Raw genomic sequence first — 40,697 nt, forward strand, 5'->3', positions numbered from 1 at the left:
GATGGTGCCGCCCGACATATAGCCGACCAGCCCCCCCACGCCCGTGGTCTTGGAGACGAAGACCACGCCGGTGGCGTAGCTGTTGGTGACGGTGCCGGAAAACTTGCCGGCCAGCATGCCCCAGCCGGTGACCTGGGTCCCCGCCGAGGAGTTGATCATCGTGCCGTTCACCAGCCCCAGGTTGGCGACGGAACCGGCGGGGCCGATGCTGGAGAACAGGCCGACGCCGTGGGAGGTGGTCGCCCTCAGGGTCAGGTTGCTGATGGTGTAGCCCTGGCCGTCCAGCGAACCGGTGAAGACGGTGGGGGAGGCGTTGCCCCCCACCGTCGTGAACCCGATGGGGGTGAAGCCGCTGGTGGACCAAAGACCGCCCTGCACCGTGGTGCCGCTCATGTCCAGGTTCTTGGCCAGGACATAGGATGCCGTCGTGTCCATGCCCATCAGCTGCAGCTGATGGGTGTTGGTGATGGTGGTGGCGTATTCGCTGCGCAGGAACGGGCGGGTGCGGCCGTCGACCTCATACCAGTCGTTGCTGAAATCAAAGCCGACATAGGTGGCGGTGGTCAGCGTGTTCGCGGCGATGGCGGTGGCGGACACCGTGCCGGTATTGCTGCCATAGGCGACGGACAGGCCGCTGGTCGCCGTGTCCCAGAAGCCGACCGTCACCATGCCGGCATTGGAACCGACGAAGCCGCCGATGTTGGTGGTGCCGGCGCCGGCGGTGATGGACCCCGTGGCATAGGCGGCGCTGATGGTGCCGGCGTTATAGCCGGCCAGGCCACCCACGCTGTCGGACGCGGTGCCAACCGAAATGGGGGCCACGGCGTAGACGGCACTGACCGTGTTGGCGGTGTCGCCATATCCCAGCAGCCCGCCGACATACTGCACCCCGCCGCCGGCGGAGATGGTCTCATTGGCATAGCTTTGGGTGATGACGGCGTCGCCATAGCCGATCAGGCCGCCCACGCGGTTGCCGCCGTCACCCACGGTCAGGCTGCTATCGGCGTAGCTGCCGGACACGGTGCCGCCGCCGACCCAGCCGGCCAGGCCACCGACCGCCGTGGCGGCCGAGCCGGCCGTGACGGCGCCAGTAACAGAGCTGTTGGCAATGAGGCCCGCTGTCTGCGCGCCCACCAGCCCGCCCACCTTGGAAACGCCACTGCCGACGGAAACGGCGACGGCGGCGGAGGATGCCGTGACCGTTCCGCTGTTGCTACCGATCAGGCCGCCCACCGCGCTGCCGCCATCACCGGCGGTGACGGTGCCGGAGGCGGTGACGTTGCGCACCGTGCCCTGGTTCTGGCCGGCCAAAAGGCCCAGGTTGCCGCCCGTGCCGCCAAACAGCTTTCCACCGGACAGCGTCAGGTTCTGCACCAGGCCGCCGCCGCCGATGACGCTGAGCAAGCCCAGGTTGCCAGCACCGCCCCCGGCGGCGTCGACGGTCAGGCCGGTGATCGTGTGCCCCAGCCCCTCCAGCGTGCCGGTGAAGGCGGTGGGCGACGCGTTGTTGCCCGTGGCGCTGTAGCCGATGGGTGTCCAGGCGCCGGTCAGCGCCAGGTCGCTGGTCAGCGCATAGTTGCCGCTGCCGGTGATGGCGGCCAGAGCGGCCGCCGACGTGACCAGGGTATAGGCCGTGCTGTTGACCGTCAGGCTGGTGGTCAGCGACACCGGGGCGGTCACCCGGAACACCCCGCCGCTGCCGCCGTCGTTGGTCAGGACCACCAGACTGGTGCCCGACAGCGCGGCGTTGATGGACACGCCGTGATAGGCATCCAGCGTCAGGCTGTTGGCCGAGGTCCAGGTGATGCCGGCATTGACGGCGATGTCACCCAGGCCGCTGGCCTTGGTGACCCCGCCGGCGGTGACGCCGGTATATCCCACGCTGGTGTTGGTGGTCTGCAAGGTGACGCTGCCGCTGGCCAGCGCCGTCTGGATGGCGGCGGCATAGGCGGCGTTCACCGTCAGGTCGACGGGGTCCAGCAGCCAGGTGCCGCCCTTGCCCTTGGGCGCCCCCACGTCGACCGTCACGCCGTCGAAGGCCAGCGTGTGTCCGGAGGTCTCAATCGCGCCGCCGTCGCCCCACAGCGCCCCGCCCCGCGCCAGCAGCACGCCGTGGGCGGCGGTGTCCTGGCTGTTGACCGTGACCGACCCGCCCTTGCCCGTTTCGGTGGCGGAGGCGTCGATCCGGCTGGCGGCATCCATGGTGACGGAGGCCGTCTCCGCCGTGCCCACCGTGACCGTGCCGCCGCCGGTGGCGCCCTTGGCGCTCAGCGTGGCGCCCTGAAGGGTGATGGGGCCGCCGGCGTCCAGGACCAGCTTGCCCCCCTCCCGGGTGAGGGAGTCGGCCTCAATGACGCCGGTGGCCTTGATGACGCCGCCGGCCAGGACATTCAGGGCCTGCGCCGTGAGGTAGACGGCGCCGCCGGGCGCGCGGATGATGCCGCCCGCCTCGATCTGCGCCGCGACGGTGGCCGGGTCCACCTTCATGGGGGCGCCGCCATCCGGCGTCAGGGTGACGGTCTCACCCGCCGCCAGGACCACGGAGCCCAACTGCGCCTGGATCAGGCCCATGTTGCGGATTTGGGACGCCAGCAGGACCACCGAGCCATGGCGCGCGGCGATGGTGCCCTCATTAACCACCGAGCCGGTGGCCGATCCCCGGTTGAAGACCAGGCGCCCCTTCTGGAAGTCCTCGTCCGCGATGTCCATGGTGGAGGCGACCAGACCGCCCACGTCCACCGTGGCGCCGCCGCCGAACACCACACCGCCGGGATTGACCAGGATGACCGTGCCGGGCGCCTTGATGGCGCCATCGATCAAGGAGGGATCGCCGCCGCGCACCCGGTTCAGCGTCATGGCCGAACCGCTCGGCTGCTGGAAATTCACGGTGGCGCCGGCACCGACGTTGAACTGCTGCCAGCTGATGATGGCCTTGTCCGTCGATTGGGTGACGGTCATCACCGGACCAGCGGAACTGATGGCCGCCGCGCCGGATTGGACCTGCCCGCCCGTCGGCAAGGTACCCGGCGCCGGCGTGCCCGCGAGGGCCGGCAGCGTCAGCGCCTGCATCACGGACAGCATGGCGGTGCAGCCCAGCAGCCTGGCGCGCATGGGAATGTGGAACGAAAGCGCGGAAAGGCTGGCCATCATTCCCCCTAGGCCGACAACACCAGTTGCATCCAGGCACGCAACTCACGCCGCCGTCCGTCCAGGTCCAGGTTCTGGGCGGTGCGTCCGGCGTCGGAACCGATGCGGTGGGCAACGGTCGCCTTGACCTGCACGTTGCTGGCCGGCGTCCATTGGACGCTGGCGCCGACGCCCTGCAGGAAATAGTGGTTGTGGGACGACCCCACGCCTTCCCAGCCGCCCCAGGTCTCCTTGTGCTGCTCCACCCAGCCGCCGTCCCAGAAGGCGGAAAAGCGGACACTGGTGGACACCTGCTGCCCCACCTCCAGGTTCAGCAGGGCGCCCTGGTCGCCGCCGCCCTGGTTCAAGGGATAGGCGCGCACGCCGGTGGGCCCGCCCAAGGAAAACTGTTCGGAGCTATTGAGGTTCTTGGACGCGACCTGCGCCGCCAGGGTGGCCAGCATGTCCCCGCCGTGCCATAGGGCCTGCGCACGGCTGATCGACGCGCTGGCCTTGACATAGTGGCCCTGGGTGCGGGCGGTGGCCTGGTCGATGGCCTGGTTGGCGGCATTGTGCGACAGGTCGACGTTGCCGGCCTTGACCTGCACGTCAAAGGTAAAGGCGCCGCCGCCCTGCCAGTCGTCACGCATCAGCCGGTGGGCGGCCAAGGTCAACGCGCCCAGCCTGTTGGACGCGGTGACCACGTCGGCCAGCTTGTCGCTGGTCCATTTGTGTTCCAGGCCGAATGCCAGGTTCACCGGTGCCGCTGAACTGCGGAGCGCCAGCCAGCGCAGGGTCAGGGCCGCCGTCTGGGCGTCGCCGGCGGGTGTGCTGGCATTGATGTCTTCAGGGACGTCGTATTGCAGGACGGCGCCGCTGGCCTCCAGCCACAGGCCCTCATGCCAAATCGGGGCGCCGACCAGCATCTGGCCGTACTTCGACGACTGGCTCGCCTGGCCGGTGATCGCGACCTGGTCACCGATGCCCGCCGCGTCCGTCATGGTGACGATGGCCAAGCCACGCATGCCGCCGATTTCGCGCGGTGCGTTGTTGTCCACCAACGCGGTGGCCGTCAGCAGCGGCGGCTCGCGCATCTTGAGGTGGACGTCCGTCGTCCCCTCTTCCGCGCCGGCGTCCAGCACGCCCAGCGCCTGCATGCCGGGGATCAGGCCCAGGTTGGATACGCCGGTGGCGACGGCGCTGGGCCGCAGCGGTTCGCCCTGCGGGTTCTGGGCATAGATGAAATCCGCCGCCTGGTCGGCATCCAGGCGGACGTCGCTGGAGGGGTCGATCATCACCCGCCCCATGCGCGCTTCCAGCACCTGGATGGTGACCACGCCGCCTTCCAGGCTCTGGCGCGGCAACACGGCCCGGGCCAGCAGGTCATGCTGCGCGTAATAGCGGCCAATGCGGGCCGCCGCCTCGCGCAAATCTCCCAGCGTGCAGTCGCGCCCGACATAGGACGTCAACTGATCCCGCAATTCCGCTTCGGGAATGAGGGTGGCGATGATGTGAAAGCCGGTGACGCGTACCGTTTCACCCGCCTTCAGGAATTCCCCGTCGGCGGCGGGAGGGGCGAGGTCGGGCAGAGCGGGGGCCTGCGGCGCGGCGCGCGGAATATTGCGCTCAACATCACGCAATATCTGGCCCGCATCCTGAGCGTGCGACCGCTTGGCCATCGCCAAGGGAACCAGGGCCGTCGCGGCAAGTAACGTTCTCAGTATCCGCAACTGGACACCAAAATATTAGGGCTGTCGTCAGCGGAAACCATAACCCACGCCCCTTAATCAAACGTTTACGACGATGGCGCGGTCATTAAATTAATAGGTGCAAGATCCTATATATGTAGTCACGCTGACGGCACAAGCACTGTCCGGTCCCCTATCCGGAAGATTAGGACCCATCTGTTTCAGGCGGAATCATGTCCGAAATATCCGGCACCCTCCGCCAGCTTGACGCAGTCGCGGAATGGGCCGATGCGCGGCCGGGTGGTTTCCACAGTCCTTTGGTCAGCTATGCGGCGCCAGCCTCTTAAGCTTGGCGGCCATCCCCCCGATGGAATCGGGGTCAGGACCATAGGGCCGCCGGAAGCCTGGCGGATGGCGCGCACCACCACCGGCGGCACCTTGCCCGGCGCATGCCCGTCGCGGTGGCGCTCGCCCTCACACCCTGACCGGCGCGAAGGACGGTGGCCGGTCGGCGGGGTCGGCGGCGAAGCGGGGATTGGGCTTGGAACCCATCTGGAAGGTCAGCCGCCCGCCCGTCGCCAGGCTGGCATGGCTGATCCAGCTCTTGGTGTGGGCGGCACCGTTCCAGGTGACGGACTGGATATAGGGGCTGTCGGGCCCGTTGCCTGGCGCCTCCACCACCAGACGGCGCCCCGGGCCCACCGCCAGCTCCGCCCGCCGGAACAGGGGTGAGCCGAAGACGTAGATGGGGGTGACGGGGTCGACGGCGTACAGGCCCAGCGCGCTCATCAGGTACCAGGCGCTCATCTGGCCGCAATCCTCGTTACCGGCCAGGCCGTCCGGCTGGTCCTGGTGCATGGTGCGCAACAGCATGCGCACCCGCGCCTGGGTCTTATGGTGGGCGCCGGCGTAGGCGTAGAGATAGGCCACGTGGTGGCTGGGCTCATTGCCATGGGCGTACTGGCCTACCAGGCCGGCGATGTCAGGCGGCGCGTCGGCCGGCATCTCCGAACTGGTGGTGAACAGTTCATCCAGCTTGCGCTCGAACGCCGCCGGACCGCCGAACATCTCCATGTAGCCGTAAAGGTCGTGCTGGTTCAGGAAGGTGGCCTGCCAGGCATTGCTTTCCGTGAAGTCCCGCCATTTCTTCATGTGACCCATGGCGCGGGGGTCGAAGGGATCGATCCACTTGCCGGCGCCGTCGCGGGCGCGGACGAAGGTCAGGGCCGGGTCGAACACATGCCGATAGTTGCGGGAGCGTTCGGCCAGGGCACGGGCGTCGTCCCGGGCGCCGGCGCCAGCCGCCAGGTGGGCCAGGGCCCAGTCGTCATAGGCGTATTCCAACGTCCTGCTGACCGCCTCGTCCACCGTGTCGCTGGGGATGTAGCCCAGGCGCCGGTATTCGCCCATGCCCAGGGTCGCGTCCTCGAACGCGCGCTTGCGGAACGCCGGCCAGGCGGCCTTGTAGTCGATACCCTTGAAGCCCTTGGCCTGCGCCTCGGCCAACACGACCGCCGAGTGCCAGCCGATCATGCAGCCCGTCTCCCGCCCCTGCAGCGGCCAGACGGGCGGGCCGGCCGGGCTTTCCACCGCCATGCGCACCAGCCCGTCCACCAGGTCGGGCACCCGGTCCGGCTGCACCAGGGTGAACAGGGGGTGCAGGGCGCGGTAGGTGTCCCACAGCGAGTAGGTGGAATAGGTGTGGCGCCCCGCCGGCATCTGATGGATGGCGTCATCCATGCCGCGATAGCGCCCGTCGACATCGCTGAACAGCGTGGGCGCCAGCAGGGCGTGATAGAGGGCGGAATAAAAGATGCGGCGGTCGGCGTCGCTGTCGGCATCGATACGGACGCGCGACAGTTCCGATTGCCAGGCGTCACGGGCGGCAGCGCGCACCCGGTCGAAGTCCCAGCCGGGGATGTCGGCCTGCAGGTTGCGCAGCGCGCCATCCACGTCCACCGCCGACAGCCCGACCTTGACCAGCAGGGGGGCGTGGGCGGCATCGGCAAGATGCAGCGCGCACTTGAGGTTAGTGCCGGCGGCCTGGTCGCCCGCCACCGGCTGGTCATCGGAATAGAGCTGGGCCGTGGTGAAGGGGCGCGACAGCTTCAGGGCGAAATAGATATGGCGCCCGTCCGCCCACTGATGCACCCGCCGGCCGCCCACCAGGGTGTCGGTGCCCACCAGCCGCAGGCTGGCGTCGGTCACCCGGGTGGGCACGCCGTGCTTGTCCTGCATGCCGTGGTGGAAGTCGATCAGCAGATGCGCGCCGTCGCCGGTAACCCCCGCCGGGAAGGTATAGCGGTGCAGGCCGGCGCGGGCCGTCGCCGTCAGTTCGGCCGTGATGCCGCTGTCCTTCAGCCGCACGCGGTAATAGCCGGGGGTGGCCTGTTCGTCGGCATGGTCGAACCGGGCACGGTAGCCGCCCTGGGGATCCTCCAGGCTGCCCGGCTGCAGCACCACCGGGCCAACCCTGGGCACCACCAGCACGTCCAGCATGTCGCCCACGCCGGTGCCGCTGAGATGGGTGTGGGAGAAGCCCATCAGCGTGCGGTCGTCCTGGTGATAGCCGGAGCAAGAGTCCCAGCGGCCATTGTCCGTGTCCGGGCTCAACTGCACCATGCCGAAGGGCACGGTGGCGCCGGGGTAGGTGTGGCCATGCCCGCCCGTCCCAATGAAGGGATCGACCCAGCGGGCGAGGTCTTCCCCCTCTCCCTCCCGGGCCCAGGCCGCCGCCACCGGCAACCCGCTTCCGCCCAGCAAGGCCAGGCCGGCGGTGCCCCCCAGCAACGTCCGACGTGTCAGCATGATCCTCTCCTTCCCCATCGCGTCCCCGCCTGCTGGGGGGGCGCCCATGGCGCCGCCGTCCCTTCCGGGGACCGGCGGGCCCTTGTGTGCATACCTAATTCCTTGACCTGTCCCTATTCCTTGACCTGTCCGGGCAGGTCCCAAATCTGGGCGCGGCCGCCGGCCAGGCTGGCGTCCAGGACCGGATGAAGATCGAAGACGATGACCTCGTTCACCCCGACCTTGAGAAAGCTTTCCGGCACGAACAGGGTGCGCTGCGGGCCCACCGACCAATGACGGCCGAGATTGTGGCCGTTCACCCAGGCGTATCCTTTGCCCCAGCCGCGCATGTCCAGGAAGGTGTAGCCGGCCTCCTTGATCTCGAACGTGCCCCGATGGAACGCGGGGCCGTCGCCCATGCCGGCCTGGAACGCCAGGCCCGCCAGATCGTCCAGCGGCAGCCCCTCATGGCTCCAGCCCCGCAAAGGCTGGCCGTCCAGCGTCACCCCGCCGATGAGGCCCTTCTGGTCCCGGCCGATGCGCTCGCCATAATTGACGTGCCCCATGGTGTCGACCAGGATTTCCAGGCTGTCCCCGGCCTGGGCGGACAGGGTGATTTCCCGTTCGTTCAGGCGCCGGTCCAGCACGCCGACACGGCGGCCGTTGACCGACACCACGGCGTAATCGCGGACCTCGCCCATGCGCAGGATGCCTTTGGCTGCCTTGGCGAAGCGGTGGCGATAGCGCATCAGGCCGTGGCCTTGGCCCAAGGATTCCAGCGTCCGGGGGGCCGGCGCCTCCACCGGCCGTCCGAACAGGGGCGTGAGCGCCGCCGTCTCGGTCAGCCGGAAGCGGGGAATTTCCAGCGCCTTCTGCGGCGCCGGCAGGGGGGCGAACCGCTCCGCCGGCAGATGGCGCCTCATCACCTCCAGCACCGCCGTGAACTTCGGCGTGGGGCGCCCGGCCTCATCCAACAGGGCGTCATAGTCGTAGCTGGAGATGTCGGGCTGATAGGTTCCGGTCTTGCGATCGAAGTTGGCGCCGGCATCGAACCCGAACGACGTGCCGCCATGGGCCATGTAGAAGCTGACCGAGATCTGGCGGTCCAGCATCCATTTCAAGCTGTCGAGCAAGGGCGGCGCCGGCATCGCGGAATGCACCTCGCCGAAATGATCGAACCAGCCGCCCCAGAGTTCCGTGCAGATGCGCGGACCGGACGGCTTGAACGCGGCGTAGCGCTTGAACTCTTCCTCCGCCTTGTCCGTGGTGCCGAAATTGATGCCGTTGATCAGCGACGGCAGGGCGCCCTTCTCGATGACCGACGCGCCGTCCACCGTGTACAGCGCGCCGTCGAAGCCCGCCGACCGGATCTGGTCGCGCACGGCTTCCATATAGGCGCGGTCCTGCCCGAAGGAACCGTATTCGTTCTCCACCTGGGTCATCAGGACCGGTCCGCCCTTGTCGATCTCCAGATGGGCGACCTCCTGCCCCAGCCGCTTCAGCCAACGGCCGGACAGGTTCATGTAGGTGGGATCCAGCGACCGCGCCTTGACGCTTTCGTCAGGGAAAACCCAGGCCGGCAGCGCGCCGCCGTCCCATTCCGCGCAGGCGTAGGGCCCGACGCGCAGCAGGACGTGCAGGCCTTCCTCTTGCGCCAGGGCCAGCCAGGCGGACAGGTCCAGGTTGCCGGTGAAGTCATACCGCCCCGGCGCCTTTTCATGGGCGTTCCAGAAGACGTAGGCGCTGAGCGTGTTCAACCCCAGGCTTTTCAGCTTGCGCAGGCGGTCGCGCCAGTCCGCACGGGCGATGCGGGGGTAGTGCAGTTCCCCGGCCAGGATCTGCAAAGGCTGGCCGTCCAGCAGGAAGTGGTCGCCGCTGGTGGTGAACCGGCTGGTGCCGGCCCGCGCGGCGGTGAAGGGCGCCAGGGCGCCGGCGGTGAGACCGGCGGCGCCGGCCAGGAAGGTTCGGCGGGGGACCATGGCTGTCCGGTTCGTGAGATCCTGGGGCGGGGTCGCGTCAGGCGTCGGCATACGTGTCCTCCCACTCAGCGCACGGGCGCGCGCAGCAGCGCCGGCTTGCGGGCCAGCAGGTCGATCATCAATTCGCCGAACAGGGTGTTGGCCCAGGCGAACCAGGGGCGGGTGAAGTGCCCCGGGTCATCCTGGTCGAACGCCTCATGCATGAAGCCGGTACCGGCGTGCGTGGCCTTCAGCCAGGCCAGGCACTGACGGATCTCGCCATCGTCGTCGCTGGTCAGGGCGCGGACGATGATGGCCATGGGCCAGATCATGCGCAGGCCCTCATGCGGGCCGCCGATACCTTCCGCCGCCGCGCCCTGGAAGAAATAGGGATTGTCGCCGCTCCACACCCGCGCCCGGGTGCGACGGTAGAGCGGATCGTCGGCGGCACAGCACCCCAGATAGGGCAAGCCCAGCAGGCTGGGCACGTTGGCGTCGTCCATGAACAGGCGATTGCCGAAGCCATCGACCTCATAGGCCCAGATGTCCTGGCCATCCGCGTCGGACATGCGGCCATGGGCCCGCACCGCCGTCTCCACCTCCGCCGCAAGGGCCAGCGCGTCCTGGGCCAGCGCCTCCTCCCCGCCCACGGCGCGCCATAGGGGCGCCAGAAGCCGAAGGGCCGTTACCGCGAACAGGTTGCCGGGGATGTTGAAGGCGTACAGGCAGGCGTCGTCGGAGGGGCGGAACATGGCGTGGATCATACCCACCTTGCGCGTGGGAAAGCCGTAGCCGTCCAGCGCCAGGGTTTCCGTCGGCGTCTCCGCCTTGCGCAGGAAACGATAGGGGCCGGGGCCGTCCTTGCGCTGCTGCTGGCGCAAGGTGGCAACCACCAGCCGCATGGCCGCCCGCCATTCCTCATCGAACGGGGTCACGTCCCCGGTGGCCCGCCAATAACCGTGGGCCAGGCGGATGGGATAGCACAGGCTGTCGATCTCCCACTTCCGTTCCGCCACGCCGGGCTTCATCTCGGTCATGTCGTCCACCGCCCATTTGTTGGGGGTGGTGCCCTTGGGATCCGGCAGGAAGGCGTTGGCGTAGGGGTCGATCAGGATGCAGCGCGCCTGGCGATGGATCAGGCCCTGGAACACCTGGCGCAGCACGGCGTCGTTCCTGGCCAGCGGCAGGTACGGCCAGACCTGGGCGGAGCTGTCGCGCAACCACAGGCATTCGATGTCGCCGGTGATGACGAAGCTGTCGGCCTTGCCGTCCAGCCGCCCCAGTTCCACCGTCGTGTCCAGGGTGTTGGGGAAGCAGTTCTCAAACAGCCAGGCCAGTTCCGGGTCGCCAATGCCCGCCTTCACCCGCGCCAGCTCCCGCTCCACCGCCGGGCTGGACACCTTGCGCTGGGCGGGCGGCGGGCGGCGGCTGGGCCGGTCTTCCGCCCGTGCGGATATGACCGGCAAACCGCCGGCCAGCACACCACCGGCCAAGCCCAGCATCGCGTCACGACGGCTGATCATCGCGCATCCCCCCTTTCGGCCTTTCACTTCGGCCCTTTCACTTCGGTAGGGCCTGGCGGCCCTGGATGTCGACCGTCTTCTCCACCCCCGGGGTGAAATCCGGCTGCCCGCCGCCCACGAAGACCTGATAGCGCCCGGCCTCCACCGCGCGGTTGCCGGCGGCGTCCACGCCGCTCACGTCGCGCGGTTCCACCGTGAACGCCACCCGCTTGCTTTCCCCCGGTTCCAGATGAACCCGCTGGAAGCCGGCCAGCAGGCGGCGCGGCGCCAGGGTACTGGCTGGCGGGGTGACGTACAGCTGCGCCACCTCCTCCCCCGGATGGTCACCCACGTTCCTGATGGTGACGCTGGCCGTCAGCGGCTGGCCGGCGGGCAGCTCGGCCGAGGACAGCGCCAGGTCGTCATAGGTGTAGCGGGTGTAGCTGAGGCCGAAGCCGAAGGGATACAGCGGCGTGCCCTCGAAATAGCGATAGGTGCGGCCGGTCATGGCGTAATCCACAAACGGCGGCAGATCGCGGACGGAGCGGTAGAAGGTCACCGGCAGGCGGCCGGACGGGTTGTTGCTGCCGGTCAGCGTCTCGGCGAGCGCCCGGCCGCCCCGCTCACCGGGATACCAGGCCGCCAGGACGGCGTCGGCGTGGTCCTGCGCCCAGGTCAGCGCCACGGCGCTGCCGGACATCAGCACCACGACCAGGGGCTTGCCCGTCGCGGCCAAGGCTTCCAGCAACTGGCGCTGCGGCAGGGGCAGGCCGATGTCGGTGCGGTCGCCGCCGTCGAAGCCCGGCACGGCGATGCCCAATTCCTCCCCCTCCACATCCGGGGACAGGCCGACGAAGGCGACGATGGCGTCCGCGCCCTTGGTCGCTGCCACGGCCTCCGCCCGCTGCACCTCCGCCGGCGCCAGCCACATCAGGCGCACGCCCTGGTCCTGACCGCTGTGCACCAGTTCCAGGCGCAGGCGATGGGGGCTGGTGCCCTCGACATGCAGGGGCACCATCAGGTCACCGTCCTTGCCGGTGCCCGGATCGTCCAGCACCAGCCGGCCGTCGAGGTACAGGCGGATGGGATCGTGCCCCCGGCAATCGAAGCAGCGGTCGACTCGCACGGCCAGCGTGTAGTCGCCGGGGCCCGGCGGCACCAGCAGGCCGGTCCAGCGCACGGCGTAGCGCCGCGCGTCCATCCCCGGCACTGGCGGCACCTTGTCCCAGTCGAAATCAATGGTGCGGTCGGTACGGGTCAGCCGCGGTTCGCCGCTGAAATCCAGGCTGTCGAAATAGTCGCCCGTAAGGCCGGCTTCCGCCCCGCTGCCCGCCCCCGACCTCAGCGCCGTTTCCGGCACCAGCACGGGCACGCCCTCCGCCAAGGTCGAGCCTTGGGCGTAGCGCACGGCGCCCACGCCGGGGGCCATGCGCAGCGCCGCCAGGGGCGTGTAGGCTTGGACGGCGGTGCCGTGGTAGTTGGCTTCCAGCACGCCCAGCGCGTCGGCGTTGGGACCCACCACGGCCAGGTTGGCACCGGGGGCCAGCGGCAGGGCGTTGTTGCGGTTCTTCAGCAGGACGATGGACTTGCGCGCCGCTTCCAGCGCCAGGGCCCGGGCGGCGACGTCGTCAATGCGCTCCGCCCCGATGTCGGCATAGGGATCGGTGGCAGCGAAGGCGCCCAAGCGGGCGCGGGCCGTCATGAGGCGCCGCGCCGCCTGGTCCACCGCCCCTTCCGTCACCAGATGCTGGCTGACGGCGGCGCCCAGATCGGCGTAGGCGTAGCGCCCACCGCCGCCACAGTTGAGATCGGTGCCCGCCGACAGGGCGGCGGCGGCCGACGCGGCGTTGTCGGCCCGGTAATGATGGAAGCGCGTCATGTCGTCCACGGCGTCGCAGTCCGACACGACATAACCCTTGAAGCCCCAGTCCCGGCGCAGCCTGCCGTTCAGCAATTCCGGATCGGCGCAAACGGGGGTGCCGTGCAGGGCGTTGTAGGCGCACATGACGGACCCCACCTGCCCTTCCGTCACGGCGGCGCGGAAGGCCGGCAGGTATGTGGCCTCCAGGTCATGGGGCGAGACATCGACATCGAAGGCATGGCGCCCCGCTTCCGGCCCGCTGTGCACGACGAAATGCTTCGCGGTGGCGATGGCCTTGGGATGCGCGGGGTCGGGGCCCTGGATGCCCTGGATGAAGGCGACGCCCAGGCGCCCGGTCAGGTAGGGGTCCTCGCCGTACGTCTCCTGCCCCCGGCCCCAGCGCGGGTCCCGGAAGATGTTGATGTTGGGCGACCAGATGGTCAGACCCTGGTAACGGTCGTGGTCCGCCTTGGCGCCGGCGGCCCCCCCTGCACCGTTGTACTTGGCCCGCGCCTCGGTTGAGACGGTGTCGCCCACCCGGCGCAGCAGGTCGGTGTCCCAGGTGGCGGCCAGCCCGATGGCCTGGGGGAAGACGGTGGCATAGCCGGCGCGGGCGACGCCGTGCAGCCCCTCGTTCCACCATTCATAGGCCGGCACGCCCAGGCGGGGAATTGCCGGCGCCGCGCTTTGGATCTGGCCGATCTTCTCCGCCAGGGTCATGCGGTTGACCAGGGCATCGGCATCGGGCGGGGCGGCCCCGATTTGGGACCAGGCACTGGAGGGCGCGGCCAAAGCCAGCAACACCCCCCACGCGGCCGCGCGGCCGCGCGCAAACCGGGCCCTCACGACCGGGGGCCCTTGGTGGCGCCGGCGAGCGAGCGCACGGACAGCGCCTGGCGCAGGGCCGCGATGTCGGCGGTGCCGCGCACGGCCAGCGAAATCGTCTGGCCCGGCAGCAGGTCGAAGGCGTTGTCCGACAGGCTGGCGTCCTGGTCGCCAAATTCCACCCAGACGCCACGGGCCAGGCGCTGCGCCTTGATCGTCAGGGTATAGCCGTCGGCGGCGGGCTGCAGGTCGGCGGTCAGTCCCGGATCCGTCAGGGCCAGGTCGATGGCGTCGGCGAAATAGACGATCTCGCGCGACACCGGCTGGCCGCCCTGCAGCAGTTCCACCACCGCCACGGTGCGGGCGGGATCGGCCCCCTTCAACAGGGCGGCATCCTCGAAGGAGCCGACGTCCGTGCTGGACAGCGGCGCCAGGGTGACCGGCGTTGTCCGCTCCTGCCGCACGGTGCCGTCCAGGTCCATGACCCGCAGGCGCCATTGCGCCGCCAGCGGCGCGGTCAGGTCCGACACCAGGTGGATGTCGGTCTTGCCGTTATGCCGTTGCGCCGCCGCCAGCAGCGGGGCGTAGAAGCGGCGGGCATGGAACTGCAGCGCCTTCCACCGGCCGAAATAATCGATGCTGGACCAGGAGGCGCCGGGCCAGACGTCGTTCAACTGCCAGTATAGCGACCCCATGCTGTGGGGCCGTGACGCGCGCAGGTGCTCCGCCGCCATCTGGATGCCCTCGGCCTGCATCACCTGGCTGAGGTAGACGAAGGACGCGAAGTCCTTGGGCTCGCCATAGTATTTGCGGATGTAGAACAGCAGCCGGTCGTTGCCGTTGCCATTGGCGAATTTCTGGTGCGCCCGCATGACGGGCGAATTCGGGCTGGCCAGATCCTCCGCGTTGGCGAAGGCCCGCACGGTGCGCATCACCGGGAAGGATTGCAGACCGTACTCGGACTGGAAGCGCGGCGTGGTGTCCAGATAATCCTCCAGCGGGGCGGAACCGGACCACACCTTCCAGTAATGCTTGTCGCCATCGTCCATCTGGTCGGCGGGGCCGTCGAAGTCGGTGCTGGGCGTGCTGGCCCAATAGGGCACGCCGCCGGCATACTTGGCGACCACGCCGCGCAGCACGTCGCCGAACAGCACGGTCATGCCGGTGACGATGCGTTCCCGCTCCGCCGGCGCGATGCCGTCCTTGAACGTCTGGCGGTCGGGCCAGGATTCCCAGCCGGTCTGCACCTCGTTGTTGCCGCACCACAGGACGATGCTGGGGTGGTCGCGCAGGCGTTTCACCTGGTCCACCGCCTCGGCCCGGCTGCTTTCGCGGAAGGCCACGTCATAGGGGGTGATGGCGCCGCCGAACATGAAGTCCTGCCACACCATGACGCCCATCTCGTCCGCCAGGTCGTAGAAGGCGTCGTCCTGGTAGTGGCCGCCGCCCCACATGCGCAGCATGTTCATGTTGGCGTCGCGGGCCGAGGCCAGCAGGGCGCGGGCGGTTTCCGCCGGTACGCGGCTGGGGAAGCTGTCCATGGGAATGAGGTTGGCGCCCTTGGCGAAAACGGGGATGCCGTTCACCACGAACTCGAAGCTCCTGCCCCACTGGTCGGGCGCGCGGCGCAGTTCCACCTGGCGCAGGCCGGTGCGCTTGGTGGCCGTGGCCACCACCGCCGTGCCGTCGGTGATGGTCGCCTTGAAGGTGTACATCTCGGGCGCGCCGTAGCCCACCGGGTACCACAGGTGCGGATGATCGATGCGCACCGGCAGGCTGACCTGGTTGGTGCCAGCGTCCAGCGCCACATCCTGGGTGATGGCGGGCAGCGCCGTGCCATCGGGCGCCGTGGGTGTCACCGTCACGCGCACGGCTTCGGCGTGGTCGGCCGTGATCTCAAGCTCCGCGCGTACCGTCGCCGCCTCCGCCCCCACTTTCTGCTGGGCGATGTGGAAGTCCGCCAGACGGGGGCCGTCCCAGGCTTCCAGCCGCACCGGCCGCCAGATGCCCAGGGTGACGTAGCGGGGGCCCCAGTCCCAGCCGTACTGGTAGTTGGCCTTGCGCACGTAGTTGGAGGTCTGCTTGCCCGCCGGCTCATCGCCAAAGGCGCTGTCGAACTCTCCCGGCAGGGCATAGGGCTGCTTCAGCAGCCAGGGCTGCAGCTTGGCGATGGGGGAGTGCAGCGCCACCGACAGGGTGTTGGCGCCGGGGCGCAGCGCCTGCTTCACCGGCACGCGCCAGCGGCGGAACATGTTGTCGGCCGACAGCAGCGGTTTGCCGTTCAGGCTGACGTCGCCGAAGGTATCCAGCCCCTCGAACACCAGGTCGACATGGTCGTGGCGCAGCGTCGCCTCGTCCACCGCCAGGGTGGTGCGATAGTCCCAGTCCGCGAGGCCGATCCACTGCAGGCCGGCCTCGGCATCGCGGTAGAACGGGTCGCCGATGCGCCCCAGGGCCAGCAGGTCGGTCTGCACCGCCCCCGGCACCGTGGCCGCGCGCCACTGCGTTTCCTCCCCGTGGGTCTTGGCGGCCGGATCCTGCGGCGCCAGGCGAAAGGTCCAGCCCTGGTCCAGATCCCGCGCCACCGGCGCCGCTTGGGCCAGGGCGGGCGCCATCAGCGCCAAGGCGAACGCCAGGGACAGGGGACGGTTCTGGACGCGCGGCATGGGAAATTTCCTCTGGTGCGGCATCAGCTTAGTCAAGGTTGGGCCTGCAGGCTGACACTTCCGATGGCATATAGCGGACCATGGATAGACGCGGTGTACGTCAGGCATAGGTCATGCTCCCCCGCCACCGCCGGCAGACGGGCGGTCAGGGGGAATTGCACGGGCGCCTTGGCCGGCGACGGCAGGGGCACGGTGGCGGCCACCGGCCCGTCGCACCCGTCCACCCGCACCACCAGCTCGCCATTGGGCGTGGTGGCGGGATGGCTGCGGACCTTTACCGCGTCGTGGGCCAGGCCGTAGTTGCGCGGCAGGCGGGCGGCCTGCACCGTCAGGGCGGTGACACCATCCAGCCGGGCCTTGGGATAGACCCAGCAGGCGTCGAACAGATTGACGTTGAACACCGGGCCACGGGTGGTCGCGTCCGGCGTCAGGGGAATGCGCAGGCCCATCTCGCCCTCCGGGCAGGCCGCCAGTTCCCCGCTCTGCCGGGTGCGCAGCGCCTCGGCGGACAGCTCATACCGGCGGGGGGCCGCCAGCCTCTGGCCGGTGTCGCTGAACACGGCCGCGTTCAGGAGGACCGGCAGGGTCAGGCGCAGCGGCGCCTCATAGCGGGGGGACGCCGGCGTCGGCGCGCCGCCGTCGGTGGTGTAGCGGATGACGCCGAAGCCGGCCTGGTTGGACAGGGCCACCGTGGCGGCGCCGTCGGCAAGCGCGGCGTTGGGCCCGCCCTCCACCGTGAAGTCCACGGCGAAGGCGCTGTCGGCCGCGTCCAAGCCCAGATGGCGGTAGCGGGCCAGCTGCGCCGGCAGGCGCGCCAGGAAACCCCGCCAGTCGCGCCGGTCCTTGGGCGACCACAGCCCCTCCGCCAGGGCGTCGATGCGGGGGTAGATGGCATGGGTCACATGCCACGGCGTCATCATGTATTCCGTCCAGAGATTGCCCTGGCCGCCCAGCACATGGCGCGCCTGTTCCGCATCCAGCTCCGCCGGCAGGGCGTCGTAGGCGTAGATGTCCGCCAGGGTGACGATGGCCAGGCGGCCGGATGGCTCATCATTCCGGCGGCTTTGCAGGCTGTCGAGGTACAGGGTGGGAGCCGGGGACAGGATCACATCGTGGTTCATGCGCGCGGCGTCCACCGCCCCCTTGATGCCGCGCCAGGACATGATGGTGGCCGTGGGCGGGATGCCGCCCTCCAGGATTTCATCCCAGCCGATCATGCGCCGGCCGTGGGCGGCCAGGTATTGGCCCACGCGCTCGATGAACCAAGTCTGCAGGGCGTTCTCATCCTTCAGGCCCAGGGCCCGCATGCGCGCCTGCACCTGGGGGGACGCCTTCCACTCATCCTTCAGCGCCTCATCCCCGCCGACATGGATGTAGGTGGAGGGGAACAGCGCCATCACCTCGTCCAGCACGGTCTGGATGAAGGTGAAGCTGGCCTCATCGACATTGAACAGATAGGGGTTCACGCCCCAATCCACCGCCACCGGCGGCCGGGCGCCGGTGACGCCGATCTTGGGATATGCGGCCATCACCGCCTGGCCGTGGCCGGGCATGTCGATCTCCGGCACGACGGTGACGTGCCGGGCGGCGGCATAGGCCACCAGGTCGCGGATCTGGTCCTGGGTGTAGAAGCCGCCATAGGGCGGCGTGGCCTGTCCGGGACCGACGCTGGGCGGCGTGCGCCAGGCGCCGACCTTCGTCAGCTCCGGGTAATGCTTGATCTCCAACCGCCAGCCCTGGTCATCCGTCAGGTGCAGGTGCAGGCGGTTCAGCTTGTGCGCCGCCATCTGGTCGACCAGGGCCTTGACGCTGTCCAGCGGCTGGAAGTGGCGGGCCACGTCCAGCATCAGTCCGCGCCAGGGGAAGCGCGGCCAATCGCGGATCGCCTGCGCCGCTATGGTCACCGGCCCCTGGTCCGCCCCCGGCGCCCCCTCGGGCGTCAGCAGCTGGGCCAGGGACATGGCGCCATAGTACAGGCCGGCCTCGTCCCGGGCGGTGACCCGGACCCCGCCGCCCGTCACCTCCAGGGTGTAGCCTTCCGCCTGGGCCACGGGCGCGTCGGCCTGGAGGGCCAGGGTGATGGCGGCCCCCTGCCGGCCCTCGCGCACCATCAGGTCCAAGCCGCGCACGCGGCGGACCAGATCGGCCAGCTGAAGGGCGGCGAACCGGGCCTGGGCGTCACCGGCCGGCACGCCGATGACCGCCCCGGCCGGCAGGGTGAAGGTGCCCTGCCCAGGACTGACCTGGGCCGCCAGGGGAATCAGTGGGGGGGGCGCGTCCGCGGCGGATGCCACCAACGGCAGGCCCCAAGGGGCGCCCAAGGGGGCGCCCAAGGCCATGGCCAGGACCGCCATCGCGGTCCGCTTCCCCAGTCCCCTCACTCCCATCCCCTTTCGTCCGTCAGCGCTGCGACTTGGGCAATTCGTCCCAGACCTTGGGATCTTCCGAGCCCAGGACCCAGGAGCAGAAGCCTTCCAAACCGTATTCCTTCACCAGGGCGTAGCGGTCGTGGAAGCTGCGGGCCTCCGGCATGAATACCCATTCCCGCATCTGGTCGCGGTAAAAGTAATAGAACGCCTCATGCTCCACCGGATCCCACTGGATCTGCGCGCCATACTGCTTGGCCTGCGGAATGGACTCGTCGGCGTCGAAATAGGCGCCGGCGATGTTAGACGCCTCGGTCCCGTCCGGCTTCACCGGGTTGTCGGTGTACCAGCGGTAACCGTAGAGGGGAATGCCCAGCGACAGCTTGTCCTTGGGGATGAACTGCAGCGCGTACTTCAGATGCTCCATCACCCAGGGCATGCCGGCCACGGGGCCGGGAACGGTCCAGCGGGTGTGTTCGTCGTACGTCATCAGGCAGAACAGGTCGACCGCGTCACCGATGGCCTTGTAATCGAAGGCGCCGCGCCAGAATTCCCACATCCACTTCGAAAACGGCCCGCGACCGGCATGGCCGGGGGCGTTGGGGACCACGGCGATGGACAGCTTCAGCCCGGCGGCGTGCAGGGCGTCGGCCGTCTGCTTGACCAGCAGGGAGAAGGCGTCGCGGTCGGTCCAGGCGATGTTCTCGAAATCGAACTGATAGCCCACCAGGCCGTGCTCCTTGGCCTGCTGCACCAGCGACCCGATCATGGCCTTCTTGGCCGTCTCGCTGGTGATCAGCTCATGGAACTTCTGCTTGTCCACCGGCGAGACGATGGGCATGACCGGCACCTTGTTCTGGTGCGCCAGCTTCAGCACATAGGGGTTGGGCTGGCCGTACAGCAGGCCGTTCTGGTCGACGCCGTACCAGGTGGGCACCAGCAGGTCGATCTTGTCGATGTGCTGCTCGAACGAGTTAATCGATTTCTGGGTTTCCATCATATAGAACAGCGCCGTCGGCGCCTTGGCGGCCGCCATGGACGGTGCGGCGCAGGCCAGCGCGAGGGTCGACAGGCCGGCGGCCACAATTCCCAGCAGGCGTTTCATGAGGTCTCCTTGGGGGTGTCGTTGGGGCGCCGGCATCAGCGCGTCTCGATGCGGTAAACGTAGGCGAAGTCGCCGCTGGGCTGCGTGGGCAAGACCAGGTGCAGGCCATCACCCTCCTGGCGGAAGCTCAGCGGCGTGGGTCCATTGGCCCCGAGCAGGGTGACGGACTTGACATGGTCGTCCGCCTTCACCGCACGGATGAGGGCGGCGCCATCCGCCGGCCATCCCAGCTCGATCGCGTAAAGGGTGTCACCCTTGGTGGTGAAGCGGAAATCCTGGGCCGTGTACGGCTTGGCCTTGCCTTCCTGGAAGGAGCCGCTGGCGATCTCGGTCGGACCTTCGCCGAACTGGCGCCACGGCCGGGTGCCATAGATGGCCTCGCCGTTCACCTTCAGCCAGCCGCCCATGGCGGTCAGGGTATCCTGCGCCGCCTGCGGAATGCTGCCGTCGGCCCGCGGCCCGACGTTCAGCAGCAGGTTGCCATTCTTGGAAACGACGTCGGCCAGCAGATGGATCAGTGCCAGAGGGGTCTTATAGGTGTCATTCTCGATGAAGCCCCAGCTGTCGTTGCTGATGGAGGTGCAGGTCTGCCAGACGCGGGGCTGGATACCCGGCAGCTGACCGCGCTCGATGTCCAGCACGCCGGCGCCCTCCGGGAAGGCGCCGACCTTGTAGTTGACGACGGCGGAACCGCCCATCTTGGCCTGGGTGTTATAGTAATAGGCCAGAAACTTGGGCAGCGTGCTGCGGAAGCTGGGCTGGCTGATCCACCAATCGAAATAGATCAGGTCGGGGTGGTAGAGATCCACCAGTTCCGCCGAGCGGGACAGCCAATCGTCCAGCCAGCCCTGCGACACCGGGGTGAAGTCGCCGAACACGTCGGCGTCTTCCGTCCCCTTCTCCTTCACCCGCACCTGGGCGGGGCCATAGAAGTCGGCGTTGCGCGGATCATTGACGTCAGAGGCGATCTTGCGTCCTTCGTCGAAGAAGAAGTCGTGTTCCGCGCGGTGGGATGACAGGCCGAAATGCAGCCCCTGCGCCCGCACGGCCCGGGCCAGATCGCCGATCAGGTCACGCTTGGGGCCCATGCGCACCGCCGACCAGTCCGACAACTTGGTCGCGTACATGGCGAAGCCGTCATGGTGTTCCGCCACCGGCACGACATACTGGGCGCCGGCGGCCCGGAACAGCGCGGCCCACGCCTGCGGGTCGTACTTCTCCGCCTTGAACAGGGGGATGAAGTCCTTATAGCCGAACTTGGCCTGCGGCCCATAGGTCTGGATATGGTGTTCGTAGGCGGCACTGCCCTTGATGTACATATTGCGCGAATACCACTCGTTGCCAAAGGCGGGCACCGAGTAAAGGCCCCAATGGATGAAGATGCCGAACTTGGCATCCGCGTACCATTGCGGCACCTGATAGGCCTTCAGCGACGCCCAATCGGGGCGGAAGGGCCCCTGCCCGTCCCCCTCGGCGACGCGCTTCAGTTCGGCGGCGCGTTCCGGGGCGTGCTTGGCCGTGGCCTTCTGCCACTGGGCATCGATCTGCGCGGGGGACACGGTGTCGGCGGTGGGCGCGGTCGCGTCGGCGGGCACCGGCTTGGCGGCCACGACCATGGGCGTCACCAGCGCCATGGCCGCCGCCATCAGGCCGGCGCGCACGCGCACCCGAATGATCGAACGGGGGGAACGCCTGGTCATGGGCTTGCTCTCCGTAACGGGCTGTTGCTTGGGATCAGGACGGGAGGGGCGCCTGAACGGAAGCTGGTCGAGCCCAGCCTCAGGCATGGTATCGGCGGGCGGCCAAGGGGGGGGAGGCCTTGACGGGCGGTACAGGCCAGGGCACGGCAACCAGAAACGGGGGGCCAAAGACCTGAGCCGCTCTTGTGTCCGATCCCAGCACCCCGGGCTTCCTGCCATTGACCTTCATCCTACCGTTGGAACGGAGACGGACCCAACCCCATCGCCACCGCGATGGTTTTATTCTGCCCAGTTTTTTCTTTAATTTAAAAAAGAATGGGCCGCCGCCAAAGCGCGAGGCGACGGCCCAGGGGAGGGAGGCTTACATCTTGTAGGACATGTTGATGGAATAGACGCTGCCGTTCCGGTAGTAGCCGATCGGCGCCGCCTTGGTGTTGTTGTACTGATAGTACATCTCATCCAGCAGGTTAGAGGCGTTGAAGGTGGCCTGCAGGTTGTCGTTGATGCTGTACGTGGTCGAGAAATCAAGCTGCATATAGCTGTCGGTCATGTTGGTGGAAGCCAACCGGCCGATGCTGGTGAAATAGTTGGAACGCCAGCCCAGGCTGACACGCGCCTGGATGGGGCCATCCTCGTAATACGGGATGATGTTGTAGGTGTGACGCGACAGATACGGCATGTTGTAGCCGTTGCTGGTGTCGGCAATGGCATAGGTATAGTTGGACTGAATACCGAAGCCGTAGGCGATGTTGGTCTGGAACATCGCGGAGAAGCCCTTAACGTTGGCATCCGTGAAGTTCACGGGATGCGACACGTCGTAAGAGGCCGTTCCGCCATGGGTGTTATCCTGCAGAACTTCCGGCGTTGAGGTCGTGACGATGTACGAGGAAATCTGGCGGAAGAAGAATTCACCGGAAACCAGCGAGTCCTTGTTGAAGTACCACTCGGCCGACAGGTCGTAATTGTTGGACTCATAGGGCTTCAGGTTGGGGTTGCCACCGCTGGCGGTGTGCTGGGTGTCGTCCTTGGAGAAGGCCCCGGCCATGTCGGCGTAACGGGGACGGGCGATCACCTTGGCGGCGCCGAAACGCACGACCACGTCGTCGGCCGCGTCATAGGCGAAGTTGAACGACGGCAGGAAACGGCCATAACGGCTGGTCTGGGTCACGCCATTATAAGTCGTGCCGCCGTCAGGCGAGTCCCAATACTTGATGTCGTCCGACGTGTGCACATACCGGACACCCAGGTTGCCGCGGTACTTATCGCCCTTGAAGTTGGTCTGGACGTAGGCGGCGCTGTTGGCCTCCGTCACCTTGTACTCGGAACCAAAGTCACGGTAGTAGGTGGTGTTCAGCGAGTCCAGGTACTTGATGACCGCGTCTTTGCTGATGGTCGAGAACTTGACCAGGTCGCCGCTGGCGTCCAGCCCATCGAACAGATCGGTGGGAATGGTGCTGGCCCCCAGCGAGCTGAGGCTGACCGACCCGTTGGAGTAGGTCCTGCTGCCGTAGGCGCGAACGGAATTCATGTGGTCGGTGTACTTCACACCGGCTTGGACGCTGCTGAGAGGCCCCCAATTGACGTCATGCGTGACGTCCTGCTGGAAGTAGGCCTCCTCGTCCGTGTTCATCTGGGCGGCGATACCGCCAACCTGCTGGCCGGTGGCCTTGGTGGTCATGTCGTCCGCGGCGGAAGACCCGCCCGCATAGGTCACGCTGGTCTTGGAACCATCATAGGAGAAGCTGTAGGGCGCGGAAGAATAGAACGACAGCAGGTATTCCGGGTCCTTGCCACCATAGGCGCGGGTGAAGCCCGCGTCGGTGACGACCTTCCAATCCGCCGTTGGCGTCCACGTGCCGGCCAGGTTGACGCGGGCCGTCTGGACGGTGGTCTTGCGGTAGTTCGTGTCCAGTTCCGTGTAGGCGCCGTTGCCCAGCGTGGCACCGGTGATGAGCCCGTTGTTCAACGTCACCGCCGTGAAGGCGTTGGTGCTGGCCGCCGGGTAGATGAAGCGCGACTGGCTGAAGTTGTTGTAGTTGCCATGGATGTAAATGCCCGACAGGTTCAGATCCAGCGTGTCGGTAGGCTGGTACTGGATGGCGCCCTGGAGACCCTGGCGCTCACGGGTCTGCTGGAAATAGGCGGCGTTGATGCCCGCCGGGAAGGTCGCCGTGGCCAGGCTGCCGCTGCCCGTCACCGTCGGGTTGGAAGTGATGGCGCTGCCCTTCGAATACCCGAAGAACTCGATACCGGCGCGCGACAGATCTTCCTTGTCGTAGGTGCCGGCGACCATGACGCCAAAGTTGCTGGCGGCGTTCTTCCAGCTGTACAGCAGCGACCCGCGGGGATTCCCTTCGCCCGACCGGGTGTTATAGGAATAACCCAAGGACGCGCGCATCGTGTTGGCGTCCAGGTCCAGCGGCTTGCGGGTGTGGACGATGACCGTGCCGCCCAGGCTGCCCTCGTCGATGCGGGCTTCGGTCGACTTGTAGACCTCGGCTTGGTCGATGATTTCCGGCGACAGCAGCGTGTAGTTGAACGTACGGCTGTTCGGATCGTTGGGATTGCCGCCCCAGTCGGCCGAGGCGATGGTCTGGCCGTCGACCAGGATGCGGTTCAGCGCCGGGTCGGTGCCCAGGATGCTGATCTTTTCACCTTCGCCGAACTGGCGGTCGACGCTGATGCCCGGCAGATGCGACAGGGATTCGGCCACGTTGGTGTCAGGGAACTTGCCCACACCTTCGGCCGAGATGACATCGACGATAGCATTCGCCTCGCGCTTCACCTCAATGGAGCGCTCCAGGCTCTTGCGAATACTTGTGATGACGATCTCTTGCAGCTCATCGTCAGAGCCGGCCTCCGCCGCGCTGGCCTGCATCACTAGTGACGATGCCACCCCCACGCTCATCAGCATGGTGGTAACCAAGGCATACTTCTTAATTCCCATAATGTGGTTTCCCCTGCTGCGCTTTATTTTTTCGCGTCCCGCCGATGTCTTTGATTGCGATCCGGCCCGTATCGGCATTACTGCAACCGGTGTTAGCGGTAACCAAAGTGCCGCAGAGCCATGCCCCCGTCAATTTTTTTTTAATTTGCTTTCATAATTCCCTTTTTGCCCTGATGATGGAAAAAACGGGCGGTGGCAAAAGTGAGGAATTCCAGCAGGACGCGGGGGGCCGCCCACCCCGCCAGGGGCGCGATGGAGGTTCATTCCCAGCCACCCCGCCCTACCCGTTCCTTTCACGATCCCGGACAAGGATGGCGCCCATGGCCCCTGTGAAATCGCCCCTCCCCCCTCGTCAGAACCGTGCGTCCATGGTCATCATCGGCGTTCTATTTTTCATCTTTGGCTTCGTCACCTGGCTGAACGGCCCGCTCATCACGTTCGTGAAGCTGGCCTTCACCTTGGATGACGTGAACGCCTTCCTCATCCCCATGGTCTTCTATCTGTCCTACCTTTTTCTTTCCCTGCCCTCGTCCTGGGTCTTGCGGCGCACGGGCATGAAGAAGGGGATGGGGGCGGGCCTGTTCGTCATGGCCATCGGCGCCCTGGTCTTCGGTGAATGCGCCACGATTCGGATCTACCCCGGCGCGCTGGCCGGCCTGTTCATCATCGGCGCCGGGCTGTCGCTGCTGCAGACGGCCGCCAACCCCTACATCAGCATCCTGGGGCCCATCGACAGCGCCGCCCAGCGCATCGCCGTCATGGGCATCTGCAACAAGGTGGCGGGCATGCTGGCGCCGGTGGCCATCGGCGCGCTGGTGCTGAGCGGCATCGACACCCTGGACCAGCGGGTGAAGGACGCGCCGACGCCGGAGGCGCGGGAACTGCTGCTGTCCGCCTTCGCCGCCAAGATCCACCTGCCCTACCTGGCCATGGCGGTCTTGCTGGCGCTGCTGGCCGTCTGGGTCGTCCGCTCCCCCCTGCCGGAGATTTCAGCCGACTCAAACGCTGGCGACGGCTCGGCGGACGACAACGCCCCGCCGCTGACCCGCATCCCGCATCTGTGGCTGGGCGTTCTGTGCCTGTTCCTCTATGTCGGTGTGGAGGTGATGGCCGGCGACGCCATCGGCACCTACGGCCACGGCTTCGACCTGCCGCTGGACGAGACCAAGTTCTTCACCTCCTTCACCCTGGCGGCCATGCTGGCGGGGTATCTGGGCGGCCTAGTCCTCATCCCCCGCGTGCTGTCGCAGGAACGCTACCTGGCCCTGTCCGCGGCCCTGGGCGTGGTGCTGACCATCGCGGCCTATGCCACGCAGGGCTACGCCTCCGTCGCCTGCGTGGCGGCGCTGGGCTTCGCCAACGCCATGATGTGGCCCGCGATCTTTCCCCTGGGTATCCACGGCCTGGGCCGGCACACCGAGATCGGGTCGGCCCTGATGGTCATGGGCATCGCCGGCGGCGCCGTCCTGCCGCAGCTGTTCGTGCAGTTGAAGCAGCATTTCCCTTTCCAGGCCGTGTTCCTCGCCCTGATGGCGCCGGCCTACCTCTACATCCTGTTCTTCGCGCTCCACGGCCACCGGGTCGGCCGCAAGGCCGCCGTCCAGGCCCCCTCCCTCGCCTGATCCTCATCGCTTCGTCCGAAAAAAGCTCATGACATCCGATCACTACTATCTGGGCGTCGACGGCGGCGGCACCAAATGCCGTGCCCGCCTGCGCGCCTCCGACGGCACGCTGCTGGGTGAGGGCCTGGGTGGCCCCGCCAACATCCGCCTGGGGCTGGACCGCGCCTGGGCCAGCATCCTGGAAGCCATCCGCGCCGCCCTGGCCCAGGCCGGCCTGGACGCCGGCGCCTTCCCCCGGCTGCATGTCGGCATGGGGCTGGCCGGCATCGTGACGTCGGCGGATGGCGTCCGCACCCGCGCCGCGGCCCCCGCCTTCGCCAGCCTGTCCGCCGAGACGGACGCCCATACCGCCTGCCTGGGCGCCTTTTCCGGCCAGGACGGCGCCATCCTGATCGCCGGCACCGGCAGTGCCGGCTATGCCCTGATCGGCGGGCGGGGCCATGCCGTCGGCGGCTGGGGCTTCGAGGTGTCGGATGAGGGCAGCGGCGCCGCCATTGGCCGCGAGGCCATCCGCGTGGCCTTGCGCGCGCACGACAGCCTGGCCCCGGAAACCGGCTTGACCCGCCAGATCCGGCAGCGGCTGGGCGGTTCGCCAGCCGCCATCGTCTCCTGGGTGAACGACGCCGGCCCCGCCGACTATGGCCATCTCGCCCCGGATGTCCTGGCCCACGCCGCCAGGGGTGACCTTGTCGCCTGCACCATCCTCTCCAAGGCGGCCAGGGAACTGGAGACCTACATCCGCCACCTGCACGCCCTGGGGGCCGCCCGCCTGTGCCTGATGGGCGGCATGGCCGCCCCGCTGACCCCCTGGCTCAGCCCCTGGGCCCGCTCCTTGCTGGTCGCGCCGGAGGGCGATGCCCTGGAAGGCGCCTTGCTGATGGCCCGCCAAAACATCCCATCCCCCATTGCCAAGAGCGCCCTGCCATGACCACCCCCGTCATCCCCCCTATGGCCCCCCTGATGGCCCGTGAGGCCGCCGAAACCCCGGATGCCCTGCGCCGGCAGATCGACCGGTGCGCCCCGATGTTCCAGGAGTTGGGCGACCGCCTGCGCCGCCAGGCCCCCCGCTTCGTCGTGACCGGCGCCCGCGGCAGCAGCGACCACGCCGCGACCTACGGCAAATACCTGATCGAAACCCGGTTGGGCCTGCCCGTGGCCTCCATCGGCCCCTCCGTGGTGTCGCTCTACCAGACGCCCCTGCATCTGAAGGACGGGCTGTACATCGCCGTGTCGCAGTCCGGGCGCAGCCCCGACCTGCTGCGCCTGACGGAAACGGCCAAGGCCGGCGGCGCCCTGACCGTCGCCTTCGTGAATGACGAGACGTCGCCCCTGTTCCAGATGGCGGACGTGGCCATCCCGCTGTGCGCCGGCCCGGAAAAAAGCGTCGCGGCGACGAAGTCCTATCTCACCTCCCTCTTCGCCTTCCTGCAGATGGTCGCGCACTGGAAAGCCGACCCGGCCCTGCTGGCCACGGTGGCCGACGCGCCCGGCTGGCTGGAGCGGGCGACGGACCTGGACTGGTATCCCGGCCTGTCCCATCTGGCGGCGGTGCGCGGCCTGTATGTCATCGGCCGGGGCCTGGGGGCCGCGGCGGCCCAGGAAATGGCCTTGAAGTGCAAGGAAACCAGCCGCCTGCATGCCGACGCCTTCAGCGCGGCCGAGGTCATCCACGGCCCCCTGGCCCTGGTGGGGCCGGAATTCCCCGTCCTGGCGCTGACACAGGATGACGCCACCCTTGCCCCCACCCGCGACGCCATCCGCCGCATGGTGGGCCTGGGCGCGCCCGTGCTGTCCACGGCGGTGGACATCCCGGGCGTCGTGCCGCTGCCCACGGTGGCCGGTGTGCCGGCGGAGTTGGCCCCCCTGACGGCGGTGCAGAGCTTCTACATGGGCATCCACCGCATCGCCACCGAGCGGGGCCTGAACCCCGACGTGCCCCCCAACCTGGCCAAGGTGACGGAGACGGTCTGACATGCGCCACCTTCTGACGGGGGCCCGGCTGTTCACCGGCGACGTGATGCTGGACGATCACGCCCTGCTGCTGGACGGGCCCGACATCCTGGACATCGTGCCCGACGTCGCCAGCGTGGCGGGGGCCGCCCGGCTGCCCCTGCCAGAGGGCAGCCTGCTGGCCCCCGGCTTCATCGATACCCAGGTCAACGGCGGCGGCGGCGTGCTTTTCAACGACACGCCCACCGTGGCCGGCGCCCTGGCCATCGCCGCCGCCCACCGGCGTTTCGGCACCACGGCGCTGCTGCCCACCGTCATCACCGATGACATGAACACGATGATGATCGCGGCGGAGGCCGCGGCCGAGGCGGCGGCGGTACCAGGCAGCGGCATCATCGGCGTCCACCTGGAAGGCCCCTTCCTCAACCCCACGCGGCGCGGCGTGCATAAGGAAGGCCACATCCGCCGCCCCAATGGGGTGGATCTGGACCGGCTTTGCGCCCTGCCCCGCCATTTCGGCGACCTGGGCCGCGTGCTGCTGACCTTGGCGCCTGAACAGGTGGACGATGCCGACATCGCCCGCCTGGTGCGCGCCGGGGTGATCCTGGCGGGCGGCCATTCCGCCGCCAGCCATGAACGCACACAGGCCGCCCTGCGCGCCGGCCTGCGCGGCTTCACGCACCTGTTCAACGCCATGCCGCCCATCAGCAACCGGACGCCGGGCATCGCCCTGGCCGCCATGACCGCCAAGGACGCCTGGTGCGGCCTGATCGTCGATGGCGTGCACGTCCATCCCGACCTGCTGGCGCTGGCCCTGGCCGCCAAACCCCGAGGCAAGATGATGCTGGTCACCGACGCCATGCCCCCCACCGGCACCGACGCCACCACCTTCACCCTGTATGGCGAGCGCATCCACCGCCGCGACGGGCGCCTGGTGACGGACGACGGCGTGCTGGCCGGCGCCGACATCGACATGGCGCAGGCGGTACGCAACGCCACGCGCCTGCTGGGCTTGGAATTGGAGGAGGCCTTGCGAATGGCGTCGCTCTATCCCGCGCGATTCCTGGGCATGGATGGGCGGCTGGGGCAACTGGCCGCCGGCTTCCAGGCCGACCTGGTGCTGCTGGACACGCACCAGCATGTCCTGGGCACCTGGGTCGCCGGTCAGCGGGACGGCACGGCCACGGTCGGCTGATCCCCGGCCGCGCTCAACTTATATTTTATATCTTATCTACTATACAGTAGTGCTGTGAATTTTCTTTGCCGCAGTCCAAATGTTCGTTGTGTCTCTGACAGCGGTGTCTCATCATGGCCCGGAAAAGAAATTTAATTTGAATAAGAGAACCCGGCCGCATGCAGCCGCCCCTAAGCCACCAGCAGGCAGAGCTTCACCCCACCATGGGGGCCAGCCTTTCCGGCACGAACCTGGAACGGGCCGGCGATCATAACCAGCGGGTCATGCTGCAAGCCATCCGTGTCGGCGGTCCCCTGACCCGGGCCGACCTGGGGCGGCTAACCGGCCTGACCCCGCCGGCCATCGCCAACATCACCCGGCGCCTGCTGAACGAAAGTCTCATCCTCGAGGTGGGGCTGCTGCACGGCACGCGGGGCCAGCCGGCCATGCGCCTGGCTATCAACCCGGACGGCTGCTTCGCCATCGGCGTCAACGTCGACCGTGACCATGTGACCCTGGTGGTCCTGGACCTGCTGGGCCAAGTGCGCCATCGCGCCGTGCTCGAAATGGACTTTCCACCGCCCGAGGCCGTCGCCGCCTTTTTCAAGGACCAGATCGACGCTCTGGTGCGCGGCCAGGCCTTTCCCCGCGACCGCATCATCGGCATCGGCGTGGCGCTGCCTGACGATCTGGGCCGGGTGAACCCGCCCAATCGGCCGACCCGCTTCGAGACCTGGAGCACAACGGACATCCCCGACCTGTTCATGGCCGCCCTGCCCCTGCCGGTCTTCGTGGAAAACGACGCCGCGGCCGCCGCCTTGGGCGAATTGCAGTTCGGCCATGGTCTGCGCGACCCCAGCTTCTTCTACGTCCTGATCAACCAGGGCCTGGGCGGCGGCATCGTCATCGACGGGCAATATTACAGGGGCGCCCAGGGCCGAAGCGGGGAGTTGGGGTTCCTGCCCATCATCTCCCCCCGCACCCCGGCCCGCACGCTGGAGGAAGCGGTCTCGCTATCGGCCCTGTACGCCTTCCTGGCCGCGCGCGGACGCACCGTCACCCGACCGGAGCAATTGCTGGACCTGGACGTCGTCGGCCAGCAATTGCTGAACGATTGGCTGGATCTGGCGGCCGAACTGCTGGCCACGCCCATCGTGGCGGTCAGTTGCCTGGTGAATCCGGAAGCCGTGTTTTTCGGTGGACGCCTGCCGGCGCCCCTGATCGACCGCCTGGCGCTGATGATCAACGACCGGCTGCGGGCGCACTCCGGCGCCGTGCCGGTCATCGTGCCCGTCCGGCGCGCGGCCACCGCCATCGACGCCCCCGCCGTGGGGGCCGCCCTGCTGCCATTCAATGACCGGCTGCTTCCCAGCCGCACCACGCTGAGGAAGACGGCCGCCGATTGACCGCATTAATTATTTCATTTTGCCTTTTTAATGGTATGGTTCCCTTAGGGGAGATACTGAAAAAGGCCTGGGGATAAGGGCACGGCCCTGAACGCGCTTCCCATCCATCCGTGTCCAGCTGGCCTGCGAGAGGGCTTACGCATGATTCAAATCGGGGTCGACTTTGGCGGCACGAAGATCGAGGCCGCCGCCCTGGATCTCAACGGCCGTTTCCTGTCGCGGCTGCGCGAACCCAACCCGGGCAGCTATGACGCCGCCATCGCCACCATCTGCCGCCTGATCCATAGGGTGGAGGCGGAAGCGGGCACGCAGGGCACCGTGGGGATCGGCGTCCCAGGCTCGATTTCCCCGCAGACCGGCCTCATGCGCAACGCCAATTCCGTTTGGCTGAACGGCCGCGTCTTTCACAGCGATGTCGCCGCCGCCCTGGGCCGTGAGGTCAGGGTCGCCAATGACGCCAACTGCCTGGCCCTGTCCGAGGCCGTGGATGGTGCCGCCGCCGGCGCGCGCATCGCCTTCGCCGTCATCCTCGGCACCGGCTGTGGCAGCGGTCTTGTGATCGATGGCCGCCTGATCGAGGGTGCCAACGGACTGGCCGGGGAATTGGGCCACATCTCTTTGCCCTGGCCCAAGGCGGATGAGGTGCCGGCGCCCGACTGCTGGTGCGGGCAGAAGGGATGCCTGGAAACCTGGGTCTCCGGCACCGGTTTGAGCCGGGAGTTCAAGGTCGTCACCGGCCGCGCGCTGGATGCCGAAACCATCATCCAGAGCATGCGCCGCAAGGAGCCGGAGGCCGTCGCCGCCTTTGACCGCTTCATCGACCGTCTGGGCCGGGGCCTGGCCCTGGTCAGCAACATCGTCGACCCGGACGTCTTCGTCTTCGGCGGTGGCCTGTCCAACGTCACCGAAATCTACGACCGGCTGGCAGGCGCCATCCGGCCCTACCTCTTCACCGATGTCTGGGAAGCGAAACTGGTCCCGGCCCGGTGGGGTGATTCCTCCGGCGTGCGCGGCGCCGCCCGACTGTGGGAACGCACGCTGTAATGCTGCCCCCTCGGCACTGGGCCGCGGTGGTCATGGCCGCCGTGGCCGCCGCCGTGTCACCCACCGCGCGGGCCGCATCTCCCTTGGACTTGTCGGCGGCCGTGGTCGTGGCCCCTGGGGTAAAGGGACCGGAGGCCGCCGCCGTCGACATGCTGGTGGATGAGGTCCGCAAGCGCACCGGCATCGCCTGGTCCCAGGTGCCGGTGGCGCCCCACGCGCCGGCACGCATCGTCATCACGCATGCGGTTGGCAAACCGGAAGGCTATCGCCTCACCACCGAAAGGCGCGGCCAGGAAACCGTTCTGGTGGTCGCCGGCAATGACAGCCGGGGCGTGCTGTTCGGCATCGGGCACCTGCTGCGCACACTGACCATGACCCCCGGCCACGTGGTCTTGGACCGGCCGCTGAACCTGTCCACCAGCCCGGACCAGCCGGTGCGCGGCCACCAGATCGGCTACCGCTATAAGAACAACACCTATGACGCCTGGACCCTGCCGCAGTTCGAACAGCAGATCCGCGATCTGGCGGTCTTCGGCGCCAATGCCATCCAACTGATCGCCCCGGCCTCGGACGATGAGCCGACCAGCCCCCTGTTCCCGGCCCCGGCCCTGGACACCACCCTGGGCATCGCCCGCCTGCTGGACAAATACGGCCTGGACTGCGACCTGTTTTACCCGGAGATGCGCCAGGACTATGCCGACCCCGCCACGGTGGCGGCCGAGTTGGCGGCGTTCGAGGATCTGGTGCGGCGCTTCCCCCATCTCCACGCCGTCTACGTCCCGGGCGGCGATCCTGGGCATACGCCGCCGGACCTGCTGTTCCCCCTGCTGGAGCGGCAGGCGCGCATCCTGCGGCGCCACCACCCCGGCGCCCAGCTGTGGGTGTCGGCCCAGGGTTTCGACAAGGCGCAGTATGAGGCCTTCTACCACCTGCTGGCCCGGCGGCCAGCCTGGCTGACCGGGGTGTTCTTCGGGCCGCAGTCGCGTGATCCGCTGCCCCTGCAGCGCGCCCGCATCCCCCGCCGCTACCCCATCCAGTTCTATCCCGACATCGGCCACACCCTGCACGCCCAGTTCCCCGTGCCGCGATGGGACCCCGCCTTCGCCCTGCTGGAGGGGCGGGAGCCGGTCAATCCCCGTCCCCGGGACCAGACCCGGATATTCCGCCGGCTCGGCGGCCTGACCGCCGGCTTCGTGACCTATTCGGAGGGGGTGAACGACGACGTCAACAAGGTGCTGTGGACCCGCCTGGGCTGGTCCGCCGCCACCCCGCCGCAAGAGACGCTGCGCGACTACGCCCGCTATTTCCTGAGCGCCCGCGAGGGGGACCGGTTGGCCCCCCTGATCCCGGCGCTGGAGCGCAACTGGATGGGCCCCATCCTGGAGAACAGCGGCGTCGCCGCCACGCTGCAGGCCATCCAAGGACTGAAGGACCAGCCCGACCTGAAGGACAACTGGCGTTTCGAATCCCTGCTCTACCGCGCCACCTACGACGCCTACGCCCAGGCGCGGGCCGGGGCGGAGGCGCATCGCCAGGCCCTGGCCCTGGACGCCCTGGCACGGGCACCGGACCTGGGCAGCCGAGACGCCATGGCGGCGGCGACCGCCGCCCTGTCCCAGCCTGACCCGGCCGGGACCGGCCGCCTGCGGGATCAGCTGTTCGACCTGGCCGGCCGTCTTTACGCCCATGTGGGCCTGCAGCTGAGCGTCCCCCGCTACGGCGCCTCGGGCATCGAGCGCGGCGCCAACCTGGACCGGGTGGACACCAGCCTGAATGACCGCGTCTGGCTGACCCGGCAATTCGCGGAGATCGCCCAGCTGCCGGATGAGGCGGCCCGCCAGGCGCGGCTGGCCGACATCGCCACCTGGTCACACCCCGCCGCCGGCGTCCTGTACGACGATCTGGGCGATCCCGGGCATGAGCCGCACCTGGTGCGGGGCGAGGGCGAGGCCCGCGATCCGGAACTCTATGACAGCGCCATCGACGGCATCGCCGACCGCACGCCGGACGACGGCTGGCGCCTGTCCTGGATCACGTACGCGGAGACGCTGTATGAACGGCCCATCCATCTGCGCTACCGTCACCTGGATCCAACCCGTCAGTACACCCTGCGCGTCACCTACGCGGGCGAGGACTATGCCCTGCCCATGCGCCTGACGGCCAACGGCGGCGTCGAAATCCACCCGGCCCTGCCCCGGCCGGCCAACCCGGCCACCCTGGAGTTCGACATCCCCCGGACCGCCACCCGCGACGGCCGGCTGGACCTGGAATGGACGCGGCCGGCGGGACTGGGTGGCAGCGGACGGGGGCACCAGGTGGCCGAGGCCTGGCTGATCCCCCGGCCCTGATCCCCTGGCCCTGATCCATCAGCGGGTCACGACACCCAGCTCGGCGAAGGCCACCTGCCCCTCGCCGCCGGCGGCGCGGGTGATTTCCAGCCGCACGAAGCGCGCGGCATGGACCTTGGGGAACATCACCCGCTGCTCCCCCGTGTTGGCGGCGATGTTGGCGAACTCCCCCGCCGCCACCGGCTCCCAAACCTTGCCGTCGGCGCTGACCTGGAGGCGATAGTCGCCCGGCGCGCCCACACCCGGCGGGCGCTGGCCCGCCGGCAGCAGGGTGACGCCCCTCAGGGTCCGAGGGCCCCCGAGATCGACGGTGACCGCGTGGGGGAGAGCTTGGCCGCCGGTGACCCACAGGCTGCCCGGATCCTCATCGATGACCGCTTCGGCCCCCGGCGCCGTGGCCGAGAGCACCCGCCAACCCGCCTTGGACACGTCGAAGCCGGCCGTGGCCACCGCGCTGCTGGCGCCCGTGCGCGGCAGGTGGCTGATGGCCTGGACCACACCGCCGTCAGGCAGCGGAAACGGATCCTGGTACAGCGGCGACCGCAGGGTCGGCGCCTCCCCATCGATGGTGTAATGCAGGACGGCGCCGGGCATGTCGCTGGACAGGGTCACCAAGCCGCGGCGGTCGCGGCGGATGCCCGGTTCCTCCACCAGGTCCGGCAGGCGGAACAGCGCGACCTCGCGGATGGCGGGGCAGGCGTCGGCATCCAGGATGCGCAGGCGCAGCCGCGTGGCGCTGACCGGCGCGGGCAGGCGCACCAGGCGCTGGCTGCCGATGGCGGTGTGGCGGGCGATCTCGGCCCAGTTCCCCCGCCCCTCGTCCCAGATCTCCAGCGCGATGGCGCCGATGCGCTGGCCCAGCGGCAAGTATTCGCGCAAGCGCACGACGTTGAAGGTGCGCGCCTGTGGCCATTGCAGGGTCAGGTCGGCGGCGCGGATGGCATCCGGCGGCGCCCAATAGCTGTCCGCCCGCCCATCCAGAACGGTGCGGGGGTCGAAACCGGGCCCGCGCGTCGCGCTGGCCTGGACCACCGCGCCTTGGGCCAGGTCAGCGCCGAAGGTGGCGCGCAGCACGTCGCCCCAGCCCTTCAGCATGGCGGCGTCATGGTCCGGGATGCGGCCACGCCGGTCCGGCGGCAGGTTCAGGATGAGGTTGGCGCCCCGGCCCACAGACTCGAAATAGAGCCGCGTCAGCCGGCCCACCGACTTCACGTCCGCATCCTCTCGCGCGTGCCAGAACCAGCCGGGACGCAACGACACGTCAACCTCCGCCGGGCGCCAGTGCGCCCCGCCGCGCACGCCATGCTCGCCAATCTCCTGGGTGTAGGGGGCATCGCCCACCGTGGCCCAGCAGGGGTCGCCGGCATACCCTTCCTCATTGCCCACCCAGCGGGCGTCGGCGCCCCAGGGCCCATGGGCGTCACGGCCCCAGTTGCCCCAGATGATGGCGTCGGGCTGGTATTGCCGGATCAGGGCCCAGGTGTTGGTCCAGTCGTAATAGCTTTCGGCGTCGATGGACCGCTTTTCCCGGGCCCCACCGTAATAGCCGTCGCCGCCGTTGGCGCCATCGAACCACATCTCGAACAAGGGGCCGTAGCCGGTCAGCAGCTCACGCAGCTGGTTGCGATAATAGGTGATGTAGGCTGGCCGGCCGTATTCCGCGTGATTGCGGTCCCAGGGCGAAAGATAGATGCCGAACCTCAGGCCAGCCCGCCGGCAAGCGTCCGCCATTTCGGCGACGATGTCACCTTGGCCCCCCTTATAGGGGCTGTTGCGGATGCAATGCTCGGTGAAGCGGGTGGGCCACAGGCAGAAACCGTCATGGTGCTTGGCGGTCAGGATCAATCCGGTCAGGCCGGCGGCCTTGGCCGCGCCCGCGATCTGGTCGGCGCTGAAGTCGGTGGGGTTGAACAAGGCGGGCGATTCATCGCCATAGCCCCATTCCCGGTCGGTGAAGGTGTTGATGCTGAAATGGACGAAGGCGTAGGCGGCCATCTCATGCCAGGCCAACTGCCGCGCTGTCGGCACCGCCCCCCAGGATTGCGGCGCCGGCGCCTGTCCAGCCGAGGCGCCCACCAGGGACAGCGCGCTGGAGACGGCACCGGTCGCCAGGACGGCACGGCGCGACGGCAGGAACGGGCGGGACATCGGCAAGCTCCCCGGCATGGATCATTATTAATGAAACTAAATTAAATTAATGATGCCATGCCTGTCGGAGCGTTTAAAGACCTAAACCCGCGTGGCGGTGAAGGAGGGTGGCCGATCCTCCGCCGCGGCACCGAAGCGGGGGTTGGGCTTGGGTCCCATGGTGAAGACAAGCCGCCCCCCCTGCATCAAGTCCGCATGGCGGATCCAGGTCTGGGCGTGGGGCTTGCCCCGCCAGGTGACAGATTGGATGTAAGGGCTGTCCGGGGCGTTGCCAACGGCCTCGATGGTCAGGGTCCGGCCCTCGCCCACCGTCACGTCCACCCGCTCGAACAGGGGGGAACCGAAGACGTAGATGGGCGTCACGGGATCGACGGCGTACAGGCCCAGCGCGCTCATCAGGTACCAGGCGCTCATCTGGCCGCAATCCTCGTTACCGGCCAGGCCGTCGGGATCGGCGCGGTACATGGTCTTCAGCAGGCTGCGCACCCGCGCCTGGGTCTTATGATGGGCGCCCGTGTAGGCATAGAGATAGGCGATGTGGTGGCTGGGCTCGTTGCCATGGGCATACTGGCCCACCAGGCCGGCGATGTCGGGGGGTGCGTCGTCCGGCAGGTCGGAACTGGTGCTGAACAGCTCATCCAGCTTGGCCTCGAACGCCGCCGGCCCGCCGAACATCCCCATATAGCCATAGATGTCGTGCTGGTTCAGGAAGGTGGCCTGCCAGGCGTTGCTTTCCGTGAAGTCCCGCCACTTGCGGCTATGGCCCATGCCACGCGGATCGAAGGGCTGGGCCCAAGCGCCATCGGTGAAACGCGGGCGCATGAAGGTCGTGTCGCGGTCGAACAGGTTGCGGTAGTTCAAGGAGCGCTGGCGCAAGGCCTTGGCATCCTCCCCCGCCCCCACGGCATCGGCCAGACGGGCGATGGCCCAATCGTCGTAGGCGTATTCCAGCGTCTTGCTGACCGCCTCCTCCACCGTGTCGCTGGGGATGTAGCCCAGGCGCCGGTATTCCGGCAGGCCGCTGGTCTGGCCCTGGAAGGCCTGCTTGCGGAAGACCGGCCAGGCGCGGGCATAATCGACGCCTGGAATGTCCTTGGCCGCCGCTTCGGCCAGCACCACGGCGGAATGCCAGCCGATCATGCAGCCGGTCTCGGTACCCTGCAGCGGCCAGACGGGCGGGCCGGCGGGGCTTTCCTCCGCCATGCGCACCAGGCCGCCGACGATGTCCCCCACCCGTTGGGGCGGCTGGGCCAGGGTGAACAGGGGATGCAGGGCGCGATAGGTGTCCCACAGCGAATATGTGGAGTAGTTGTTCGCCCCCGGCGGCAACTGGCGCACCGTGCTGTCCATGGCGCGATAGCGGCCGTCCACATCGCTGAACAGGGTGGGCGCCAGCAGGGCGTGATAAAGGGCGGTGTAGAAGATTCTGATATCGGCGGCGTCGCAGCCCTTGGTGACCGCCAGGCGGCCCAGCTCCGCCTCCCACGCCGCGGCCGCCGCCGCGCGCACGCCGTCGAAATCCCACCCGGGGATCTCCGAATCCAGATTGCGCAGGGCGCCATCGATGTCCACGGCCGACAGGCCCACCTTGACCAGCAGCGGGGCGGAATGGGCGTCCGGCAGGTCCAGCACGCACTTCAGCGCGGCCCCCTCCACCGCCTGCGCGCCCTCGGGCATGGCGCGGTCGTTGCTGTAGAATCGCGCGCCGGCGAAGGGCCGGGACAGCTTCATCGCGAAGTAGATGACCCGCCCCTGGCCCCATTGATGGACCTGGCGACCGCCGACCAGCGTGTCCTTGCCCACCGCGCGCAGCGAGGCGCCGGTGATCCGCGTGACGGAGCCCGCCGGATCCTGGTAGCCATGGGCGAAATCGATCAGCAGATGCGCCCCGGCGGTGGCCGGGAAATGGTAGCGGTGCAGGCCCGCCCGCGCCGTGGCCGTCAGTTCGGCCTCGATGCCGCTGTCCTTCAGCCGCACCCGGTAGTAGCCGGGCGTCGCCTGCTCGTCGGCATGGTCGAAGCGGGCGCGGTACCCGTCATCCGGGCTTTCCGGCGTGCCTGGGTCCAGGCGCACCGGTCCCACGCGGGGCACCACCAGCACGTCCATCATGTCGCCCACGCCCGTGCCGCTGAGATGGGTGTGGGAGAAGCCCAGGATGGTGCCGTCCTGCATGTGATAGCCGGAACAGGCGTCCCAGCCGGCGGTGTTGGTGTCGGGGCTCAACTGCACCATGCCGAAGGGCACGGTGGCGCCGGGATAGGTGTGGCCGTGACCGCCCGTGCCGATGAAGGGATCGACATGGCGGCAAAAGCCCCCGCCGGCTTTCGGCCCCGTGCCGGCAAACGCGGTGCTGGCGAACGCGGTACCGACACCGCCCGCCAGCGGTACCAGGGCCGCGGCGGCAACACCGCCCAACAGGTCACGCCGTGTCATCATGGGAAGGCCCTCCATCATCGCCGGTTCAGTGCAAAGGCTGGCGCAGCAGCGCCGGCTTGCGCGCCATCAGGTCCAGGATCAGTTCGCCAAACAGGCTGTTGGCCCAGGCGAACCAGGGCCGGGTGAAATGGCCGGGATCGTCCTGGCCGAAGGCTTCGTGCATGAAGCCGGTGCCGGCATGCGTGCCCTTCAGCCACACCAGGCACTGGCGGATTTCCGCGTCATCGGCACTGGTCAGGGCACGGACGATCAGGGACATGGGCCAGATCATGCCCAGGCCCACGTGCGGCCCGCCCACGCCCTCGGCAGCGCTTCCCTTGAAAAAATAGGGATTGCGGCGGCTCAGGACCCGTTGCCGGGTGCGGCGGTACAGCGGATCCCGAGCGTCGCAGGCGCCGAGATAGGGCAGGCTCAGCAGGCTGGGCACGTTGGCATCGTCCAGGAACAGCGCGTTGCCGAAACCGTCAACCTCATAGGCCCAGACCTCGTGCCCTTCCCCATCCGCCATGCGGCCGTGCCGCGTCAGCGCCACCGCCACGGTGTCCGCAAGGCTATGACAGGCGTTGGCCAGGGCGGCGTCGCCATGGATGGCCTGCGCCATGTCGGCCAGTTGGCGCAGGCTGGTCACGGCGAACAGGTTGGCGGGGACGAGGAAGGGCAGCACGCAGGCGTCGTCCGACGGCCGGAACATGGAATGGATCAGCCCGACCTTGACCGTGGGCGCGCCATAACCGTCCAGGGCCAGCGTGTCGCTGGGCGTTTCGCTGGTGCGCTGGAAGTGATAGGGGCCGGGACCCTCCAGCCGCTGCTGCTCGCGAAAGGTGCGCACGATCAGGGCCATGGCCTGGCGCCAGGCCGCGTCGAAGGCGACGGTGTCCCCCGTCGCCCGCCAGTAGCCGTGGGACAGGCGGATGACATGGCACAGGCTGTCCACCTCCCACTTGCGTTCGGCCACGCCGGGCTTCATCTCCGTCATGTCCTCCTTGGCCCAGCTCAAGGGCGTGACGGCGCCGGTGTCGCGGCTGAAGGCGTTGGCATAGGGATCGATCAGGATGCAGCGCGCCTGGCGACGGATCAGCCCTTGGCAGAGCTGGCGCAAGGCGGCGTCCCGTCGCGCCAGCGGCAGGTAGGGCCACACCTGGGCGGCGCTGTCGCGCAACCACAGGCAGGGGATGTCACCGGTGATGACGAACGCGTCGGGCCCGCCGTCCAGGGTGCCCATGGACACGGTGGTGTCCAGGGTGTTGGGGTAGCAGTTCTGGAACAGCCAGTAGAGTTCAGGATCGGCGATGGCGGCGCGGGCATCTTTGATCACCGCCTCCACCGCCGGGCTGGCATAACCCCGGGCCGTGGCGGCCGGCCGCCGGGACACCGGCGAGGACGCGGCGCGCGACGGACCCGCCAGGCCCAGTCCCACGCCGGCCACGGCCATTTTCAGCAAATCACGGCGTATAGGCATCCGCATCCCGTGTCTGGGGCCCGCAACGGAAACGGGCCGGTTCATCCGGCCTCATTCTCCCGCGGAACAGGGCCCCCGCAGAATAGGGAAAGGTCCTGGTGACCGCCACCAGGACCTTCCGTCACAGAGCAGGATCAGTAGCTGTACTTCATGCTGACCAGGATGGTCCGGCCCGTCTCCACCACGTCGGAGATGGCCAGGCTCGACTTGCCGATGTGCGACCAGTAGGAGACGTCGTCGAACAGGTTGGCCACCGACAGGTCGGCCCGCACGCCATAGCCGAAGTCGTAGCCGGCATGCAGGTCCACCCGCTGCGACGACCGGACCCACAGGTCGTCCCAGCTGCTGCCCAGGCCCAGGTAATCGTACTGGGCCACATAGGCACCGGTGTAGTGGTAGATCAGGTCCAGGGTGAAGCCGTCCTTTTCATAGAAGGCCTCGATATTGGCCATCCAGTCCGGAGCGTTCTGGATGCGCTCGTTCGGGTCCAGCCCGGCGGCCTTGGTGTTGACCGAGGTCCACTGCCGCGTGAGGTTGGCACCCAGGCCGAAGCCGTCGAACGGCGCCGGCATGTCCTGA

General features: G+C 68.3%; 21 protein-coding genes and 1 pseudogene. 7 read left to right on the forward strand and 15 right to left on the reverse strand.

From position 1 onward, the window contains the following. The 11 genes from I55_RS07935 to I55_RS07985 form a co-directional block, all read right to left on the reverse strand. A partial coding sequence (locus I55_RS07935; RefSeq protein ID WP_159107138.1) for a filamentous hemagglutinin N-terminal domain-containing protein occupies nt 1-3,147 on the reverse strand: 3,147 nt, incomplete at its 3' end. Nucleotides 3,148-3,155: 8 nt separating this feature from the next. Further along, a complete protein-coding gene (locus tag I55_RS07940) occupies nt 3,156-4,766 on the reverse strand; it encodes a ShlB/FhaC/HecB family hemolysin secretion/activation protein (RefSeq protein ID WP_252181072.1) in 1,611 nt (536 codons plus the stop codon). Between the two features lie 522 nt (nt 4,767-5,288). Continuing rightward, entirely contained in the window at nt 5,289-7,622 is a 2,334-nt protein-coding gene (locus I55_RS07945; protein ID WP_044559981.1) for a GH92 family glycosyl hydrolase, read from the reverse strand. A 113-nt stretch (nt 7,623-7,735) separates the two neighbouring features. Continuing rightward, nucleotides 7,736-9,631, reverse strand: a complete 1,896-nt coding sequence (locus tag I55_RS07950) for a beta-galactosidase family protein (protein ID WP_252181073.1) — start codon at nt 9,629-9,631, stop codon at nt 7,736-7,738. 14 nt (nt 9,632-9,645) lie between these two features. Then, nucleotides 9,646-11,082: a glycoside hydrolase family 125 protein gene (locus I55_RS07955; protein ID WP_044559982.1), complete on the reverse strand. Its 1,437-nt coding sequence runs from the start codon at nt 11,080-11,082 to the stop codon at nt 9,646-9,648. 37 nt (nt 11,083-11,119) lie between these two features. Further along, nucleotides 11,120-13,723: a glycoside hydrolase family 3 protein gene (locus I55_RS07960; protein WP_199902504.1), complete on the reverse strand. Its 2,604-nt coding sequence runs from the start codon at nt 13,721-13,723 to the stop codon at nt 11,120-11,122. A 41-nt stretch (nt 13,724-13,764) separates the two neighbouring features. Then, nucleotides 13,765-16,413 carry a glycoside hydrolase family 2 protein gene (locus I55_RS07965; protein WP_044559984.1) on the reverse strand — a complete coding sequence of 883 codons (2,649 nt, stop codon included), beginning with the start codon at nt 16,411-16,413 and terminating at the stop codon, nt 13,765-13,767. Between the two features lie 32 nt (nt 16,414-16,445). Beyond that, nucleotides 16,446-18,767 carry a family 20 glycosylhydrolase gene (locus tag I55_RS07970; protein WP_252181074.1) on the reverse strand — a complete coding sequence of 774 codons (2,322 nt, stop codon included), beginning with the start codon at nt 18,765-18,767 and terminating at the stop codon, nt 16,446-16,448. Nucleotides 18,768-18,813: 46 nt separating this feature from the next. Continuing rightward, nucleotides 18,814-19,884 (reverse strand): glycosyl hydrolase family 18 protein, encoded by a 1,071-nt coding sequence (locus I55_RS07975; RefSeq protein ID WP_085939966.1) that lies wholly within the window; start codon nt 19,882-19,884, stop codon nt 18,814-18,816. Nucleotides 19,885-19,919: 35 nt separating this feature from the next. Then, a complete protein-coding gene (locus I55_RS07980; RefSeq protein ID WP_049973942.1) occupies nt 19,920-21,584 on the reverse strand; it encodes an alpha-L-fucosidase in 1,665 nt (554 codons plus the stop codon). A gap of 361 nt (nt 21,585-21,945) precedes the next feature. Beyond that, nucleotides 21,946-24,531 carry a TonB-dependent receptor gene (locus I55_RS07985; protein WP_252181075.1) on the reverse strand — a complete coding sequence of 862 codons (2,586 nt, stop codon included), beginning with the start codon at nt 24,529-24,531 and terminating at the stop codon, nt 21,946-21,948. A gap of 368 nt (nt 24,532-24,899) precedes the next feature. On the opposite strand from I55_RS07985, the gene I55_RS07990 reads away from it, so the two are divergent. From I55_RS07990 to I55_RS08020, 7 genes are all read left to right on the forward strand, one after another. Beyond that, complete coding sequence (locus tag I55_RS07990) at nt 24,900-26,153, forward strand: sugar MFS transporter (protein WP_252181076.1); 1,254 nt, start codon at nt 24,900-24,902, stop codon at nt 26,151-26,153. Between the two features lie 28 nt (nt 26,154-26,181). Then, nucleotides 26,182-27,081 carry a BadF/BadG/BcrA/BcrD ATPase family protein gene (locus I55_RS07995; protein WP_044559987.1) on the forward strand — a complete coding sequence of 300 codons (900 nt, stop codon included), beginning with the start codon at nt 26,182-26,184 and terminating at the stop codon, nt 27,079-27,081. Further along, nucleotides 27,078-28,124, forward strand: a complete 1,047-nt coding sequence (locus I55_RS08000; RefSeq protein WP_044559988.1) for an SIS domain-containing protein — start codon at nt 27,078-27,080, stop codon at nt 28,122-28,124. Before I55_RS07995 ends, I55_RS08000 begins: the two co-directional genes overlap by 4 nt. A gap of 1 nt (nt 28,125) precedes the next feature. Further along, complete coding sequence (gene nagA / locus I55_RS08005; protein ID WP_044559989.1) at nt 28,126-29,298, forward strand: N-acetylglucosamine-6-phosphate deacetylase; 1,173 nt, start codon at nt 28,126-28,128, stop codon at nt 29,296-29,298. 158 nt (nt 29,299-29,456) lie between these two features. Continuing rightward, entirely contained in the window at nt 29,457-30,683 is a 1,227-nt protein-coding gene (locus tag I55_RS08010; RefSeq protein ID WP_044559990.1) for an ROK family transcriptional regulator, read from the forward strand. Nucleotides 30,684-30,824: 141 nt separating this feature from the next. After that, complete coding sequence (locus I55_RS08015; RefSeq protein ID WP_044559991.1) at nt 30,825-31,727, forward strand: ROK family protein; 903 nt, start codon at nt 30,825-30,827, stop codon at nt 31,725-31,727. Beyond that, nucleotides 31,727-34,075 (forward strand): hypothetical protein, encoded by a 2,349-nt coding sequence (locus tag I55_RS08020; protein WP_049973943.1) that lies wholly within the window; start codon nt 31,727-31,729, stop codon nt 34,073-34,075. The genes I55_RS08015 and I55_RS08020 overlap by 1 nt, the downstream gene beginning before the upstream one ends. An 18-nt stretch (nt 34,076-34,093) precedes the next feature. On the opposite strand, the gene I55_RS08025 is transcribed toward I55_RS08020, so the two are convergent. The 4 genes and pseudogenes from I55_RS08025 to I55_RS08040 all read right to left on the reverse strand — a co-directional run. Next, nucleotides 34,094-36,223 carry an alpha-L-fucosidase gene (locus tag I55_RS08025; RefSeq protein WP_044559992.1) on the reverse strand — a complete coding sequence of 710 codons (2,130 nt, stop codon included), beginning with the start codon at nt 36,221-36,223 and terminating at the stop codon, nt 34,094-34,096. An 81-nt stretch (nt 36,224-36,304) separates the two neighbouring features. Further along, nucleotides 36,305-38,659 (reverse strand): GH92 family glycosyl hydrolase, encoded by a 2,355-nt coding sequence (locus tag I55_RS08030; protein ID WP_044559999.1) that lies wholly within the window; start codon nt 38,657-38,659, stop codon nt 36,305-36,307. Nucleotides 38,660-38,684: 25 nt separating this feature from the next. Continuing rightward, nucleotides 38,685-40,118 (reverse strand): glycoside hydrolase family 125 protein, encoded by a 1,434-nt coding sequence (locus I55_RS08035; RefSeq protein ID WP_044560000.1) that lies wholly within the window; start codon nt 40,116-40,118, stop codon nt 38,685-38,687. A 134-nt stretch (nt 40,119-40,252) separates the two neighbouring features. Then, nucleotides 40,253-40,697: pseudogene (locus tag I55_RS08040) on the reverse strand (TonB-dependent receptor); the annotation flags it as partial.

Source organism: Azospirillum sp. B4 (assembly GCF_000333275.1).
In the GTDB taxonomy this organism is placed as follows: Bacteria; Pseudomonadota; Alphaproteobacteria; order Azospirillales; family Azospirillaceae; genus Nitrospirillum.

Coding starts and splice junctions, on each gene's coding strand:
- I55_RS08020 (WP_049973943.1), top strand. CDS start 31,727: ATGCTGCCCCCTCGGCACTGGGCCGCGGTGGTCATGGCCGCCGTGGCC.
- I55_RS07965 (WP_044559984.1), bottom strand. CDS start 16,413: ATGCCGCGCGTCCAGAACCGTCCCCTGTCCCTGGCGTTCGCCTTGGCG.
- I55_RS07945 (WP_044559981.1), bottom strand. CDS start 7,622: ATGCTGACACGTCGGACGTTGCTGGGGGGCACCGCCGGCCTGGCCTTG.
- I55_RS08010 (WP_044559990.1), top strand. CDS start 29,457: ATGCAGCCGCCCCTAAGCCACCAGCAGGCAGAGCTTCACCCCACCATG.
- I55_RS08015 (WP_044559991.1), top strand. CDS start 30,825: ATGATTCAAATCGGGGTCGACTTTGGCGGCACGAAGATCGAGGCCGCC.
- I55_RS07990 (WP_252181076.1), top strand. CDS start 24,900: ATGGTCATCATCGGCGTTCTATTTTTCATCTTTGGCTTCGTCACCTGG.
- nagA (WP_044559989.1), top strand. CDS start 28,126: ATGCGCCACCTTCTGACGGGGGCCCGGCTGTTCACCGGCGACGTGATG.
- I55_RS08025 (WP_044559992.1), bottom strand. CDS start 36,223: ATGTCCCGCCCGTTCCTGCCGTCGCGCCGTGCCGTCCTGGCGACCGGT.
- I55_RS07985 (WP_252181075.1), bottom strand. CDS start 24,531: ATGGGAATTAAGAAGTATGCCTTGGTTACCACCATGCTGATGAGCGTG.
- I55_RS07955 (WP_044559982.1), bottom strand. CDS start 11,082: ATGATCAGCCGTCGTGACGCGATGCTGGGCTTGGCCGGTGGTGTGCTG.
- I55_RS07950 (WP_252181073.1), bottom strand. CDS start 9,631: ATGCCGACGCCTGACGCGACCCCGCCCCAGGATCTCACGAACCGGACA.
- I55_RS07970 (WP_252181074.1), bottom strand. CDS start 18,767: ATGGCGGTCCTGGCCATGGCCTTGGGCGCCCCCTTGGGCGCCCCTTGG.
- I55_RS08030 (WP_044559999.1), bottom strand. CDS start 38,659: ATGATGACACGGCGTGACCTGTTGGGCGGTGTTGCCGCCGCGGCCCTG.
- I55_RS07975 (WP_085939966.1), bottom strand. CDS start 19,884: ATGAAACGCCTGCTGGGAATTGTGGCCGCCGGCCTGTCGACCCTCGCG.
- I55_RS08035 (WP_044560000.1), bottom strand. CDS start 40,118: ATGCCTATACGCCGTGATTTGCTGAAAATGGCCGTGGCCGGCGTGGGA.
- I55_RS07980 (WP_049973942.1), bottom strand. CDS start 21,584: ATGACCAGGCGTTCCCCCCGTTCGATCATTCGGGTGCGCGTGCGCGCC.
- I55_RS08000 (WP_044559988.1), top strand. CDS start 27,078: ATGACCACCCCCGTCATCCCCCCTATGGCCCCCCTGATGGCCCGTGAG.
- I55_RS07995 (WP_044559987.1), top strand. CDS start 26,182: ATGACATCCGATCACTACTATCTGGGCGTCGACGGCGGCGGCACCAAA.